52 protein-coding genes and 2 pseudogenes (2 of these 54 cut by a window edge) are annotated in these 57671 nt (G+C 50.5%); 34 read left to right on the forward strand and 20 right to left on the reverse strand.

Features of this window, described 5'->3' with window-relative positions:
• From HJV72_RS05725 to HJV72_RS05760, 8 genes are all read left to right on the forward strand, one after another.
• Window positions 1-860 carry the 3' portion of a serine/threonine-protein kinase gene (locus tag HJV72_RS05725; RefSeq protein ID WP_208069446.1) on the forward strand. It extends 1147 nt beyond the left edge of the window, so the window shows 860 of its 2007 coding nt (coding positions 1148-2007); its start codon lies beyond the left edge, outside the window; it ends in the stop codon at window positions 858-860.
• A complete protein-coding gene (locus HJV72_RS05730; RefSeq protein ID WP_208069448.1) occupies window positions 860-997 on the forward strand; it encodes a hypothetical protein in 138 nt (45 codons plus the stop codon). The genes HJV72_RS05725 and HJV72_RS05730 overlap by 1 nt, the downstream gene beginning before the upstream one ends.
• A gap of 14 nt (window positions 998-1011) precedes the next feature.
• Window positions 1012-1992, forward strand: a complete 981-nt coding sequence (locus HJV72_RS05735; protein WP_208069449.1) for a hypothetical protein — start codon at window positions 1012-1014, stop codon at window positions 1990-1992.
• 21 nt (window positions 1993-2013) lie between these two features.
• Entirely contained in the window at window positions 2014-3795 is a 1782-nt protein-coding gene (locus tag HJV72_RS05740) for a WG repeat-containing protein (protein WP_208069450.1), read from the forward strand.
• A gap of 12 nt (window positions 3796-3807) precedes the next feature.
• Window positions 3808-4068: a zinc ribbon domain-containing protein gene (locus tag HJV72_RS05745; protein WP_208069451.1), complete on the forward strand. Its 261-nt coding sequence runs from the start codon at window positions 3808-3810 to the stop codon at window positions 4066-4068.
• A 67-nt stretch (window positions 4069-4135) separates the two neighbouring features.
• The gene (locus HJV72_RS05750) at window positions 4136-4756 is read left to right on the forward strand and encodes a YARHG domain-containing protein (RefSeq protein WP_208069452.1); all 621 of its coding nucleotides are present in this window, start codon (window positions 4136-4138) and stop codon (window positions 4754-4756) included.
• A gap of 16 nt (window positions 4757-4772) precedes the next feature.
• Window positions 4773-5606: an N-acetylmuramoyl-L-alanine amidase family protein gene (locus HJV72_RS05755; protein ID WP_208069453.1), complete on the forward strand. Its 834-nt coding sequence runs from the start codon at window positions 4773-4775 to the stop codon at window positions 5604-5606.
• Window positions 5607-5636: 30 nt separating this feature from the next.
• Window positions 5637-6539, forward strand: coding sequence for a serine hydrolase (locus HJV72_RS05760; RefSeq protein WP_243765539.1), 903 nt, complete (start codon window positions 5637-5639; stop codon window positions 6537-6539).
• Between the two features lie 40 nt (window positions 6540-6579).
• On the opposite strand, the gene HJV72_RS05765 is transcribed toward HJV72_RS05760, so the two are convergent.
• The 3 genes from HJV72_RS05765 to HJV72_RS05775 form a co-directional block, all read right to left on the reverse strand.
• Window positions 6580-7527, reverse strand: coding sequence for a C-terminal binding protein (locus HJV72_RS05765; RefSeq protein ID WP_208069455.1), 948 nt, complete (start codon window positions 7525-7527; stop codon window positions 6580-6582).
• A gap of 13 nt (window positions 7528-7540) precedes the next feature.
• A complete protein-coding gene (locus HJV72_RS05770; RefSeq protein ID WP_208069457.1) occupies window positions 7541-8548 on the reverse strand; it encodes a 2-dehydro-3-deoxygalactonokinase in 1008 nt (335 codons plus the stop codon).
• 69 nt (window positions 8549-8617) lie between these two features.
• Window positions 8618-9481, reverse strand: coding sequence for a MurR/RpiR family transcriptional regulator (locus tag HJV72_RS05775; protein ID WP_208069460.1), 864 nt, complete (start codon window positions 9479-9481; stop codon window positions 8618-8620).
• Window positions 9482-9726: 245 nt separating this feature from the next.
• On the opposite strand from HJV72_RS05775, the gene HJV72_RS05780 reads away from it, so the two are divergent.
• From HJV72_RS05780 to dgoD, 9 genes are all read left to right on the forward strand, one after another.
• On the forward strand, window positions 9727-10875 hold the full coding sequence (locus tag HJV72_RS05780) for a sugar ABC transporter substrate-binding protein (RefSeq protein ID WP_208069462.1): 1149 nt from the start codon (window positions 9727-9729) through the stop codon (window positions 10873-10875).
• Window positions 10876-10947: 72 nt separating this feature from the next.
• Window positions 10948-12441, forward strand: a complete 1494-nt coding sequence (locus HJV72_RS05785; protein WP_208069464.1) for a sugar ABC transporter ATP-binding protein — start codon at window positions 10948-10950, stop codon at window positions 12439-12441.
• A gap of 21 nt (window positions 12442-12462) precedes the next feature.
• Window positions 12463-13428 carry an ABC transporter permease gene (locus HJV72_RS05790; RefSeq protein ID WP_208069465.1) on the forward strand — a complete coding sequence of 322 codons (966 nt, stop codon included), beginning with the start codon at window positions 12463-12465 and terminating at the stop codon, window positions 13426-13428.
• 18 nt (window positions 13429-13446) lie between these two features.
• Window positions 13447-14133, forward strand: a complete 687-nt coding sequence (locus HJV72_RS05795) for a cyclase family protein (protein WP_208069467.1) — start codon at window positions 13447-13449, stop codon at window positions 14131-14133.
• An 18-nt stretch (window positions 14134-14151) separates the two neighbouring features.
• Window positions 14152-15039, forward strand: a complete 888-nt coding sequence (locus HJV72_RS05800; protein WP_208069468.1) for a dihydrodipicolinate synthase family protein — start codon at window positions 14152-14154, stop codon at window positions 15037-15039.
• Complete coding sequence (locus tag HJV72_RS05805; protein WP_208069469.1) at window positions 15039-16064, forward strand: 2-dehydro-3-deoxygalactonokinase; 1026 nt, start codon at window positions 15039-15041, stop codon at window positions 16062-16064. Before HJV72_RS05800 ends, HJV72_RS05805 begins: the two co-directional genes overlap by 1 nt.
• Window positions 16061-17032: a C-terminal binding protein gene (locus HJV72_RS05810; protein WP_208069470.1), complete on the forward strand. Its 972-nt coding sequence runs from the start codon at window positions 16061-16063 to the stop codon at window positions 17030-17032. The genes HJV72_RS05805 and HJV72_RS05810 overlap by 4 nt, the downstream gene beginning before the upstream one ends.
• Window positions 17033-17052: 20 nt before the next feature.
• Complete coding sequence (locus HJV72_RS05815) at window positions 17053-17712, forward strand: bifunctional 4-hydroxy-2-oxoglutarate aldolase/2-dehydro-3-deoxy-phosphogluconate aldolase (RefSeq protein ID WP_243765534.1); 660 nt, start codon at window positions 17053-17055, stop codon at window positions 17710-17712.
• Window positions 17699-18847, forward strand: coding sequence for a galactonate dehydratase (dgoD, locus tag HJV72_RS05820; protein WP_208069472.1), 1149 nt, complete (start codon window positions 17699-17701; stop codon window positions 18845-18847). The genes HJV72_RS05815 and dgoD overlap by 14 nt, the downstream gene beginning before the upstream one ends.
• 115 nt (window positions 18848-18962) lie before the next feature.
• Here the strand turns inward: dgoD and HJV72_RS05825 are convergent, their stop codons facing one another.
• The 4 genes from HJV72_RS05825 to pflB all read right to left on the reverse strand — a co-directional run bounded on the left by HJV72_RS05825 (window position 18963) and on the right by pflB (window position 22533).
• A complete protein-coding gene (locus HJV72_RS05825; protein WP_082912677.1) occupies window positions 18963-19133 on the reverse strand; it encodes a DUF362 domain-containing protein in 171 nt (56 codons plus the stop codon).
• 132 nt (window positions 19134-19265) lie between these two features.
• On the reverse strand, window positions 19266-20021 hold the full coding sequence (gene pflA, locus HJV72_RS05830; protein ID WP_208069582.1) for a pyruvate formate-lyase-activating protein: 756 nt from the start codon (window positions 20019-20021) through the stop codon (window positions 19266-19268).
• Between the two features lie 96 nt (window positions 20022-20117).
• Entirely contained in the window at window positions 20118-20360 is a 243-nt protein-coding gene (gene grcA3 / locus HJV72_RS05835; RefSeq protein ID WP_066571935.1) for an autonomous glycyl radical cofactor GrcA3, read from the reverse strand.
• Between the two features lie 58 nt (window positions 20361-20418).
• The gene (gene pflB, locus HJV72_RS05840; RefSeq protein ID WP_208069473.1) at window positions 20419-22533 is read right to left on the reverse strand and encodes a formate C-acetyltransferase; all 2115 of its coding nucleotides are present in this window, start codon (window positions 22531-22533) and stop codon (window positions 20419-20421) included.
• 242 nt (window positions 22534-22775) lie between these two features.
• On the opposite strand from pflB, the gene HJV72_RS05845 reads away from it, so the two are divergent.
• Window positions 22776-23966, forward strand: coding sequence for a substrate-binding domain-containing protein (locus HJV72_RS05845; RefSeq protein WP_243765536.1), 1191 nt, complete (start codon window positions 22776-22778; stop codon window positions 23964-23966).
• A 51-nt stretch (window positions 23967-24017) separates the two neighbouring features.
• The gene (locus HJV72_RS05850; RefSeq protein ID WP_208069475.1) at window positions 24018-25454 is read left to right on the forward strand and encodes a C45 family autoproteolytic acyltransferase/hydolase; all 1437 of its coding nucleotides are present in this window, start codon (window positions 24018-24020) and stop codon (window positions 25452-25454) included.
• 5 nt (window positions 25455-25459) lie between these two features.
• Here the strand turns inward: HJV72_RS05850 and HJV72_RS05855 are convergent, their stop codons facing one another.
• From HJV72_RS05855 to HJV72_RS05865, 3 genes are read right to left on the reverse strand one after another with little or no spacing between them, the layout of a single operon-like run.
• Window positions 25460-26875 carry a sensor histidine kinase gene (locus tag HJV72_RS05855; RefSeq protein WP_208069477.1) on the reverse strand — a complete coding sequence of 472 codons (1416 nt, stop codon included), beginning with the start codon at window positions 26873-26875 and terminating at the stop codon, window positions 25460-25462.
• A gap of 11 nt (window positions 26876-26886) precedes the next feature.
• On the reverse strand, window positions 26887-27591 hold the full coding sequence (locus HJV72_RS05860; RefSeq protein WP_208069478.1) for a response regulator transcription factor: 705 nt from the start codon (window positions 27589-27591) through the stop codon (window positions 26887-26889).
• A gap of 19 nt (window positions 27592-27610) precedes the next feature.
• A complete protein-coding gene (locus HJV72_RS05865) occupies window positions 27611-29986 on the reverse strand; it encodes an endonuclease MutS2 (protein ID WP_208069479.1) in 2376 nt (791 codons plus the stop codon).
• A gap of 118 nt (window positions 29987-30104) precedes the next feature.
• On the opposite strand from HJV72_RS05865, the gene HJV72_RS05870 reads away from it, so the two are divergent.
• From HJV72_RS05870 to HJV72_RS05895, 6 genes are all read left to right on the forward strand, one after another.
• Window positions 30105-31379: a S1C family serine protease gene (locus HJV72_RS05870; RefSeq protein ID WP_208069480.1), complete on the forward strand. Its 1275-nt coding sequence runs from the start codon at window positions 30105-30107 to the stop codon at window positions 31377-31379.
• A 16-nt stretch (window positions 31380-31395) separates the two neighbouring features.
• Window positions 31396-32337 carry a 3'-5' exoribonuclease YhaM family protein gene (locus HJV72_RS05875; protein ID WP_208069481.1) on the forward strand — a complete coding sequence of 314 codons (942 nt, stop codon included), beginning with the start codon at window positions 31396-31398 and terminating at the stop codon, window positions 32335-32337.
• A gap of 85 nt (window positions 32338-32422) precedes the next feature.
• Window positions 32423-33904, forward strand: a complete 1482-nt coding sequence (rlmD, locus tag HJV72_RS05880) for a 23S rRNA (uracil(1939)-C(5))-methyltransferase RlmD (RefSeq protein ID WP_208069482.1) — start codon at window positions 32423-32425, stop codon at window positions 33902-33904.
• 228 nt (window positions 33905-34132) lie between these two features.
• Complete coding sequence (locus HJV72_RS05885; protein WP_208069483.1) at window positions 34133-35005, forward strand: hypothetical protein; 873 nt, start codon at window positions 34133-34135, stop codon at window positions 35003-35005.
• Between the two features lie 126 nt (window positions 35006-35131).
• On the forward strand, window positions 35132-35239 hold the full coding sequence (locus tag HJV72_RS20470) for an Ada metal-binding domain-containing protein (protein ID WP_442899290.1): 108 nt from the start codon (window positions 35132-35134) through the stop codon (window positions 35237-35239).
• Window positions 35240-35390: 151 nt separating this feature from the next.
• Window positions 35391-35930: a methylated-DNA--[protein]-cysteine S-methyltransferase gene (locus HJV72_RS05895; RefSeq protein ID WP_208069486.1), complete on the forward strand. Its 540-nt coding sequence runs from the start codon at window positions 35391-35393 to the stop codon at window positions 35928-35930.
• Window positions 35931-35950: 20 nt separating this feature from the next.
• Here the strand turns inward: HJV72_RS05895 and HJV72_RS05900 are convergent, their stop codons facing one another.
• The 4 genes from HJV72_RS05900 to HJV72_RS05915 all read right to left on the reverse strand — a co-directional run bounded on the left by HJV72_RS05900 (window position 35951) and on the right by HJV72_RS05915 (window position 39505).
• Window positions 35951-36820 carry a hypothetical protein gene (locus tag HJV72_RS05900; protein WP_208069488.1) on the reverse strand — a complete coding sequence of 290 codons (870 nt, stop codon included), beginning with the start codon at window positions 36818-36820 and terminating at the stop codon, window positions 35951-35953.
• On the reverse strand, window positions 36817-38295 hold the full coding sequence (locus HJV72_RS05905) for a class I adenylate-forming enzyme family protein (RefSeq protein ID WP_208069490.1): 1479 nt from the start codon (window positions 38293-38295) through the stop codon (window positions 36817-36819). Before HJV72_RS05905 ends, HJV72_RS05900 begins: the two co-directional genes overlap by 4 nt.
• The gene (locus HJV72_RS05910; RefSeq protein ID WP_208069491.1) at window positions 38288-38536 is read right to left on the reverse strand and encodes an acyl carrier protein; all 249 of its coding nucleotides are present in this window, start codon (window positions 38534-38536) and stop codon (window positions 38288-38290) included. The genes HJV72_RS05905 and HJV72_RS05910 overlap by 8 nt, the downstream gene beginning before the upstream one ends.
• A 78-nt stretch (window positions 38537-38614) precedes the next feature.
• Entirely contained in the window at window positions 38615-39505 is an 891-nt protein-coding gene (locus HJV72_RS05915; protein ID WP_208069492.1) for a collagen-like protein, read from the reverse strand.
• Between the two features lie 306 nt (window positions 39506-39811).
• Here HJV72_RS05915 and HJV72_RS05920 point away from each other — a divergent pair, with 306 nt between their 5' ends.
• Both HJV72_RS05920 and HJV72_RS05925 read left to right on the forward strand, forming a co-directional pair.
• Window positions 39812-40978, forward strand: a complete 1167-nt coding sequence (locus HJV72_RS05920; RefSeq protein ID WP_208069493.1) for a metallophosphoesterase — start codon at window positions 39812-39814, stop codon at window positions 40976-40978.
• A 113-nt stretch (window positions 40979-41091) separates the two neighbouring features.
• Window positions 41092-41658 carry a DUF305 domain-containing protein gene (locus HJV72_RS05925; protein WP_208069494.1) on the forward strand — a complete coding sequence of 189 codons (567 nt, stop codon included), beginning with the start codon at window positions 41092-41094 and terminating at the stop codon, window positions 41656-41658.
• 65 nt (window positions 41659-41723) lie between these two features.
• On the opposite strand, the gene HJV72_RS05930 is transcribed toward HJV72_RS05925, so the two are convergent.
• Window positions 41724-43823 (reverse strand): EAL domain-containing protein, encoded by a 2100-nt coding sequence (locus HJV72_RS05930; protein ID WP_208069495.1) that lies wholly within the window; start codon window positions 43821-43823, stop codon window positions 41724-41726.
• Window positions 43824-44132: 309 nt separating this feature from the next.
• Here HJV72_RS05930 and HJV72_RS05935 point away from each other — a divergent pair, with 309 nt between their 5' ends.
• Window positions 44133-44564, forward strand: coding sequence for a DUF3788 domain-containing protein (locus HJV72_RS05935; RefSeq protein ID WP_208069496.1), 432 nt, complete (start codon window positions 44133-44135; stop codon window positions 44562-44564).
• A 38-nt stretch (window positions 44565-44602) separates the two neighbouring features.
• On the opposite strand, the pseudogene HJV72_RS20475 reads toward HJV72_RS05935, so the two are convergent.
• A pseudogene (locus tag HJV72_RS20475) lies at window positions 44603-44737 on the reverse strand (helix-turn-helix domain-containing protein); the annotation flags it as partial.
• Between the two features lie 352 nt (window positions 44738-45089).
• Here HJV72_RS20475 and HJV72_RS05945 point away from each other — a divergent pair.
• From HJV72_RS05945 to HJV72_RS20480, 3 genes and pseudogenes are all read left to right on the forward strand, one after another.
• On the forward strand, window positions 45090-47030 hold the full coding sequence (locus HJV72_RS05945) for an EAL domain-containing protein (protein WP_330618828.1): 1941 nt from the start codon (window positions 45090-45092) through the stop codon (window positions 47028-47030).
• Window positions 47031-47437: 407 nt separating this feature from the next.
• The gene (locus HJV72_RS05950; RefSeq protein WP_208069499.1) at window positions 47438-50257 is read left to right on the forward strand and encodes an ATP-binding protein; all 2820 of its coding nucleotides are present in this window, start codon (window positions 47438-47440) and stop codon (window positions 50255-50257) included.
• 25 nt (window positions 50258-50282) lie between these two features.
• A pseudogene (locus HJV72_RS20480) lies at window positions 50283-50388 on the forward strand (class I SAM-dependent methyltransferase); the annotation flags it as partial.
• Here HJV72_RS20480 and HJV72_RS05955 read toward each other — a convergent pair.
• Window positions 50381-52066, reverse strand: a complete 1686-nt coding sequence (locus HJV72_RS05955; protein ID WP_208069500.1) for an FUSC family protein — start codon at window positions 52064-52066, stop codon at window positions 50381-50383. The pseudogene HJV72_RS20480 and the gene HJV72_RS05955 sit on opposite strands and share 8 nt — an antisense overlap.
• 153 nt (window positions 52067-52219) lie before the next feature.
• On the opposite strand from HJV72_RS05955, the gene HJV72_RS05960 reads away from it, so the two are divergent.
• Window positions 52220-52666 carry a MarR family winged helix-turn-helix transcriptional regulator gene (locus tag HJV72_RS05960; RefSeq protein WP_208069501.1) on the forward strand — a complete coding sequence of 149 codons (447 nt, stop codon included), beginning with the start codon at window positions 52220-52222 and terminating at the stop codon, window positions 52664-52666.
• Window positions 52667-52680: 14 nt separating this feature from the next.
• Here the strand turns inward: HJV72_RS05960 and glgB are convergent, their stop codons facing one another.
• Window positions 52681-54468 carry a 1,4-alpha-glucan branching protein GlgB gene (gene glgB / locus HJV72_RS05965; RefSeq protein WP_208069502.1) on the reverse strand — a complete coding sequence of 596 codons (1788 nt, stop codon included), beginning with the start codon at window positions 54466-54468 and terminating at the stop codon, window positions 52681-52683.
• Between the two features lie 183 nt (window positions 54469-54651).
• Between glgB and HJV72_RS05970 the strand changes: the two genes are divergently transcribed.
• Window positions 54652-55194 carry a TetR/AcrR family transcriptional regulator gene (locus HJV72_RS05970; protein ID WP_208069503.1) on the forward strand — a complete coding sequence of 181 codons (543 nt, stop codon included), beginning with the start codon at window positions 54652-54654 and terminating at the stop codon, window positions 55192-55194.
• Window positions 55195-55266: 72 nt separating this feature from the next.
• The gene (locus HJV72_RS05975; RefSeq protein ID WP_208069504.1) at window positions 55267-55617 is read left to right on the forward strand and encodes an Hpt domain-containing protein; all 351 of its coding nucleotides are present in this window, start codon (window positions 55267-55269) and stop codon (window positions 55615-55617) included.
• Window positions 55618-55756: 139 nt separating this feature from the next.
• On the opposite strand, the gene HJV72_RS05980 is transcribed toward HJV72_RS05975, so the two are convergent.
• Window positions 55757-56575 (reverse strand): Cof-type HAD-IIB family hydrolase, encoded by an 819-nt coding sequence (locus HJV72_RS05980; RefSeq protein WP_208069505.1) that lies wholly within the window; start codon window positions 56573-56575, stop codon window positions 55757-55759.
• Window positions 56576-56633: 58 nt separating this feature from the next.
• Window positions 56634-57671 carry the 3' portion of a UDP-N-acetylmuramoyl-tripeptide--D-alanyl-D-alanine ligase gene (locus tag HJV72_RS05985; protein WP_208069506.1) on the reverse strand. It continues 336 nt past the right edge of the window, so 1038 of the gene's 1374 nt are visible here — the last part of the coding sequence; its start codon lies beyond the right edge, outside the window; its stop codon occupies window positions 56634-56636.

The following is a 57671-nucleotide window of genomic DNA, read 5'->3' on the forward strand; positions in this document are numbered from 1 at the left end:
AGCGGATGGCAGATATCTATTACCTGAAAGCAGAGAGCCACTTCCGGCTCGGAGAGTTTGAAAAAGCGGTACAGGCATACGAGCAGCTGTTTAAGCTCGGCGGATACGACGGCGGATATTACAGAGACTATGCCGTAGCCCTTGCATATAATGGATCGGCAGGCAAGGCTCGGGACGTGCTTGACGAGGCAGTGGAGTATGGACTGAAAGAAGATTCCGTCTACTATGCAAAGGGAGAGATCAATAAATCATTGAACGAGCTTGCCGGCGCGGCAAATGATTTCCAGCAGTGTATCGGCCTGACGGATGACATGGAGCTTAAAAGCAGGGCATATGTGATGTTAAGTGAGATATACGAGATGCAGGGGCAGGACGTAAAGAAGCGGGATATCCTGGCAGAGGCAAGAACTGCCGTGCCGGCGGAATACAGGATGATCATACTGGAGCGGCTCGCACAGGCGGATATCGATTTGGCAGAAGCCGGACAGTCCAGATACCGGGCCGAGGCTGTGGAAGTGCTGAACGAGGTCATCAGCCTTGGATGGGAGACATATGACACGTATGACAATCTCGCCATACTGTACGAAAAGCAGGGGGACCTTGACAAAGCGGCGGATATCCTTGGAGCCATGACCCGGCTGTACGGGGAGGATTACAATATCTATAAACGCTATGCATTCCTGGAAGTGGACCGGCAGGAGCGAAAGGGCAATACGGCACGTGACTACAAGGCGTTTGCAGGATACTATGAGAAGGCGGAACAACTGTATTACGCGCAGCTTGCGGGCAATGACACGGATGCGGAGATGCAGCTTCTGGAACAGGTATATGCACAGGTGAAGTCAGGAGGATGGCTATAATGGGAATAACGGCAGGATGGATTATCACTGTAGTCAGTGCGGTTGGAATCATCGGCTGTATCGCAGCACTGGCTGCCAGCAGGAAGGTATTTGACAGACAGAGGAAGAAGCTGCTCGACGAGATAGAGACCGAGTAAGAGGGAGGAAGAAGATGAAAGAGAAACTGAAGTACATAGCGGGCGCCTTGCTCGCCTGCTCGCTTATTGCCGGCTTTATGCCGCTCATTGAAGTGGGAGCGATGAAGATGTCGGTGATGGATATCCTGAAAATCGGGGTCGGAAATTACGGCGATACGGAGCTGATAAGAGAAGTGATGGAATTGTTTAAAGAGTATCTGAGGCCGAGCGTCATCACGGTCATCATACTCATCGCCCTCATCCTTGCGGGCGCGTTCCTGACGGTAGTGCTCGATGCGTCGAAAGCATATATTGCGGCCATAGCAGGCGGTGTGGTGAACAATATCCTCGTCATCATATTAGGCGTGACGGTGAAAGGCAAGATGGATGAAGTGGAGAGCGCGTTCAGCTTCTTTGGACTGAGCAGCGGGATACGGTTCCACGTATCTACCATAGTGCTGTGGATTATATTATATGTAGCTGTCTTTGGGCTGTCGGTCTGTGGGATGATACTGAAAACCGGGAATAAGACGGTGGGGAGGTCTCAGGATATTATGCCGGAGAGCCTCAGCGACAGGACGAACCCGTGGAATGCGCCCCAGGATCCAAAAAAACAGGCCTATCTGGACCGCATCGGGCAGCTGGAGCGGGAGAGAGAGGCGGCGAAAAAGAATGCCCCACCTGTGAGGCAGCAGACGTCCGAAGCGGACTTCCACGGTGCCATCGGTGGCAGGACCGGAATATATGAGTCAAAAATATATCCTCTCTGTGAGAAGGTGCAGATATACTTTGCCAAGGCAGGGACGGACGTATATATCGCCCCGGAAAGAGGCGAAGATGCAGTTGCCGGCGTATACTATGTAGAAGAATATGAGGAATACTGTGTAGAGCCTTATGAGAAGAACAGCTTCTTCCTCTTGAGCGGGCAGCCGCTTGGCGCGGGGAGGTGCTATCATCTCCCCCGCGGGATTGAAGTGTACATAGGAGATAAGTGCCATGCATTTGTGCTGGCTTAGACGAAAGGACAGGAAAAGGATATGTATTGCCGAAAATGTGGCAGCCCCAATGAGGAAGGGGCGCGCTTCTGTGCAAAGTGCGGGGTGGAAATAGAGCCGCCGCAGGAGCAGGAAGAGAAAGCGAAGAAAGGAAAGAAGGTCAGACTGTGGGCCGGAGCCGCAGCCATCCTTCTGACAGCAGCCATACTGGCCGGTTACTTTGCGATGAAGAATGTAGATGCGAAGGGCGAGTACGAAGAATATATGGCAAAAGCGGACAAATATCTGGAAACGATGGACTATGAGAAAGCAGAGACGGAATATCTGAAAGCCATTGCCATAGACCCGAAGCAGGAGGAGCCATACGTGAAGCTGGCCGAGCTGTATGAGGCAAACGGGGAACCGGAGAAGGCAGAAAGCATCCTTGCAAAAGCAGAGAAGAAAGTACCGGAAAAGAACCGTAAGAAGCTGGAACAGAAAAAGGAAGAGGCAAAGCAGCATAAGGAACAGAAAGAGGATTACAAGGCCACATGGGAGAGCGAGCCTCAGATTGAAGCGGACGCCATCTATTATCTGGCGGAGAGCGACAACTATAAGAAGCCTGCAAATGAGCTGAAACGCCAGCTCTTCTCTCCATATGCCGTAATCCAGTCAGAAGAGGGCAAAGGGCTGGTCGGGATAGATGGCGAGATGGAAGGCGGCCTGGAGTATAAGGAGATACAGACCTATGCAGGAGAGTATCTGCTGGAACGGTCTGAGCCTGTGTACGATGACGAGATGCAGAACGATTGGACGATGTACCGGATAAGCGAGGATACGGATGGAATAGAGCCTGCATGGGGGCTTGGCGGCGGCGTACCGATGGATGTCTTCTATGAATACGAAGGAAATCTTACGAGCGTACTTGATGACATGGGAGGCAGCTTTCATGAATTTCGACAGGACATGCCGGAAGGCGCGTTCCCCGTCCGGCATTATGAGCAGCCTTATACGAGTGACACGATTGACGGGAATTATGAAGAGTGGATGGAAACGGGCGGCCTGTATGCGGTTTACAATGATGGCGGGCCGGTTACGGACTTTATATATGAAGAGTGCGGCACGGCATCTTCGGGCTTGCTGGCCGTAAAGAAGGACGGCAGATGGGGATACGTGGATGAAAGCGGCAAGGAAGTGATTCCGGCAGAGTTCGATGCGTCCTGGCATTATTATTCGGCACCGGAATCCTATGGCGAGGAATATGAAGACTACTGCTATGCCGCAACGGAGGGCTACGTCGTGCTCTGTAAAGAAGGCCGGTGGGAGATGCGGGACACCTCCGGTGAGACTGTCATACCTTCCGGAATATACGAGGAACTTCTGCCTGTATACGAAGGAAAATGTTGGGCGAAGGAAGACGGCAGATGGGGCGTACTTCAGATATATGAATGGAAGGAAGACGAGACGCAGGAGGATGTCGATGAGGCAGACCTACAGGATAGCGGGGGAACAGACAGTGCCTATACGGTCTACGAGAGCGGGCCGATAGAACTGACCGGCACCATCCAGTATGAAAAGGGGATGCATCCGAACGGGGAGGAGCTGGACGTCCTGCTGCTGAAGCTGGACACCCCCGCAGGCTTCCGCGTCGGAGGGGGTGCGGAGGAAGAGACAACGTATGACAACTGCACAGATATACAGATATTTAACCCAATAAGCGATATGGATGAATCATGGGACGGAAAGCATGTAAAGGTAACGGGGCAGCTGCGCGGAGATGCACATACGGCGTACTATTTCCGCAATTATGTTATTGATAGCGCCAACATCAGCGAGATAAGATAAGGAGAGGGACAAATGAGCGACAACGACAAGACAGTATTTGTAAATTATGAGAAGGGAGCACAGGAACCGGAGCTGGAACGGGCGTATATGGAGCTTGGGAAGGCATATTACGAAGGGCGTTTTGAAGATCCGCTGCCGGAACTTCTGCCATTGTTCGATAAGATTACGAGGATTAAGAAAGAAAACGAGAAGGATGAGAACGTATGTCCCCACTGCGGGAGCGAACTGAAGCCGGGCTCGCTGTTCTGTGCACAGTGCGGGCAGAGGGTGTAAAAAGAAAGCATATGAGTGACAGAAGAAAGAGACCACTCATTTAGCTACAGTGAGGAGGATTAGTGATATGCGGTGTCAGAAATGTGGAACACCAGTAGGAAAAGAGGACCTTTTCTGCCCAGAGTGCGGCAGCAGGGTGGAGCAGAAATCAAATACAAAGGTAATCGTCATCGCGGCGGTCATCATGGCTGCTATCGTGGCAGGAATCATCTTCTGGGTCATGTGGGGAAGCGGGAGCAAGGGCGGCGACAGCGGCAGGAATGAGACGAAGTCGGCGGATACGAAGGAAAAAGGCAGCAGTGACGAGGCGAAAAAGAAGAAGTCCAAAGAAGATACCGAAGCAGGCACGGTAAAAGAACCGGCGGACACGAAGCCCGAGAGCACGGGATACATTCTGCCTGAAAGTGATGCGCGCTATCTGTCGGATGCGGACATAGCAAGCCTGTCCCTGAAAGACCTGAACTATGCCAAGAACGAGATATATGCGAGACACGGGCGCAGGTTCAAGTCCAATGAGCTGCAGCAGTATTTTGACAGCCAGAGCTGGTATACAGGCCAGTATGACCCGGACGACTTTGACGCCAATTACAGCCAGAGCGTGCTGAACGATTATGAGAAGAAGAATGCGGAGCTGCTGCGCAAGAAGGAGTTCTCTATCAATTCCGGCGGCTATCCGCTGGACCAGTGACGACAGGTGAGGGGATATGAAGAAGAAAAGAATCTATGTCATAATGACGCTGGTGCTGCTGTTTACAGTCGGGGCAGCAGCCTTCATATATATCTTAAAGAGCCCGTTTGAAGCAAAGAGAAGCCCGGTTTCTGAAACGGTGAGAAAGGGTGCGGCTGAGAAGATGACAGAAGTGGACAGAGAAAAGCTCGTGCCGGAGACGGCTAAGCCGAAAGGAATCAAGATAGCCATAGATCCGGGGCACCAGGGGCCCCATGTAGACATGAGCGCCCAGGAAGAGAATGCGCCCGGTTCAGGCGTGATGAAGCAGAAGGCGACATCGGGCACCACCGGCACTTATACCGGACTGGGGGAATACGAACTGAATCTGGACATCGCCCTGAAGGTAAGGGACAGACTTGAGAAGCTTGGGTATGAAGTCGTAATGGCCCGGGAGGATAACGATACGGCTATCAGCAATAAAGAGAGAGCGCAGATGGCCAATGAAGCAGGAGCCGATGTGTGCGTCAGGATCCATGCGAACGGAAGCGAGAGCCCGTCAAGCGAGGGGGCGCTCTGCCTTGTCATGTCCCAGGATAACCCGTACGTCGGGCAGCTGTACGGTGAGAGCAGCAGGCTGGCGGAATCGGTCCTATCGTCCTACTGCGAAGCCACAGGATTCTCGAATCAGGGCATTCAGGTCAATGACACGATGACCGGGCTCAACTGGAGCGAGATTCCGGTGATGATTCTGGAGATGGGATTTATGACCAACGAGCAGGACGATACGATGATGGCGGATGCCGCCTTCCAGGAAAAGATGGCGGACGGTATCGCGGCAGGCATAGAGGATTATTTTGCACATCGATGATATAGGGGATGGGAGGAAAGGAATGTGGGAATGAAGAAAGGCGCGCTTGCAGCGGTACTCTGTGTGGTTCTTTTAACGACTGCCTGTGGAGGCGGAGATAAAGACGCGGATAAGAAGGCAGAAGATGCCGGGGCAAAGAAAAAGAACCTGGTCATTACGACGGAAGAGGAAGGCCCAGGTGAGCAGGACGATGCAGGAACCGGACAGACACAGGACCCGCCGGCGCAGGACATACAGGCACAGGTGGAGGGCCTGACGTCCGGGCTTGCCGGAGGCGGAGAGTGGGCGGTATATGTATACGGGCTTGATACGGGCAGGGAAGCGTCGGTCAACAATAAGCCGATGCAGTCGGCGAGCCTCATCAAGCTCTTTATTGCAGGAACCGTGTATGAGCAGAAAGACAGGATGGATGCGCACAATGGTGCACAGGAGACGGAGACGCTGCTTCGGTCGATGATAACCGTAAGCGATAATGATGCGGCAAATACACTTGTGAAACGGCTCGGGAACGGAGATGCGGCCGCAGGGATGCAGGCGGTCAATGACTTCGCGGCTGCCCATGGGTATTCGCAGACTCATATGGGACGCCTTATGCTGGACTTCGACGCAGAAGACGACAACTATACTTCGGTGGAAGACTGTGGCGCATTTCTTTGTGACCTATACCATCAGGAGCTAACCGGTGCAGAACAGATTACCGGTTTTATGAAGGAGCAGACAAGGACAGAAAAGATTCCCGCAGGTGTCCCTGCGGGAACGGTCACAGCCAACAAGACGGGGGAGCTCGACACGGTGGAAAATGATGCCGCCCTCGTCTGGGGCGGACAGGAGCCGTATGCCATCTGTGTCATGTCGCAAGGGCTGACCGATGCGGCTGCCGCCAGAACGGGCATACAGAAGCTGTCGTCCAATCTATATGAACTGATGCGGTAGGAATTACATAAATTACGGTCCGGGGAGGCGGTGCAAGGTGTCATATGACACGGTGGAAGGGTTTATTTCCTTTCAGGACATTGACGACTTCCTCTGCCGCTTTCTGCTGCAGGGCATGTATCGCTGTCTCGCTGTACCAGGCGCTGTGCGCGGTGGCGATGACATTGTCCATCTGTAGGAGGGGGTGGTCCGGGCGAACAGGCTCTTCCTCAAATACATCGATGCCCGCCCCCGCAATCCTCTTCTCCAGTAATGCTTTTATCAATGCCTGTTCCTCTATGATGCCTCCCCTTGCCGTGTTTATCAGGAAGGCGGAGGCTTTCATCTTTTCTAACTCCTCTTCTCCGATGAGGTGAAACGTGTCTTTGGTTAGCGGGCAGTGGACAGAGAGGAAGTCGCTTGTCCGCAGCAGGGTGTCAAGAGATACAAGTGCGACAGACTGTTCTTTCGCTGTCTCCGGACGGGCGAAAGGATCATATGCAGATACCGTCATTCCGAAGGCCTGCATCTTCCTGGCCACCATCTGAGGAATCCGTCCGAAGCCTACCAGGCCAAGCGTACATTCCGAGAGTCTCCGGAGGGGAATGGCACTTCCATAGCCCCAGTCGCCAGATCTCAGCGCTCCTGCAAGTACCGGGAGCTTCCTGCCGAGCGCCAGCATCATGGCGCAGGCGTGGTCCGACACTTCCGCCACTCCGTAATCCGGCACGTTGCATACGTAGATGCCCTTTGCGGCGGCAGCCTCGCAGTCGATATTATTCACCCCGATACCATATTTGATTATCATCCTGCAATGCTCCATGCTTTCGATGACGTCGGATGTGACGGAAGAATACTGGGTGATGACCGCATCGGCATCTTTTACAACTGGTATGAGTTCTTCCGGCTTTTTGACCTGATAGGCGTACAGTTCGAATCCTGCACCTTCTATCAGTCCTCTTTCCGTGTCTATATTTTCATATTCGTAATCTGTGATAACTACTTTCATGTTGTTTTCCTCCTTATAACAGCTGCATCTTTTCTGCTACGAGATATGCCCCGAGCGCTGACGTGGAAAAGCCCCGGTCGGGTTCATAGATGGTGACATGCTCATATATATGTTCCGCACGGAGGATATCCCTCAATGCCAGATTCAGGGGAGCCTTGCCGCTGATTACTACGTGCGTATCTTCGGTGAGGCTCAGTGCCCGGGAGTTTGTTATAGCTGTGATATCACCCTGCAGCACGGCTCCCAGAATGTAGTTCGCTATCTTGGAAGGGTTCCTTTCCTTGAATAAGCTCAGGATACGCCCGGAGAAGCAGGCTCTTCCAAGCCCGACCCTTTTCGCGTTCTCGTACCCGAGCAGCAGCCAGTCCCTGTCATAGTCGCCGCTCTTTACGAAGCTCCGTCCGACCGACTTGGCGATGATCGTGTCATTCGTGACAGATGCCAGCAGCTCGCCGGAGATGGAGGTGAGGCATCCGGTTATCCTTCCGTCTTTGTCCACGGACACGAACTTATTGTGGGAACCCGGAAGGATCAGGAGCATCGGCCGGCCTTCGTGATATTTGTGGATGATGGCGAGGCTTTCCACTTCCTCCCCTCTCATGATATCCATGGATTCGTAGTCATCAAAGGTTATATCGCCGTCTGCATTCTTGATTCCCGGTATAAAGTGGATGGGCACCGGGCAGACATCGGGGAGAAGGAGCTCTTTCGTGGCCGCCGCAATCTCATCGAGTCCCGCCGGCGCGGTCAGATGAGGGACTTCCACGATGCCTACGTCAGAAGTTATCATACCGCTTGCTATGATATGGCGGATATCGCGGTAAGTAAGGGAGCTGCCGTCCAGCAGCTGTTCCAGACATTCCTTTACTGCCTGCTTAAGCTTTTTGTTGCTGCCGTCTATGGCTGTGTTGCGGACGCCGACCTCTCTTCTTGCCTCGTCGATACGGAGCCTGCTGTCATCCCACAGGATGCACCGGGTATTGGTCGTGCCGCCGTCAATGGTAATAGTATATGTGCTCATATTATTCCTTTCCTTTCACGGTGAAATTTAATATAAGCATCTGTTTTTTTCATTCAATCAAAGCGTTTGTCATAGTTTGTATTTCTTAAAGGTGTTCCTCGTATCCTGCAGCCTGGGGAGCATATCATTCGCATTCGCGATACTTATCATAGAGAATAGTGCATCGATCAGGCAGAACTGGGATACTCTTGAGTTGAGCGCGTCGGTCAGGATGTTCCGCTCCTCGCTGACGGTACTTAATATGACCTGTGACAGCCTTGCGATGGAGGAGCCGGGCGCTCCGGTGATGAGGATGGCCGGTATCCTGCGCTGGTAAGCCATCTCGATCTGCTTGTACAGGTCGGCGGTCTCGCCGGACTGCGAGACGCACAGGATGACGTCGCCCGGCCGCGGATGGGTCAGGATGGCAGCGTTCATATGCGCGTCTGGGTTACAGACGCAGTTCAGCCCAAGTTCGGTAAGCCTGAAGAAAGCGTACTGGCAGATGGAAGCGGAAGCACCGTGGCCGAGGATGATGATTCGGTTCGCGGCTGAGAGCAGCTTCTGGGCATCCATGCATTCTTCGGCGGCAATATCCGCATTTTTGCTGAGTGAAGACATGGCGCCCAGGAATACCTTTTTCTTGATTTCGGTCGGCTCGTCATCCAGCGTGATATCACTTTCCGAATGATAAAAGGTTCTGCCTACAAGTTCCTGCGCCAGCTTGATCTTAAAAGATTTGAATCCGTCAAAGCCGAGAAGCCGGTAGAACTTAACGACGGAGGCTTCGCTCTTCAGGCTCGTATGGCTTATGAGATCGGTGATGGATTTATCTACCACTTCCGACGGATTCTTAAGTATATAGTCGGCCAGCTGCTTCTGTCCTTTGGTAAGCTGCGGATATAATTCGCTGATCTTGGCCAGCGTGGGATAATGGTCATTGTCGATATGCATATGTAACCTCCCTTTCCATTTTCTTACTACAAATATAACATAATGATATTTAAAATTCAAACTGAAAATAATAAATTTTTTTTATTTATATAAACATATTGCATATAAAAAGTGATGTTAAATAATGGAAAATGAACAAATTTACAAAAATATATTGACAAAAAAATAAAAAAATTATATTTTATAATCATAAAGCATTTGTCGTATCATTCAATCAAAACAAAAAAATCAAGGAGGAAGACATTATGAAAAACTGGAAGAAGCAAATGAAGAAGGCAGCATCGCTGCTCCTCGCAGGCGTGATGGTATTATCACTGGTGGCTTGCGGAAGCAAAGGCTCGGATGGCAAATCGGACAAGGAAGATAAGAAGGCGGACAAGAAGACAGAACAGGAAGGACAGGATTTTACAAAAGATGTATTGAAAGACCTTGCATTGAAGGAAGATGGAACGCCAATCAAGGCAGCGATTACTGTGGCGGAGCTGGACAGCGAATATATCATCGCGGTACAGAAATATATGCAGTACATACTGGAAGAGGCCGGAGCGGATGTGACAGTGAGCAGCGCGGACGGCGATGCCGAGAACCAGTGCAATCAGATATACGACTTCATTGAGAAGGGCGTAGAAGTAGTCCTTATCCAGGCAGCCGACAGCAACGCCGTGGCTCCTGCAATCAAGGCATGTAACGATGCGGGTGTAAAAGTCATTGCAGTAAACAGGACCATCTACGGCGACTGCAAAGTCGACTACAGCGTATTGATAGACGATAAGGCGATGGGTGAGATGTGTGCCAAATATATTGCGGACAATGCTTCCGGAAAAGGCACGAAAGTGACGACGATGCAGGGGACGCTCGGAACGGCGACGGCAGACGACCGTGCGGAAGGATTTAATGCAGGCGTGCAGGCAAACGGGCTTGACAATATCAGGGACAATCCGTGCGACTGGTCTTCTGAGACAGCCATGGCAGCCATGAACGATGTGCTGACGACGGATTCTGACGTAGGAGCGGTATTCTTGCACAGCGACTGTATGCTGGCAGGTGTCGTGTCCGCCCTGACCCAGTCCGACAAGCTGAAGAATGTAGGCGAAGACGGCCACGTCATGATCGTATCGATTGACGGAGCAGCTTCTGCTCTCGACTATATCCGTCAGGATGTGTTGGATATGACGGTAGACAATTCCCCGCTTGCAATGGCTACGATAGCGGCCAAGGCGGTGCTGACGAAGGTAGTCAAAGGTGAAGACCTGGGCGGCAATGTAATCACGGTAGATGCCACGGCTATCACGAAAGACAATGTAGACGACGCCGCATTCTGGGGCAACTTCAATGTGGATGACGGATACTGGAGCGAGACGGCAAGCGTTTGGGATCAGTATACGATCGAATAGACTTCTGATAACAAAGAGGGTGTTGAAATATACACCCTCTGACAATTCTAGGAATCGGAAAGGGAGCTAACTATGGAAAAACAGGGCCTGATCATGAAAAGCATTGGAAAGCAGTTCAACGGTGTCACGGTGCTGGAAGATGTCGATTTTGAAGTCCGTCCCGGAGAGATACATGGCCTGCTCGGCGAAAACGGGGCCGGTAAGTCTACTCTGATGAAGATTGTTAACGGCGTGCTGTCGCCGACTGCGGGTGAGATCTATATCGACGGAGAAAAGACAGCTTTTGATTCGCCCCATGCTGCATCCAGGGCCGGTATCCGCATGGTCTATCAGGAGCTTGACCTGTTTGCGCATCTTACGGTGGCGGAAAATATCTGTCAGGGTAATATACCGAAGAATGGTCTGAGGCTGGTCAACTGGACGCGGATGCGGGAGATATCCCGTGAACTGCTAGAGACGATTGATGTAGATATCGATGTGGACGAGCGGCTGGACCGTCTGAGTATCGCGCAGCAGCAGATTGTGGCAATCGCAAGGGCGCTGAATGGCAACTGTAAGATTATACTGCTGGATGAGCCGACTTCGGCCCTTCCAAAGAAGGATGTAGAACATCTGTTTAAAATCGTAAGGCAACTGAAGGAAAAGAATATTTCTGTCGTCTTCATATCACATAAGCTGGATGAGATGATGGAGATTACAGACCGTATCACTATTCTGAACAATGGCAGGAAGGTTGCCACGGTCGATACGGCGGATATCAATGAAGATACCCTGGCTGAGATGGTCGTCGGCAGGTCAATCAAGAACAAATATCCTAAGATACACTATAAGACAGGAGAGACATTGCTCAAGATGGAGCATATCTCCCTCAAAGATCGGCTTTATGATGTGTCATTTGAACTGAAAAAGGGAGAGGTCCTTGGAATCGTAGGGCTTCTCGGCGCCGGAAAGACAGAGATAGCAAAAGCGCTGTTCGGCGTATATGGAAAGGGAAGCAAACGGCTGACAGGCAGCATATATATGAACGGCAGGGATGCAAGATTTGCCGCCCCTGCCCAGGCGGTAAAGGCCGGTATCGGATATATCTCAGAAGACAGAGGCTCAGAGGGGCTGCAGGTGGACCAGGCCATAGACTTCAACATATCGCTGGCGGCGCTGCGGAAGATGAGCAGGATGGGCCTTCTGAACCTGAAGAAGGAGAGGGAGACGAATACCCGTCTCATAGACAAGCTTCAGATCAAATGCGAGACCCCGAGACAGAAGGTAAGCAGCCTAAGCGGAGGAAACCAGCAGAAGGTCGTCATTGCCAAGTGGTTTGCCACCCAGGCCAGGATCGTTGTCCTGGACGAGCCGACGAGGGGAATCGACATTGGCGCCAAAGTAGAAGTCTACAACCTGATTAACGAGATGGTAGAAGCCGGAATCGGGGTGCTTCTGCTGTCCTCGGAGGTGCCGGAGGTGTTCGGCATGGCGGACCGTATACTCGTCCTGAAAGACGGGAGGATAACGGGCGAGATGGAGAACGGCAGCATCACCGAAGCGGAGCTTCAAAGACAAGTAATGTAAATGACACGAAGGAGAAGAGATATGAATAAAAAAGTTAAACTCTTTATGAAATCACAGGGGTCGGTGTTTCTTATACTGGTGCTGATGTGTCTGGTGGCGTCTCTCTTTACAGATAAGTTTTTCTCACCTTCCAACTTAAGCAACGTGCTGACCCAGTCTGTGACATGTGGCATATCAGCGCTTGGAATGACCTTTGTCATATTGACAGGAGGGATAGACCTGTCGGTAGGCGGTTGTATCGTGTTCACGGCTACGATAGGGATGAAATTCCTGGCGGAAGGAACGATTGGAATCGGGACGGCTGTACTTATGATGCTGGGGCTCGGCATACTGGTCGGCGTGTTCAACGGTTTCCTAATCACTGTTCTTAAGATGCCGTCCTTCATAGCGACGCTGGCATCTTCGAGCGTGACCGCGGGGCTTGCGCTTTACATATCTATGGGCAAGACAATCATAGGGCTGCCGATTGAATACAGCGTCATAGGGCTGAAGAAGGTGATGGGGCTTCCCATCTGCGTGTGGATGATGTTTGCGCTTTACATTCTGTCATATATCATCCTAAAGTATACGGGATACGGACGAAAAGTATATGCCACCGGCAGCAACAGGAAATCGGCGTGGCTGAGCGGTATCAATGTCAGAATCGTAGAGTTCTCTGTCTATGTCATCAACGGCCTTATGTCCGCTCTCGTAGGTATCGTCCTGACATCCAAGCTCTTATCGTCAACGAGTACGATAGGAAACGGCATGGAGGTAAACTCCATCGCTGCTGTCGTTATCGGTGGAGCGAGCATGACAGGGGGAGAAGGCGGCGTCGCAGGTACGATTGTCGGAGCGCTCATACTGACGATTATCAGCAACGCTATGAATCTGATGAGCGTCAATGCATATCTGCAGGAAGTCGTGATGGGGCTGATTATCATCATTGCACTGCTGTTTGACATGCTGCGCAAAGGGTATATTTTCAGGAAACCAGACGAAGAGTAAAGGGAAGTGGTGATTTATATGTTGGTTGAATTAAGTTATATCATTGATGAAGATGTGCCGAAATGGCCGACGAATCCGGAAGAGAAGTATGATTACAACCAGGCGGTCCGGTTCGGGGACGCATGTAATGCATCATCCGTGTACCATCATCTGCACACCGGGACGCATGTGGACGCGCCGTTCCATTTCGATGCCGCGGGAAAGACAATCGATCAGATTCCGGTGGAGGACTTCTACTATACGGCCCCGTTCGTACTGGAGCTTAAGAAGTCCAGAGGGGAACGGATAGAACTTGAGGAACTGCAGGCGCATGAGAAGGAGATTGCCGGGTGTGACATACTCTTCGTCTACACCGGGTATTCAGACCTAAGGGAGAGCAGCCCGGAGGAATTCGTGTCCGATTTCCCGTCTGTGGCTCCGGACGCGGCGCGTTACCTGAGAAGTCATTTTCCCGGCCTTAAGGCGGTGGCTCTGGATTCTATCAGTTTTGACAGTGCCGAAACCGGGGCGGCAGAAGGGTTCCCTTCCCACCATGCCCTGCTGGAGACGAACGAGGAGCAGAGGGAACGCACCCTCCTTCTATATGAGGATGTCAACATTAAGAAGCTGATGGAACTGGATGATAAGGTACGGGCAGTCTGCGCATTTCCTGTTAGATTTGCGGGGCTGGAAGCCGGACCTGTGAATATGGTAGCAATAGTATAAAGAAAAGGAGCAGAAGTCATGAAAAAATTAAAAGGTGTGGTACCTCCCATGATAACCCCATTCGACGAGGAAGGACGTCTGGATGAATATAATCTTCAGAAGCTGGTGGAATACCTGTCGCCAAAGGTAGACGGACTGTTTATCTGTGGATCCTACGGCTGCGGGCCGCTGATGACGCTTCAGGAGCGCAAGCGGGTTGCGGAAGTTGTAAAGAAGTATTCCGCTCCGGATACGAAGATTGTCGTGCATACAGGAGCGCTTACGACAAAAGAAACGACAGAGCTTACGCTCCATGCGGCTGAGGCGGGCTGTGATGCCGCTGCTGCAGTCGGCCCTTATTATTTCCACTACGGGGATGAGGAACTGATCCGGTATTATTCAGACGTGATTGAGGCGGCAGGAGAGAGGATACCATTCTATGCGTATCACAACCCGAAATTCCAGGGTTACGAGACAAGCCTCAACGTTATGAAGCAGCTGAAGAATGTCGGATTGTCCGGCATAAAAGACGCCACCTTTGACCTCATGAACTATGCAGTATACGAGCGGGAGCTTGTGGATGACAACTTTGACCTTGCGCTTGGGACGGAGGCACTCTGGATATCGGCGCACGCGCTTGGGTGCCGTGCATATATCCCGGGCATCGGAAACGTATTCCCGGAACTGTGCAAAGAGATGTTTGATGCGTCCATGGACGGCGAGAAGGCGAAAGCAAGGGATCTTCAGTTTTTGATCAATAAGCTGCGGGATATCATGTATCTTGCAGGTTCCACACAGCTTGCCATCTATGCCATTGCAGAGATCAGGGACATCATGGCTGCCCATCCGAGGAGGCCCTTCCTGCCACCGTCTGCCGGCGAGAAGGAGGCTATCAAAGAAGCACTTAAGGAACTGGGGGTAATCTGATGTATTACATAATCATTGACTGTGGAACGACCAATTCAAGGGCATATGTGGTGAGAGAGGACGGGAGCATAGCAGGACAGGCGTCGAAGAAGGTAGGAGTGCGGGATACTTCCATCACAGGGTCCAAGGATGTGCTTACAGCAGGGCTTAAGGATACGGTCACGAAGGCGGTACAGGCTGCCGGGGTCGAAGAGGGAGATATCCGTGCGGTCTTTTCCTCCGGTATGATTACATCGGAGATTGGGCTCTGTGAGCTGCCCCATCTGACCGCACCGTGCGGAGCAGAAGACCTGGCTGCGCATATGGAACTTGTAGAGGGGCTTGACCTGTATGCAGGCAAGCCGGTCTATTTCGTGCGGGGTATCAAGAACAAGATGGCGGAAGAGATGGAGAGCCCATTCGCGGCGGCGGGCAGCCTGGACTTCATGCGGGGAGAGGAGACGCAGATGATGGGAATCCTCCGGAACAAGGAGCTTATCCTGCCTGCGACAGTGGTGGTGCTCTCCTCACATACCAAGTTCATATCGGCAGACGGCGGCGGGAAGATTCTTGGCAGCCTTACGACGATGAGCGGGCAGACGTTCGAGGCAGTCAAAAATAATACCTTTCTCACAAAGTCACTGGAGGATGACGGAAGCGGAGCGCCGGAAGATTATTTTGACGAGGCAGTCGTGGAGCATGCGGCTGCATGGGTCCGCAGGGCAGGGCTTGTGCGTTCCTTCATGTTCCCCCGTTTTCTGGATGTGCTTCTGGATACGAAATGGTATGAGAGACGTCTCTTCTTTGAAGCGCTCATTGCGGCGGATGACATGCTCTCGATAGGCCAGATGGATATGTTCGGATTAGGGAGGCCGCAGCGGTTCGTGCTTGTCGGTCTGAGAGAACGGTGCAGGCTCTATGAATATATCCTAAGGAAGGAATACGCGGAGGCAGAGGTGTCTGTCATCTCGGATAAAGAGCAGATTGACCGGCTGAGTATCGAGGGTATGCTCAGCCTCGCAGAGAAGGCGGGGATTATAAGATGATGAAAATAGTGATAGCGGATTATTATTATCCGGATCTGAATGAAGAATACAAGGTGTTTGAACGGCTTGCAGAGGTGGAGGTCGTGGACCTGACTAAAATATCAGAGGGCGGCATAAAAGAGCCGGACTCGCTCATTCCTTATGTGAAAGACGCGGATGCGCTTATCGTCCAGTTTGCGGCGATAGACAAGTCTGTCATCGACAGCATGGAGCGGTGCAAGGTGATTGCCAGATATGCAATCGGGGTGGATACGATTGATATAGAGGCTGCGTCAGCCAAAGGTATCTATGTGGCCAACGTGCCGGATTACTGTATCGGCGAAGTGGCAGATACAGCCATCGCCCACATCATGAATGCGCAGAGAAAGATAACGCTTGCAAACCGGCTCCTTCTGGCGAAGGAATTTGATATGGACAAGATACGGCCGATAAGAAGGATGGAGCATGAGGTGCTCTGCCTGATCGGGTTCGGTCATATAGCCCGGAATGTTGCAGCAAAGATGAAGGCATTCTTCCAGGAGATTGTGATATATGATCCATATTTTAAAGACTGCGCGTCCTATCCGGAATTCCGGTTTCTTGGCTTTGAGGAGGCAGTGAGCGGGGCGGACGTCATCTCCCTTCATGTTCCGCTGAACGGCTCCACGATGCATATGCTGTCGGAGGACGCTTTCCGGATGATGAAAGATGGAGTGGTCATCGTGAATACGGCCCGTGGCGGGCTGATTGATGAGGCGGCTCTTATAAAAGCGCTGGACAGCGGGAAGGTGGGGTACTGTGGCCTGGATGTCGTATCGACGGAAGACTTCGAGCATTCCCCGCTGCTGTCTAAGGAACATGTGCTCCTGACGCCTCATATGGGCTGGTGTTCCGAGGAGGCGGTAGTGGAACTTCAGCGCAAGACGGCTGAAAATGTGGTAGAGACGCTGCTGCACGGGAAACCCGTATATTGCGTCAACAAGTTATAAGCTGCAGGAGGGCGATGAAAATGGATATGTATCCAGTTATATCAGAGAATCCGGTGCTGGCCATATTCAGAAATGTTCCGCCGGAGCTTACGTTAGATTACGCGGAAGCTGTAGTAAGAGGAGGCATCTCGTTTTTTGAGATTGCCCTTAACAGTGCGGATGGTATCGGGCAGATCAAGGCGCTGAGGGAACATTTTGGAGACAGATGCAGGATTGGGGCAGGCACGGCGATAACGGTGGAGTCAGCCAGGGAGGCACTCGACGCGGGGGCCCAGTTCCTCCTGACACCGGGCACGCCGCTGGATGTGCTCGAATACTGCGCTGTCAACGACATCGCCCTTCTGCCCGGGGTCCTGACGCCGAGCGATGTGGCGGTAAGCCTGCAGTACGGGTTCAAGACGATGAAGCTGTTTCCGGCCAGGAGTGTGCCGCCAGGATATGTGAAGGCGCTGAAGGGGCCGTACGATGACACGGACTATATTGCCATCGGCGGAGTGTCTCCATCTAATATCGGACAATTTTTTGAGGAAGGCTATGCGGGTGTCGGAATGGCCGGAGGGCTGATGCCGGAAGAGATGGTAAAGAACGAGAAGTGGGAAGAAGGGGCGGCGTATATCCGTTCGCTTTTGGATAGTATCGATGTATATGCCAAGAAAGGAATCTGCCATGAAGATAGCTGAGGTTAATACGTATACGGTCCGCCCACGATGGGGCTTCGTAGAAATCGTGACGGACGACGGCCTGACCGGATGGGGCGAGCCTGTCCTGGAAGGACACTTAGGCGCCGTGCTGGCATGCGTGAGGGAGATGGCGGATTATCTGTACGGAAGGAATCCGCTCCACATCGAGGATATCTGGACGATGCTTTACCGGGCCGGCTTCTACCGGGGCGGAGGCGTGCTTATGAGTGCTATTGCGGGCATCGACCAGGCATTATGGGACATCAAGGGCAAGTATCACGACGCGCCGGTGTACGAGCTGCTGGGCGGCCCATGCCGGAACAGGATAAAGGTATACAGCTGGATTGGAGGAGACCGGCCTTCTGATGTGAAGGAGGCTGCGCTTGCCAAGAAGGCAGAAGGTTTCCGGGCCGTCAAGATGAATGCGACGGAAGAGCTGCAGATAATCGACAGCTATGAGAAGATAGACGCGGTGCTGGAACGGACCGCCGCGGTGAGGGAGGCCTGTGGGAAATACTTCGGCATTGCCATCGATTTCCACGGACGGGTGCACAAACCGATGGCTAAGGTTCTGGCGAAGAAGCTGGAGGAATTCGAGCCCATGTTTATCGAGGAGCCTGTCCTGTGCGAACACATGGAGGCATTTTCCGAGATTGCCTCATACTGTAACATTCCCATCGCCACAGGGGAACGGCTCTTCACGAAATATGATTTCAGGCGCCTCCTGTCGGCGGGCGGCGTCTCTATCGTCCAGCCGGACCTGAGCCATGCGGGTGGAATCACAGAGGTGCGGAAGATTGCCGCTATGGCGGAGGCGTATGATGTGGCTCTGGCACCCCACTGCCCCCTTGGGCCGATTGCGCTGGCCAGCTGCTTTCAGGTCGACGCGTGCTCGTACAACGCCGTCATCCAGGAGCAGAGCATGGGTATCCACTATAATGTGGGGAGGTCGGTGCTGGACTATGTGCACAATAAGGAGGACTTCTGCTTTAAGGACGGGTATGCGGATCTGCCGCATCTGCCGGGAATCGGCGTCGATATGAATAAGGAGCTCGTGGTCAGTGAAAACATGGCGCCCCACGCATGGAAGAATCCGGTATGGCGTCACGAGGACGGTTCCATAGCAGAATGGTAGGACACGGATGGTACGGCTGCCAGTCCTAAATCTGCCGATAATAAAAAAGCATTGACTGTAACCGCATGGGATTACAGCAATGCTTTTTTCATTATCACTTGATTAAAAAAACCGATTAGCCCTGAGAAATAGCTCCTGTTGGACATTGAGCTGCACATGCACCACAATCAACACAAGCGTCTGCATCGATTTCATAATGGTCTGCGCCCTGAGCAATAGCTCCTACCGGACATTCAGCTTCGCAAGCTCCGCAGCTTACACATTCATCACTAATTACGTGTGCCATAGTATGTACCCTCCTTCTTAATTATCGATAGACATAATCCAATTTTGTCTATTCCTATCATAATACAAATAAATTAAATATACAAGTAAAATCATGCTTTAAATTAAGTACAAAGCGCGAAGGAAATCCCCTTTATCCGGGTGCTTCTTTCGCTGCCTTATAGGCGGACAATATGACCGTTCTGGCCGCTTCGGCGTCCTCTTTTGACGGCTCTTTCGTGTCTTTGAGAGGATAGTCGTATCCCATGCTCTCATATTTGGAACGGCCCATGGAATGGTACGGCAGGACATCGAGGGCCTTGATATTGCCAAGCTCCGCCATAAAACGCCCCAGTTCCTGCAGATATTCTTTATAGAACGTGATGCCGGGGACGATGACGTGCCGGATCCAGACCGGAATCTGCCTCTCGTCCAGATAGCGGGCAAAATCCAGGACTCTTTCATTGGAGTGGCCCGTCAGTACCTTGTGCCTGCGGTCGTCCATGTGCTTGATATCAAGCAGTATCAAGTCCGTAAGTGATAATAATTGATCAAGCTGCTTCATAGATATCTCATTGTTCGGGTTGAACATGATGCCTGACGTATCCACACATGTGTGGATATCATGCTTTTTCAGGTTCCGAAACAGCTCTGTGAGAAATTCCATCTGCATCATCGGCTCTCCGCCTGTCACAGTAACGCCGCCGCTTCTGTAGAACGGAAGGTTAGAGTAGAATCCGTCCAGCACCTCATCCACCGACATCGTCTTGCCGGTGCGCGGTTCCCACGTATCCGGGTTGTGGCAGTAGAGGCAGCGCATCGGGCAGCCCTGGAAGAAGATGACATACCGGATGCCGGGGCCGTCCACCGTGCCGCAGCTTTCGATCGAATGTATAAATCCTTTCAATATATTCACCCCATTTCTATAGAAGGGACAGGGTAAAGAGCGGTTGGGGACGGGGGTTTTTTAAAAAACCCCCGTCCCCAACCGCGTCTTGCCCTGTCCCTACATGTTATTGTGGAACGTGCGGGCGATGACGTCATCCTGCTGTTCTTTTGTAAGCTTGATGAAGTTTACCGCATATCCGGATACGCGTACGGTGAGCTGCGGGTAGCTTTCGGGATGCTTCTGTGCGTCCAGCAATGTCTCCTTCGAGAATACGTTTACGTTCAGGTGGTGTCCCCCCTGTTCTACGTATCCGTCCAGCATTGCTACAAGGTTATCTATCTGCTGTTTGTTTACTGCCATAGCTAGTTCCTCCTCTTAATGATTGCTTATCATGGCTGCCTTATAATCTGCAGCCGGGTTATTCGTTGTCGATGCTGTCTTCGATGTTCGGTATGTTGCATGCCAGGTCTTTGCAGTCTTCGATTCTGTCCAGATCCAGATCTCCGGCAAATATCTGGTCTTCCTTGCCGAGTGCGCCGGGGATGATGGAAAAGGTGTTGGAGATTCCATCCTGAGCATGCCGGAACGGTATCTTGGCGACGGAGGCGAGGGATGCCAGTGCCCCGTGGGTGTCGCGCTGGTGCATCGGGTTGGCGCCAGGTGCCAGCGGTTCGCCCATTTTTCTCCCGTCCGGCGTATTACCGGTCTTCTTGCCGTACACCACATTGGAGGTGATAGTCAGGATGGACATAGTCGGTACGGAATGGCGGTAGGTGTGGTGCTTACGGATTTTGTCCATAAAGCTGCGTACGACTTCTACCGCGATATCATCCGCCCGGTCATCGTTGTTGCCGTATTTGGGAAAATCCCCTTCTACTTCATAGTCCACGACAAGGCCGTCCTCATCTCTAACAGGCCTTACCCTGGCATATTTGATAGCGGACAGGGAGTCTGCCACCACAGACAGGCCGGCAATCCCGGTTGCGAAGTAACGCTTTACTTCCCGGTCGTGGAGCGCCATCTGCAGCTTTTCATAGCTGTATTTGTCGTGCATGTAGTGGATGATATTCAACGTGTTCACATACAGGCTGGCCAGCCATTCCATCATGTCGTCGAACTTGGACATGACATCATCGTAGTCGAGATATTCCCCCTCCACCGGTCGGAACCGGGGCCCTACCTGTACCTTCATCCGCTCATCGACCCCGCCGTTGATTGCATAGAGCAGGCATTTGGCAAGATTCGCCCTTGCGCCGAAGAACTGCATCTCCTTTCCGACACGCATGGATGAGACGCAGCATGCGATCGCGTAGTCGTCGCCGTGGGTCACCCGCATCAGGTCGTCGTTTTCATACTGTATGGAAGAAGACTTGATAGACATCTTCGCACAGTATTCCTTGAAGTTCCTCGGAAGCTTCGTAGACCAGAGCACGGTGAGGTTCGGCTCCGGGGATGTCCCGAGGTTGTCCAGCGTGTGCAGATAGCGGAAAGAAGTCCGTGTCACGAGCGTCCTCCCGTCGATGCCCATGCCGCCGATGGATTCCGTAACCCATGTCGGGTCCCCGGAGAACAGGGAATTGTATTCCGGCGTACGTGCGAACTTCACGAGCCGGAGCTTCATGATAAAGTGGTCGATATATTCCTGCGCCTGTTCCTCGGTAATCAGTCCTCTGTCCAGGTCTCGCTGAATGTATATATCCAGAAATGTGGACGTACGGCCAAGGCTCATGGCTGCGCCGTTCTGCTCCTTCACCGCCGCCAGATAGCCGAAATACAGCCACTGGATAGCCTCCTTCGCATTCCGGGCAGGTCTGCGGATGTCAAAACCGTAGATGTCTCCGAGCTTATGCAAGTCGCCGAGGGCGCGGATCTGCTCGGACAGTTCTTCCCTTAGCCGGATGTTGTCGCCGGTCATCCTTACGAGAGAAGTCTCCAGCTGCTGCTTCTTGTCTTCTATGAGCCAGTCTGTGCCATACAGCGCCACGCGGCGGTAGTCGCCGATGATCCGCCCGCGCCCGTAAGCATCGGGCAGCCCGGTTATGATTGCCGACTTCCTTGCCAGGCGCATCTCCGGCGTATACGCGTCAAAGACGCCCTGGTTATGGGTCTTTCTATATTCCGTAAATATCTTCACAATCTCAGGGTCGACCTCGTAGCCATTTTCTTTGCAGGCATTTTCCGCCATACGGATACCGCCATACGGCTGTAAAGACCTTTTGAACGGCTTATCTGTCTGGAAGCCTACGATCTGTTCTCTGTCCTTATCCAGATATCCAGGTCCGTGGGATGTGATTCCTGAGACGATGGACGTGTCCATATCCAGGACGCCGCCTGCTTCCCGTTCCTGCCTGGACAGTTCCATCACCTGTTTCCAGAGCCTGTCCGTGGCCTCGGTCGGACCTGCGAGAAAAGAATCTTCCCCCTCATAGGGGGTATAATTGAGCTGGATGAAATCCCTTACGTTTACAGAGGTACGGTTCCAGCGCCCCGGCCTGAACCCGTCCCAGCTATCGGCATGCCATTTGTGTTCCATCATGTCTCCTCCTGTTGTTATATGAATTGTAAAATATTTGGTTAACTTAGACTAACTTCTGCCTTATCATTATATGGGATAATATATAGCTCCGTCAACATATTTGCTTGTACTAAATGGGATACAGTATACAAAAGAAGATTCTAATATAAAAATTAAGAAAATTTTCAACACTTTTTCACTGTTTTGGTGTATAGTGTTTGTTGGAAAAGCAGATTTTATTATATATGGGAGTTGGAATTATGAAAAGATTATGGAATGCTGTTGCAGCGGCGCTATGCGTGACGATGCTGGCAAGTGCGTGCGCTTCGGGTAATGTCAGTGATGCAAAAGCAGATAATTCAGAAGATAAAAAGAAGAAAAATACAGAGAAGGAATATCAGGGCAGCCTCGATATGATACAGCCGAGGGCGTACAGCAATATCAACGGATTGACCCTGGAGCCGGGCTCTTATATCTCCATCATCGGAAAAAGTGCCGACGGGCAATACTGGGAAGCAGTAGAGAAGGGAGTCCTTCAGGCGGTCAGCGATCTGAACAAGGAACTGGGATATAAGGGAAAAGACAAGATTAAAGTGACATACAGCGGACCTGCCACGGCTTATGATGTGGACGAGCAGGTTAACATACTGGATGAAGAGCTGGACAGATATCCGGTGGCTCTTGGAATCGCCATGGTAGATGCGAAAGCGTGCGATGTACAGTTCGACCTTGCGGCAGAGGGAGACATTCCGGTCGTGGCGTTTGATTCCGGCAGTGATTACCAGGGATTGATGGCTACGGTCGAGTCCGATAACGATAAGAGTGCAAGGGCGGCCGCAGACAAGATGGCGGAAGCCATAGACGACGCGGGAGAGATTATCATATTTGCCAATGACTCCAAGTCCAAGTCCTCACAGGAGCGGGAACAGTCATTCGCTGCGCAGGTTGCGGAGCAGCATCCGAATGTGGATGTGGTGGATGCCTGCCACAAGGATCAGCTGCCTGAGATGCAGAAACGGGTCGCAGATGAGATAAATGCAGGAACATACCAAAGGGACGGAGAGGAACAGCCGACGGAAGAGATAGCACCTGACAGCATATCGGAAGAAGATGTCATAAAGTACCTCTTTGCGAAGCATCCGGATGTCAAGGGCTGCTATGCGACAAGCGGCGAAGCCGTCAATATGGTTGTGGCCGCCGTTGACAGGCTCGAACGCAAGGATCTGAAGATCATCGGATATGACACGGATGACGCAATAATGGAGGCACTGTCGGAAGGCAAGATTACGGGGCTCATCGTACAGAATCCATTTGGCATGGGATATGCGACGGTAGTCGCCGCAGCGAGGGCCGCCATGAAAGCCGGCAATGAAGCAGTCGTGAATACGGGCTATACCTGGGTGACTGAGGAGAATTATAAAGAGAAAGATATCAAAAAATTATTATATTAAAATCAGATGGATGTTCTGCACTTCTGTGGTGCGGACTGCGGTGAGGAAAACATGGAAAGCAGTAAGAAGCGGCTAGACGAACATAATTACCGTACAGATAAAAATGGATGGAATTTTGTCCATGTAGAAGGAAGCCCTTTGGAAAGAGGATATTCTTATGGAAGGCTTATGGCCGGGGAAATAGAAGCCTCCGTCTGGGAAGCATCACGCCTTGTGGAGCTGCAGACGGGGCTGGACTGGAAGTTCCTAAAAGAAAGCAGCTTCAGCATCCTTCCTACATGGAAGAGACAGATGAACCGGGTGCCATACCAAGAATTCCTGACGGAGATGGACGGGATGGTCCGGGGAGTAAGAGAAGAGATTCCCTCCAGCCGCCTGACGATAGACGACCTGATTCTATGGAATGGTTACGAAGAGCTTATGAACTACTGGCTTCCGACCGCGGTAGATGAGATATACGACAGCATGTCCGGACGGCACGTAAAAGGAGGGGTATCCAGATGCCGGGGAGGCCGGGCGGATGACCGCTGCAGCGCGTTTATAGCGACGGGCTCCTATACGGCTGACGGCAGGATTGTCATGGCCCATAACAGCTTTACCCCTTTTGAAAACTGTAATTATATGAATGTCATAGCAGACATCGTACCGGAACAAGGCAGCCCTTTTATCATGCAGACGCTGCCGGGGTATATCCACAGCCTGTCCGACTTTTATGAAACGAGGACCGGTGCCGGCAAAGGGCTTATGATAACGGAGACTACGATAGGAGGCTTTAATGTCTACGATGCAGAGAAGGTTCCGGAGTTCGCCAGAATCCGTTATGCGGTCCAGTATGCCGTGACGCCGGACGAATTCGTCGAGCTGTTTTGGAAAGACAACAATGGAGGTTATGCCAATACCTGGTTTGTGGGCGATATAGAGACGAATGAAATCATGCGGTTCGAGGCAGGGCTTAAGTTCTATCATATCGATAAGACGAAAGACGGATATTACGCAGGCTTCAACGCGCCTCTGGATCCGCGTATCCGTAACCTCGAGTGTGCAGACAGCGGCTTTGCCGATATACGCAGACACCAGGGTGCGAGGCAGGTAAGGATTCCGCAGCTTATGGAAGAATACAAGGGCAGGATAGATAATGAGGCCGCCCAGAAGATAATTGCAGATCACTATGACGTATATCTTAAGAAAGAGAATCCGGGTTCCAGAACGGTATGTTCCCACTACGAGCTGGATATGAGAGAATATATGAGCCAGCCTGGCCGTCCGGCGCCTTATGAGCCGAGAGGGGCCGTCGATGGCGTGACAGCCACTTCTGCCGATGCGCTGGAACGGAGCCTGTGGGCCAGATGGGGGAGCTCATGCGGCATGCCGTTCTGTGCGGCAAAATTCCTAGAGGCCAATCCCCAGTTCGACCACTTGAGAGAATTCCTAAGAGACCGGCCGAGCCGGCCCTGGACGAGATTCGGACATGAAGAGAGCCGGCAGTAGGTTACCTACTCCGGCTTGCTTTTTGGAAGGGAGAAGCTGAATTCTGTGCCGACGCCTTCCGTGCTCACTACATTTACATTCTCACCGTGTGCCTGGATTGCCTCTTTGACGATAGCAAGTCCGAGCCCGGTTCCCTTCTTATCTTTTCCCCGGGACAGGTCTGTCTTGTAAAACCGCTCCCAGATTTTGTTAAGTGCATTTCGTGGTATGCCGATTCCATAATCTTTGACAGAGGTATATACCTTATCCCCGCGTTCCGTGGTTTCGATAGTGACGGCGGAATCCGTATCGCTGAATTTGATCGCATTGTCCAGCAGGTTATAAAGCACCTGCTGGATTTTACGTTTATCTGCATTCACACATAAGTGCTTTGTGGCAAATATTAGCTCGATGGATATCTTTTTCTGCGTACACGTGCCCTCGAAGGAAGCGGCCACATTCTTTATCATTTCGTGGATGTCAAAGGATTCTTTGTTCAGCAGAAGATTCTGCGTGTCAAATTCATTCAGCGTAAGCAGATCCTGTGTCAGGTCGGTAAGACGCTCTGTCTCAAATAAAATAATCTTAAGATACTTTTCCTGAAGTTCCTGAGGTATCGTACCGTCCACCATAGCTTCTACATACCCTTTGATGGAAGTGAGCGGAGAACGGAAATCATGTGACACATTAGCCACGAACTTTTTCTGGTAGTCTTCCATATCTCTCAGCTGCGAGGACATATAGTTGAGGGAAGCGCCGAGATAACCCATCTCATCTTCCGTGTTCAGGGGAATCTCATAGTCCAGGTTGCCGGAGGCATACTGGGTGGCGGCCTCCGTTATCTTGCGCAGCGGGCGGTAGACAAAGAACTGGAACGCCAGCAGGATGATGAAGGACAGGATATATATGACGGCCATGGAGATGTATACCGAGTTGAGGAGCAGGTCACGAATCTCCATGACATCCGACATATGCTTGTGTATGATCAGATAGCCTTTTGGAGTATAGTTATATACCACAGGAGCGATGACAGTAATAACTTCTTCGTCAAAGCATCCATGATAATCGCCTACCTGATACTGGGAACTTCCGCCTTCCGCCGGATTAAAGTCTATAATCTGTTCAGGTGCCATCGGGTAATTGTCGGACTGGGCGGAGACGATAATCTTGCCTTCCCGGTCCACGAACCATATGGCAGCGTCCAGATGTGACTCCATGCCCCTCAGCTGCAGATGCACGTCGGAGGATGTCAGGCGGTTTGAAAAATAGTCCGGGAGATAATCGCTTGCCACGATATTAGCTTCCTTGTACATGCTGCCGGACGTATAGTCCTCAAGCCGCCCTTCCGTCAGTCCTGACGTCAAAGTAGCGATTGTAAAGAAGCCTAGGAATCCGAAGATGATATATACAATTATAAACTTTAGATACAGTGTGCTGCGCATGTGCATTCCTCTTATTTTACTTCAAATTTATACCCGATTCCCCATACGGTGCTGAGTCCCCATGTGCCGTGGTCCTTAATCTTTTCACGGAGCCGTTTGATATGGACATCCACGGTACGGGTGTCCCCGATGTATTCATAGCCCCATATCTGATCCAGCAGCTGCTCCCTTGTAAAGACCTGGTTCGGGGAGGAGGCGAGGAAATATAAAAGCTCCAGCTCCTTTGGAGGCATATCTACATTCTCTCCGTCTACGACGACGGAATAGTTGGTCAGATTGATGACGATACCGGGATATTCCACGCATTTCCCCTTGTCTTCTGCCGGTTCTTCCACCTTCGGGACCGCCTGATAGCGGCGGAGGACCGCTTTTACCCTGGCCACCAGTTCCTTCGAATCGAAAGGCTTCATCATATAGTCATCGGCACCGAGCTCCAGGCCGAGGACCTTATCGAATACCTCCCCTTTGGCGGAAAGCATGATGATAGGTACGTTGGACTTGGAACGGATTTCCCGGCAGACCTGGTAACCGTCGATTCCGGGAAGCATGAGGTCGAGCAAGATCAGGTTCGGCTGGTACGTATCATAAGCGATAAGCGCCTTTTCCCCGTCATGTACCATCATCGTGTCGAAGCATTCCTTCGTCAGATACAAGGAGATGAGTTCGGCTATATTTTCATCATCATCTACAATCAATATTTTCTGCTTGTTTACCATAACTGGCCTCCTTCAAGTATTATTTCAGTTCCACTATCGTAACCCCGGCGTCCCCCTCACCAAAAGCGCCGAGGCGGTATGATTTCACACGTTTCTGCCGCTTCAGGTAGTTATGGATGCCTGTGCGCAGGGCGCCGGTTCCTTTTCCGTGGACGACACGTACTGTAGATAAATGTGCAAGCGACGCGTCATCAAGGTACTTATCCAGTTCTGCGACGGCTTCGTCTACCGTCTTGCCGAGAAGATTGATTTCAGGGCTTACCGAGAAGGCTTTGCCCATCTTCATCTTGCCCTTGCCTGTCTTATGCATCTGCTTTGCGGAGTATGCAGGTGTGTCCTCAATAATCTCCAGGTCAGAGATATGGACCTGGGAGCGGAGTATTCCCATCTGAACTGTGACATTACCTTTCGAGTCGGGAAGAGAGCCCACGGTTCCGTTCAGGTTCATGCTCAGCACCCGGACGGATTCCCCGAGTCTGAGATCTCCTGGCTTGTGCTGCTTCTTCGGCTTTTTCGCCTCCTGGCTCATGCCGGTGGCGGTGGAATTCATTTTCTTGCGGAGCCGTTCCCGTTCTCTCTCCATGTCCGCGGCAGAGATGTTCTCTTTGCCGAACTTGTGGAAATTACGTATCGTTTCATCAGCCACATCCTTGGCCTCTGCCAGGATAGCATGTGCTTTTTCATTTGCTTCCCGCAGGATGCGCTCTTTTTGTTCATCCAGTCTTTTCTGCTTCTGGCTTGCCTCGTGTTTCAGCCGTTCCAGCTCCCGCCGGTAGGCCGCTATCTCATCCTGCTCTTTTTCTATCGTGCGCCTGCTTGTCTCCAGATCTGCAAGGAGGTCTTCAAAGGACTCGTCCTGTTCGGACAGATGCCGCTTTGCATCTTCTATAATATAGGAAGGAAGTCCAAGCTTCCCGGCGATGGCAAAGGCATTGCTTTTGCCGGGTATGCCGATGAGCAGATGGTACGTAGGACGAAGCGTCTCCACGTCAAATTCACAGCACGCATTTTCCACGCCCGGTGTTGTGAGGGCATATACTTTCAATTCGCTGTAATGGGTGGTTGCCATGGTCCGGATACCCCGTTCGTGCAGATGGTTCAGGATAGAAGTGGCGAGAGCGGCTCCTTCTGTCGGATCGGTGCCTGCGCCCAGCTCGTCGAAAAGGACGAGAGAACGTTCATCCACATGCTTCAAAAAGGAAACGATATTCGTCATATGGGAAGAGAAGGTGCTCAGGCTCTGTTCTATGCTCTGCTCATCCCCGATATCGGCATATACATCGTGGAACACGGACAGCTCTGAACGGTCAAGGGCAGGAATGTGGAGCCCTGCCTGGCCCATGAGGGTAAAGAGCCCGACGGTCTTGAGGGAGACGGTCTTGCCTCCCGTGTTCGGGCCGGTGACGATAAGAAGGTCAAAGGCATCGCCTAATGTCACCGTTATCGGTACGACGGTATGCTTATCGAGAAGAGGATGCCGGCCTTCTCTTATATGAATGCGCCCTTCTGTGTTGAACAGAGGCATGCTGGCATTCATGTCCAGAGCAAGGGAGCCCCTGGCAAAAATGAAATCCAGCTCCGTGAGCACTGAAAAGTCCAGCCGGATGGCTGGTAAGTGCTCGGCTGCCCCGGCGCTCAGACGGGCCAGGATGACCTGTATCTCTTCCTGTTCCTTTGCATACAGCTCTTTCAAATCATTATTCAGTTTTACGACAGCCATAGGTTCGATAAAGAGGGTCGATCCGGTGGAGGACTGGTCGTGTATGAGCCCCTGTACGTGGCTCCGGTGTTCCGCTTTCACGGGGATGCAGTACCGGTCTCCGCGCATGGTGATGATCGGATCCTGCAGATAGGTTCTGAGTGAACCATTTACCATGCTGTTCAATGTCCCATGTACTTTATCGTTGATCTGGCCCATCTGGCGCCGGATGTTCTTCAGCGTACTGCTGGCGTCATCACTGATCTCATCCTCTTCGATGATACAGCGGCGGATGTCACCGGACAGAACTGAAATCGGCTGAAGCTGTTCAAAATAGGAGTCCAGACAGTCGGACAGCTCGTCAGTAGTCTCATGGCGTCCATATGCCTTGGCACGGCCTGCGGCTTCCAGAAGCTTACAGATGCGGAGCAGATCTCCGCTTCCAAGGACGGCACCGATTTCCAGACGTTTCATAGAGTCCTCTACAGGGCAGTTTCCACTAAAAGAAAGCCGTCCCTTCTTTACTATACGGGTAAAGGCGGCGGCCGTCTGTTCCTGGGCAGCCTGTATATCCCCCGGAGACGTCATCGGTTTGAGCTTACGGCACCGTTCCTTTCCGGCAGGAGAAGACGCGTGTCCGGTCAGCATCTCTATTATCTTATTGTATTCGAGTTTTACTAATGTTTTTTGATTCATTTTATTCACCTAGACTTATTCTAACCTATTTGTCCCATAAAGAAAAGGATAAATATTGAACATTCACCGGTGATACGGTATACTATATTAAGGATTGTAAAGGAGTATTGCTATGTCTATGGAAGAACAAAAAGATCCACTAGAACATACAGAAGAGCAGGAAGAAGAGCAAGAATATTCTTTTCTGCAGGAAACAATCAAGGACGAGGCGGGCGGAACAAAGAAGACAAGGAAAAATATACTGCGGATGATTGGACTTGGACTTGTATTCGGCATTGCGGCCAGCTTTAGTTTCTGTGTGCTTAAACCGTGGTTTGAGCGGCAGCTTCAGAGCAATCCTGAGAAAGTCACCATTCCGAAAGAAGAAGAGCAGGAGGACACGGCAGACGAGGACGGCACAAAAGACGGCACGCAGCAGGTTCTCGATGCAGATAGCTACCGCCAGTTGAATCAGGCGTTAAATGCAGTCGCGCAGGAAGCGGCGAAGAGTGTCGTAGAGATAAACGGGATAGCAGGGGAGGAAGGCTGGCTGGAGGCCGATTACGATAAGAAGAACAGCGTGTCGGGCCTCATCATTGCAGACAATGGACAGCAGCTACTCATACTTGGAAAGACATCTATATTAAAAGAGAGCAATGAAGTGACAGTCACCTTCTATGACGGTAAGACGTATAAGGCGGGAGTGAAGAAAAAGGATTCCAACCTCGGGCTTGGTATCTATGCGGTCAACAGAAAAGACATTCAGGAAAGTACCTGGTCCCAGTCGAAGATTGCAGTGCTGGGAAGTTCTAATTCACTATCAAAGGGCGAGACTGCCATAGCGATAGGTAAGCCCTTTAATTATGCGGGCGGCGCGGGTTACGGCATCATCTCTTCCAACAAGAATGTCGTTGACACCGCGGACGGACAGTACCGGCTCATCTGTACGGACATACCGGGCACGGTGAAGGGGAGCGGATTCATCATCAACCTGAAGGGGGAAGTCACCGGCATTATCGACCAGAGCATATCCGATGAGGACAGTATGAAGCTTACGACTGCATATGGGATATCTGACCTGAAGGAACTGATTGAACTGCTTTCGAATGGGAAAGCGGTGCCTTATATCGGGATACTTGGCATCGATGTGACAGAGAGCATTGAACAGCAGGGGATTCCGCAAGGTGTGTACGTAAAAGAAGTAGAGGTGGATTCGCCGGCCATGTCTGCAGGGATCCAGAGCGGCGACATCATTACGAGCATCGGCGGCGCTGAGGTCAAGACCGTATCGGCCTACCAGTCCGTGCTCATTGACAAGGCGGTTGGCAGCAAAGTGAAGATAAAAGGCCAGCGTCAAGGCTCCGGCGGTTATGTTGACATCGATTTCAACGTGACGATAGGAAGTAAAGAATAAAGAAAGAGGCAGCTATATGAGATACATTAATACCCTACAGGAGGGCGAGACAATAAGGAACATCTACCTTTGCAAAGGAAAGCGTTCCGCAGAGACAAGAAACGGCAAGCCATATGACAACCTGCTGCTGCAGGATAAGACGGGAACTCTGGATGGAAAGGTCTGGGACCCGAATTCCGGCGGAATCGCCGATTATGATGAGATGGATTTTATAGAATGCTATGGAGAAGTGACGAGCTACAATAACAATCTCCAGTTGAACATAAAGCAGATTAGAAAGGCCCAGGAAGGGGAATACGTGGCGGCTGACTACATGCCGACGACGGAGAAGAGTCCTGACAGTATGTACGAGGAACTGCTCGGATATATCGGCCAGATTGACAACTCATACCTTCGTCAGGCAGTGGAATACTATTTCGTGAATGACGAAGCATTTATTAAGAAATTCAAAGGGCACTCCGCCGCAAAGAGCGTACATCACGGATTTGCAGGAGGCCTTCTGGAACATACACTGAGCGTCGTGAAATTGTGTGAATATATGACGGGCGCTTATCCGATACTTAGCAAAGACCTGCTCTATGCCGCGGCAATCTGCCATGATATCGGCAAGACGGTGGAACTCTCCGCATTTCCGGAGAACGACTATACAGACGACGGTCAGCTACTTGGACATATCGTCATCGGCGTAGAGATGGTAAGCGATGCCGTACGCACGATACCGGACTTTCCGGAGAAGCTTGCCAGCGAGCTGAAGCACTGCATCGTGGCGCACCATGGAGAGCTCGAATACGGCTCACCAAAGAAGCCGGCGCTGGCAGAGGCGCTGGCGCTCAACTTTGCAGACTGCACCGACGCAAAGATGCAGACACTGACAGAGATATTCAAAGATAAAAACAGCAATGACTGGCTCGGCTATAACCGCCTGTTCGAGTCGAACCTGCGGAAGACCAGCGTGTAGATAATTGGGGACGTAACAAAATTCAAAAGTGTTACGTCCCAAATTAGCTTTTGCCCTGTACCTTTTTGGGGAAAGGAGAATTATTATGCAGAAAAATGATGTAGTTATGGTTGCGATAGAAGATATCGGAGTGAACGGGGAAGGGATAGGAAAGGTAGACGGATACACCTTATTTATCAAGGATGCTGTCATCGGGGACGTGGTGGAAGCCAAGGTGACGAAGGCCAAGAAGAATTATGGGTATGCACGGCTGATGAATATTCATACAAAGTCCGGATTCCGCACCGAACCGAGATGCGACGTGGCCCGTCAGTGTGGGGGATGCCAGATACAGGCGATGTCTTATGAACGGCAGCTTGCATATAAAAATGAGAAGGTCAGGAATAACCTCATACGGATTGGCGATGTACCGGAAGAGTTGCTGCAGGAGGTGATGGAGCCCATCTGCGGTATGGAGGAACCGTTCCATTACCGCAACAAGGCGCAGTTCCCGGTCGGCATGGACAGGGAAGGCAATATTATTACCGGTTTTTACGCTGGGAGGACACACCAGATAATCCCTCATATGGACTGCGCCATCGGAAGAGGGGAAAACAAGGATATTCTGGAGATTATCTTAACGTTTATGAAGGAATATCAGATTCCGCCTTATGATGAGACAAGCCACAGGGGGCTTGTCCGCCATATACTGATTCGCAGCGGGCACAGGACGAACGAAATTATGGTGTGCCTCGTCATTAATGGAACGGAAGTTCCCCATAGCCATATCCTTACAGAGCGCCTGGCGGCAATTCCGGGGATGAAGAGCATTACCTACAGCGTCAACCGGGAGAAGACAAACGTAATTATGGGCCGTGAGACCGGGCTCTTGTGGGGACAGGAGTACATCACTGATTTTATCGGCGACATCAGGTATCACATATCCCCGCTTTCCTTCTATCAGGTCAATCCTGTTCAGACAGAACAGCTCTATGGAACTGTGCTGGAATATGCAGGCCTCAGCGGCAATGAGACGGTGTGGGACCTGTACTGCGGCATCGGAACCATCTCTCTATTCCTGGCCAGGAAGGCAAAGCAGGTGTACGGAGTGGAAATCGTTCCCCAGGCCATCGAAGACGCGAAACAGAATGCGCAGATAAACGGGATAAAGAATGCGCAGTTCTACGTGGGGAAGGCCGAGGAAGTGCTGCCGGAACGATATGAAAGAGACGGAATCCATGGCGATATCATCGTCGTGGATCCGCCAAGGAAAGGCTGTGAGGAATCCGTGCTGGAGACGATGGTGAAAATGCGGCCGGAGAAGATTGTGTATGTGAGCTGCGACTCCGCTACGCTGGCCCGGGACGTGAAGTACCTGAGGGAGAGAGGGTATGAAGTGGGGAAGGTGAAGGCGGTGGATATGTTTCCGCATAGCGTGCATGTGGAAAGTATCGTGCTTTTATCTCACAATTCACCGGACAGTGTTATCAATGTGAAGGTGGAGTTTGGGAAGGGTGAGGGTAATGTCGTTGGATGCAATATTAGAGCGGGAAAAGAAATATCAGACAAGACCGAAAGTTATATATAGAATGCTAAAGAATATGCGGAGAAAAAATACGGCTTTAAAGAGCATACTGACAATGTATGATGCGCCTAATGTGGCAGAGAAATTAAAGCGTCCAAGAAAGATTCCACAGAAATAAGGTAGAATTATTTGCCGGATTTTTCCTGTGATGATAAACAGTGAATGTAAAATAGTTTGTAAAAGCGATGCAATATTACGAATCAAATAGTAAATTGTGTACGGAGGGGGCTCTTGGAAGATAATAAGTATAAGATACGATTAGGGACATTACAGAAATTATATGATATTGGAAAAAAGATTAGTCTTATCGACGAAAATAAAAGGGCAACAACAATTCGGGCAGCACAAGCAGAGAAAGTGGTTGAAAAAGTGTTGCTGCACTGTGGAAGTATTGTAAAATTGCTTAGTATAGATAAAGAGAATTATGCTGAATTGGATATTGCACTAGTAGCATCTGCAGCTAGAAATATAATAGATTCAGCAAACATATATTTTTATGTTTCAGAGAGGGGAATTTCAGAGGAAGAAGTAAACCTTCGTTATAATATGCAGATTCTTAATTATTATAAAAATATTAAAAACATATTTGGCAAATTAAATTTTTCTTTAACAAGTTCTAGAATGAGGCTGATTGATGCAGAGAATATAAGAAACGAAATTAAGAATAGTAAAATATATTTGAATGCAGATAAAGATGAAAGAAGTTTAATGCTGTCTGGCAAACAATTAATTAATAAGCCTGATATGAAGATACTGAATTATAATATAGAGTCTGGTATCTATAATTTGTTATCAAATAGTACGCACAGCTTCTACATAGGATTAAGCAATAACTCTTTAAGTAAATCCGGCATATTTGCAAGCTATATTGATTTTATAATGTTGGCCATTATTGCTGTTGAAACAGCTATAATATACACTGCAAACATAATCAATGACTATATTTTATTAAGAAAAAAGTTAGGCAATAAAATATCAGAAAACGAAAGGGTAATAGTTAAAAATTTGATGAAACCGGACTATATATATGAATACTTGGAGCACCAGAAGGATTTTTTTGACGGTGATTTATTAGATATATTTCCATCAGTATCTCATGATTAGCAGTATATTACTGACTTGACCATTTGATGTTCTTAATATAGCGGCAGCTTTGGGGAGACGGAACTCAGATGGAAGAGATGACAAGAAGAATACCATGTCTGAATATGGCGGGATTTCAGAATGAAAATGCTGTATAGTGGTGATAAGGATGATTCGGACGGAAGATTTTTTGTGGGAATCGCTTCTACAAAAATCTATTGCCTCCCAGTCTGCCGGGCAAAGATGCATTTTTAGAAACGGATATTGGAATCAGGCATACACTTCCGGGTCATACGCCAAAGGAGCTGCTCACATTGTCTGAAAAATGGCGGCCATGGCGGAGTTACGCGACAATGAATCAGTGGAATAACTTGTGACAGTAAAGTGAAAAAAGGAGCGGTAAGATATGTATTATACTATGTGTTATGACTCTCCCGTCGGCAGACTTTTGCTTGCGGAGAGGGATGGAGCTCTTACTGGGCTCTGGATGGAAGGGCAGAAATACTATTGTGATTCTCTGCAGGGGGAAAGGTTGGAGAAAGCGGATACTGAAGTTCTGCATCAGGCAGAAGTGTGGCTGGACCGGTATTTTAAGGGAGAGAAACCATCTGCCGGCGAACTGCCCCTTGCCCCGGAGGGAAGTGCATTCCGCAGGGAAGTGTGGAAGCTGCTCTGTGAGATTCCTTATGGGGAGGTCACGACCTACGGGGAGATATCCAAGAAGATTGCAGCAGCCAGGGGGCTTTCCAACATGTCAGCGCAGGCTGTGGGCGGTGCTGTCGGCCATAATCCTATTTCCATTATCATTCCCTGTCACCGGGTGGTCGGTACAAATGGGAGCCTGACAGGGTATGCAGGGGGCTTGGAAAAGAAGATCAAACTGCTAGCTCTGGAGGGGGCGGATATGGACAAGCTGTATGTTCCTGCCAGAGGAACGGCGCTTTAGGCAGGGAACAGACATTGAAATCAGAGGGATGCGTTGATATGTCTTGCCAGTTCCACCTCCATTTCAAACAGACAGGTGATCAGGCGGCATGATTCACCGAAGGCGGTGCTGCTTTGATTGGAGAGCGCCGCTTTATATAAGCCGTTTTTGACTGCCAGCCATTTTTCATAGTATTGATGTGAGAAGAACAAGGGCGCTTTTGTGGCTGCGCTGTCCTGTCCATTCAAAAAATGCCTGTATAAATAACGTCCGGTGAGCAGGCAGTCGACATATTTTGCAGGAAGGAGACGCTCTTTTTCTGATCCTTGCATCCAGATATGAGCCTGTTCAAGAAGATGACGTAATGTTTCGGGATGGGCCATCAGCACTTCCTGCGCCTGTGCAGGCAGTGTATTATGCGTATCATTTAATGATAGGATGCGGCAGCGGTCCATATTAATGGGGATGTGGGCATACGCTTTGGGTATCAGCTCATGTGCAGTTATCGTCTGACCACTGATTCCATACGTTGGGTCGAAACAGTCGTGAAGCTCTGCGTTTCCTTTTTGGACGATAAAATAATGTGGCCCGTGTAGAAGCTTATAGAGCGGACTCCATGGAATGACACAGGCATCCATGCCTATGATGACATAACTTCCGTCAGGTGTTTCAGCCCATCCTGTTTCCCGGTTTTCAACTGTGGTAAGAGGCGTATCTAATCTCATGCCCATAGTCTCCAGCGTTTCTTGTATCCGCCGGGAGAGAAAAACGCTGCAGATTGGGTCGTAGCGCAGATACCCTTCTGCCCAAAGCCTGGAAAAGGCGGCAGTATAGTCGAGACCAGATGCGTTGGCTATTGTAATCAGACAATCGTGATAACAGTTAAGGCCTTGGAAGTGGATTAGCTTCACTGGGATACCTCCTCATGCGTACGTTTGTTTTTGCCGGTTGTCGTTTTATCCAGCTTCTCGACAAGCCGGATGAAGCGGGGGCACTTATAATCTGCCAGATGACCGGTACACCAGCTCTGGATGGCCGCAGGCGAGGTATCCGGGGCTGCCGGGACTACGTCGGCACAGACACATTCGGTGCCAGGTGCATCCGACCTTCCGTACACCATACAGTCCTCTACGAGCGGGCAGCTCTGCAGGCATGTTTCTACCTCCTCTGGATATACGTTGAATCCCCGTACAAGCAGCATATTTTTCTTGCGTCCGCAGATATAGAGATAGCCGTCGCTGTCATAGTATCCGATATCTCCGGTGTGAAGCCAGCCGCCTCTCAGGATTTCTTCGGTGGCTTTCTTATCCTTATAATAGCCGAGCATTATGTTAGGTCCACGGACTATGATTTCTCCCTGCTGCTCTGGTTCATCCGTTATTCCACTCTCTGTTTCCAGACAGACGGTTACGCCCGGCAGCGGCACGCCTACGGAATCCAGCTTATCTGGCGGAAGCCCCCGGAATGGCTGCGCAATGAGGGGAGAGGCTTCGGTCATGCCGTATCCGGACCAGAACCGTATATGGGGGTAGGCGGCAGACAAGCGGCTTAACGTACCGTCAGGTACTTTGCTTCCGCCAAATCCAAAATAGCGAAGAGAAGTGATGTCATACGGTATGGGGCGGCCAAGGGTACGGTCCAACAGTATGGCGGCCACAGATCCACCGTCATAATGGCTGATTCCATGCTCCTGCGCGGCCTGAAACAGAGTGTCCAACGTAAAGCCTTCGGCCATGGCATACAGCGGGAACCCACGCAGCATACAAGAAAAGAGGACGAGCAGGCCGTATATTCCTGAAAAAGGCGTACCAAGAGCATACCGGGGTGATGGATCCCGGTATTTTTCATACCCCATGTGTCGTAAATAAGCTGCTACATTGAATGCTACGTTCTGTTCGGAGAGCTCTGCCAGTTTAGGATGACCCGTAGTGCCGGATGAAGCGAGCAGAAGCATAGGGGCGCCGGGATCGGTTCTTTGTATGTCGGGCAGCGGCTGCGGTGCAGAGCGTAAAGAATCGGTACATAAGATGGCCGGCGCATGTGCACAAGACTCGGCGGCGGCTTCGCATATAGGGCGCATGGAACGGCAGGTGATTATCGTACTTATCTGAGCTCGGTTCAGCAGGCAGGAGAGTTCCGTTGCGGCCAGATGTATGTTCAGCGGGAAAGCCATCCATCCTGCCTGAAGCACGGCGAATAAAGCAGCGAGGAAATGGCTCCCGTCAGGGAGGAAGATTGCTGCTGTCTGTCTGCCGTCTGTATGTGGAAGAGCTGCTTGCAGCGCTGCCGCACGCTGTGCCAGTTCAGCATAGGATACGGTCTCCTCTTCGCCCAATACCGCCGGAAGGGTCACTTCCCATCTTGCCTGTAATGCATCTCTAATCATTTGTCCGGACCTCCTTAACCTTTTGCTCCACTAGTTCTATGAGCTGCCCGGCAATGTGGCAGCCTTCCATCTCTCCCAGTTCGAAGGTAATACCGTATCGATCTTCTATATCCATCAGCAGGGAGACAAAAGAGAGAGAGTCCAGGTGCAGATCTTCATACAGATTGGTCGTATCTGTAATAGGAGCAGTAATGACGGTTTCCTGCTCTATGAGTTGTATAATGGCTTTTCGTACAGACATGGCGGTTCCTCCTATTTTATATTGCGCAAGATAACCCCGGACTTGACCGGAGACAAATCCGGGGTATTTACATGATATTCATTCGATATATAAGCCACCGCTTATGGAAGCGGTTATATACTGCGCTTCCGCCGTACCGGCCCCTATTATACCGAAGATAATCGTTACCAGCGTTCCAGCCGGCAGCAGGATATCTAATCCTGTCTGACTGGCGCTGCGAATGGTGTATTTGGGGATTTCTGCGCTTCCTATATAAGGTGGAAAGTATATGATACTGTTTTGAAGCACTGTAAAGGCGAGCCTGTCGGTCTGCCCTATGGCCAGGCACATAAAGGGCCGTATGATAACACCTTCCTCCAGATATAGTTCCTGACGGTTGGCAAATACGCTGTAAATATTGCGTACCGTACCATCATACGGCATGACAAAGGAAGAAGGGTAGGATTCACTTGTACTGATTGTGATAACACCGGAGGCCCATTCCCCAGGGTCAAATACGGAAAAATACCCGTTATCGCCACCAAAGCCTGCATAAGCAATCTGGGCCGGCGCCCCTGTACTGTCGGTACTAAGCGGGACGCCTGATGAATTTTGGTTGGAGTAGGAGAAGGGGATGGTGGCAGCTGTAGGACCCGGCTCACCTTGCGGCCCTGCAGCGCCCGGTTCGCCCTGTGGTCCTGCAGCGCCCGGTTCACCCTGGACACCGGCAGGCCCCGGCTCACCTTGCGGCCCGGCAGAGCCCGGTTCACCCTGTGGTCCTGCAACGCCTGGCTCACCCTGGACACCGGCAGGCCCCGGTTCTCCTTGCGGCCCGGCAGGCCCCGGCTCGCCTTGTGGTCCTGCAGGCCCTGGCACTCCGGAACAACAGGGAATGCAGCAGTCCGGCTGAGGCGGGCGGCAATTATTTTTACGGCTGCAATTTGTATCACATTTATCTGGAACGTTGTCAGAATGTTCGTTATAATACATAGAAATTCCTCCTTTTGGGAAGATACAAGGATTGTTTTCTATATAATTTATGCATTCAGCGCTGCATAAGTGTTTGTAAAGATTCTGCCTGCAGAGATTCTTACCTGTTTCAATAGACGGGCCGGCTGGATTATAGTAGACTGAACTTAGCGAATAAATAGAAGTTTAGAGGTAACCCGGGTAATAGAATTTTCTGACGATATCTGTTGCTGGGCATGTGGGCTTCCATCACTGACATGGGATATGGCATTGATTGATGCGATAGGGGACTATTAAACAGGCTTACAGTAAAAGGAGAATACTACCATGCGGATTATTTTGATTCTTATAGCTTTGGGAGCATTAATCGGCTTGTTCGTAAATGCAGGACATAAATTATTCCTTTGGTTCCGTCCCATTTTCTCTGGTGTCGGACCGGTGGCGTTTGGAATCTCATACGGTATTATGGTGGCAGCCGTCCTGATACTCTTTGTACTCAGCCGCATTCCGGACAGCCCGATACCGCGAACGGTTTTTCTGATTGACCATTATGCATTGGGCGTAATTGTTCTTCTGATGCTGCTTGTCAATCTTACGAATCTGGCCTTGTTATTGGCCAGGCTGTGCCATATCATTCCGACGCCGCTGCCACAGAAAGCTGCAATTACTGCGGGAGCGGCAGCGGTCGTTCTGTCGGTGGCATTATCGGTCTACGGAGGAATCCATGCGTCGAAGGTTCAGACGGTAAACTATAAGATACAGATACAAGAAGGCAACGGAGATACAGATGCAATGAATATCGTTCTAATCAGCGATCTGCATATCGGATATGTCGTGGACGAGAAGCATGTGGAAAAGATTGTAGCGGCGGTAAATGCGGAGGAGCCTGACCTTGTGTGTATAGCAGGAGACATGTTCGACGGTGATATTACAGCGGTGAAAAATCCATCGGTACTTCAAGAATCGTTTCGCAGTATAAAAGCACCTTATGGTGTATATGCCTGCCTTGGAAATCACGATGCAGGGGCTGGATATGAGGACATGTTGAAATTCCTTGAAAAGGCGCAGGTTCACCTTCTTCAGGATGAGTCCGTGCTGATAGCAAATAAGCTGATACTGGCCGGAAGGAAAGATTCGGGACCGATTGGCGGGCAGGGGGAAGCAAGAAGGGAGTTGGCAGAAGAGGCAGGTATGGAACACCTGCCGAGGATCGTGCTGGACCATAGGCCGGAAAACATCGGCAGCTATAATAAGAGTACAGATCTCATCCTAAGCGGTCACACGCACCGTGGACAGATGTTCCCGTTTAACCTTGTGACGGGAATCATGCTGGATATGAACTATGGATATTACCGCCTGGGCGAAGAGGGACCTCAGGCTGTCGTTACCTCGGGGGCGGGAACCTGGGGGCCGCCACAGCGGGTTGGGACAGACAACGAGATTGCAGTGATTCAGGTACTGCTTCCTGCGGCGGAGGACGGGAGCCGGGACTGAAAGGGAATTGTCCGTACGGGCACCAGAAAGACAGCACCCGATGGTCTAAAATATATAGACGGTACACACCGAAGGACTGCTTCTGACATATGATAGCAAGAGGTGAAAATATTATGAACATGTGCCGTTTCAGCAATAATACAAGAGATTATGTAGAGCAGTATCATTGCATCCTGGATGAGATGATCCGCAATATGAACTGCGCCGAGCTTACAGACAGCCTCTCAGGCAGCTTCATAACGCAGATGATACCACACCATCGTGCCGCGATTGAGATGTCAAAGAACCTGCTTTGCTACACTACGAACATTCCGTTGCAGGATATAGCACTGAACATTATCTCGTCCCAGGAGAAGAGCATTCAGAACATGACAGAGGTATTTCCCCGATGTGAGTCATGTATCAACTGTAAGAGGGATATCGAGTGCTATGAAATGAAGAATGAACGCATCATCAGCGATATGATTTATGAGATGAAATCTGCATGTACGGATAATCATATCAACTGCAACTTTATGCGCGAGATGATACCGCATCACAGGGGGGCGGTACGCATGTCAGAGAATGCGTTGCGTTTTTCGCTCTGTCCGGAGCTGGTTCCGCTGCTCGATGCAATCATCGTATCACAAAAGGAAGGAATCAGAAAGATGCAGTGTCTGATGAAAAAAGCGGGCTGTTAACTTATTCCGGCAATAAAGGAGGACATGGGTAGCATGAGACATACGCTTCCCGTGTCCTCCTTTTCTTATCTGTGCTGGTCCATGTATCCGATAAGGTCCGTGAGACTAAGAGGGCGGCTGTAATAGTAGCCCTGATAGATGCTGCAGCCGAGTTCCAGGAGCATATCCCGCTGCTCCGCTGTCTCTACGAACTCCGCCACCACACGCAGGTTCAGGCTGTGTGCCATCGAGATGATGCCCGACAGGATATCTTTAGACCGTTCGTTATCCGGAAGCTGGGATACCAGCTTGCCGTCCAGCTTCACTTCGTCAAAGATCCGTTCCTGCAGATACAAGATAGAATTATGCCCCATGCCGAAGTCATCAAGGCTGAAGCTGATTCCGCTGCTTTTGAGGCGGCTCATATCCTGCATCAGCGTATCGGAGATAATCATTGCAGAGCGCTCTGTAATCTCCAATACAGCGTGGATGCGTCCCAGATCATAACTCTCTATGATACCGAGTGATTTATCGAAGAAACCATCCTCCTCCATCTGCTTAGAAGAGATGTTGACAGACAGATACAGGTCATTCGCTAAGTGCGGCTCCAGCAATCTGGAGTCGCGGCAAGCCTGGTGCAGGAGGTAACGGCTCAGTTCAAGCAGAAACCCACCTTCATAGGCAAGAGCGATAAGCACCGGAGGGGCAATGTAGCCGGCGACCGGGTGCTTCCATCTTAAGAGTGCCTCTATCCCGTGGAGCGCACCATCTGACGAAGTCTGAGGCTGGTAGAACAGTTCTATCTGTCCGCGGTGAAGCGCATTACTAAGGTCCATGGCAAGTGTTTTAGCATAGGAGTAATACGGATATCTGTGATGGAGAAAATGCGGCAGAGTACCGTTTTCCTCACCGGCAGCCATGTCCTGCTCCATACGGCGGACAATCTTCTGAAATGCCAGCGTCTCCTTCTGTTCGCTGCGTTTGATGAAAGGGATATAGATGAGAACCCCTATCGAGAGATTGACAAGCTGCAGTATACTTCCGGCTACGGAGCCGGTAGCCTTATAACCGCTGAGCACGATTGGCACCGTCCATTCCACAGACTGGGTCACGACAGGCACAAGCCCTGCCTGCGCGGCCAGGGTGCTCGTTAGCGTCAGCACGACAGGCGTCAATATGAATGGTATCATCATCGTAAAGTTAAAAATAATCGGAAATCCGAACACGGCTATCTCGCTGATATTAAACAAGGCCGAAGGAAGTGCCACATAAGCAATCTTACGGTTATGGCTCTTTCTGGATCTGATACATAAGGCGATGATAAAGCTCAAGGCACAGCCGCAGCCGCCCAGGAATACGAAGGTGTCCAGGAAGGTCTTGGAGAATATCTCTGTCGGTGCGCCGCCCGCAAGCATGAGGGACTGGTTGACGGAGATATTCTGTTCAAAGAGCTTCTGGGATACCGCTTCCAGCGTGTTCGTACCATGTATGCCAAAGAACCAGAGCACGTGTGTCACGACCACATAGAGCAGGATGCCGAACAGATTGCCGCTCATCTGGTCGAAGATCTTCAGGAAGATATAGGAGCCGAAGTTTGTGACATTGCTGCTCCCCCATGCCGTGCGGAGTGCATAGCCTGTAATCCCGAATCCGACGATGATAATAATTACCGGCATCAGACTCTGGATGGAAATATTGAACAGATATTCCGCGCCTGTCGCGTGTAGCTTTCTGAGCCGGCTGCCAAGCCTCAGCATCCACTGGAAGAGAATACAGGAAAGCAGGGTGATGCACATGGCTGTAAATACCCATTCGGCTTTGAACACATATTCGTCATGTCCCTCGATGCCACCGCAGAAAGCAAGATAAGAGCAGACGGATACGACAGGATAGAGTAAAAAAGTATCGGTCTTCGCCAGCAGCCCGTAGGACAGGCTGATGGTGATGCTCAGTACGAGGGCAAGAGAGCCCAGGCTGACCGTATATAATGTCTCAAAAAGGGCGGCGGCTGCCCCGCCGAGAAAGTGCTCCAGAAATGACTGATATGCGTCATTTGGAAAATTTCTCAGAAGCAGCGAAAAAGATCCCATGATAAGAAACGGAATAGCAAGTGTCAGGCCATTCCGTACGGATTGTGCAGAGATTGAATTTTGAAACCGGGATATTGTGCTGCTGGCTGATTTCATGATATAACTTCCCCCCAAATACATTTCAGATATCATGCTGCCATTTTAGTTTATAACAAATTGACTCAATAAACAATATGAAAAAGATTCTTGTCAGATATATTTTTGACAGAGCTCAATTATATGCTACAATTGGAATATATTACCGTCCGGTCATGTGGCATCAGTGAGCCAAGTATGTTAAAATTCCATTAAAGATAAGAAAAAATATGACACACAGTTGTCATATTTCATGCGCTATGATGATACAGAGCATTACTATAGGATTGCGATACACATTTTTAAGTAAGGACAGAGGAGGAGCAGGCAATGGAATGGAACGAGCTATATGATGCCGGCAGGAAGCCGGATATGGAACAGATAGGAGCGTATGTAACGAACGGCCTTTGGGAGGAACTTTGCCGCCATCTGGAGCAGGAATATAAGACGGCACCGAAGATTGAATACAGCCGCTGCTCCATGCAGCCGGGCTGGAACGTAAAGTATAAGAAAGGGGGACGGGCACTCTGTACGCTGTATCCCGCTGAAGGGTATTATACATGCATGGTGAGCATAGGAAGCAGAGAGGCTGCTGAGGCAGAACTTTTACTGACCGCATGTACGCCATATGTCAGGGAGCTTTATCGCGATGCAGGCTGTCTCAACGGAAGCCGGTGGCTGATGATTGATGTTACAGACCGCGACATACTGACAGACGTGATGGAGCTGATTCAAACCAGGGTGCAGAGAAAGGCAGGCTGATGCGCCATGTGGCATGAACTGTAAGGTGGCGTAATATCTTATGAAATACCCTTCGATTTTTTACGATAGTCGGACGGAGTGATGCCGAAGCATTTGCGAAATGCTTCGGCATAATAGCTTGTTCCGTTAAAGCCGACTTCGTATGCAATCTCTGTAATATTCATGTCTGTCGTATATAATAGTTCAGTGTTACTTTTTCCTGATAGTGCTGCTGGATTAAGCTCATCATACTTTTCAGGAGGGTAAGGTCATTGTTGCATATTATTTTCTGGTCATTTGAAGGTGGTGTATTTTCATAAATCAATGCCCATATCCATGTAAAAATACTCTGAATCTTTAAAGCGGCAGCGGGAGCGTCTTTTAAGGAAGGTATTTCGCAGATTCCATCAACCTGCAATAATCGCATATCCACAGGCTGCACCGTTCCTAAAAACACGCCTTTTTCATTGCCTTTTTATGTGGGGATGATATAATGGAAGTGCCGGAATTAAGAACATGCCGCGGCAGAAACGGAAGGTGGAAGTTGTGAGTTGGAACATAGCGCCAGAATCGATATCCTTAGTCATATTGGCAATCATATGGGTATACTCCCGTAAGGGCAGCCATATTCCCACGCTGAAGAACAGAATGTTTCAGGGCTGCCTGATGGTTACGTTCAGTGCCATGTTTACGAATATAGCCTCCACAGTTATGTTATATCATTATGACGCCATCCCGCTGTGGACGACGTGGACAATGACAACCATATATTTTATACTTACCCCGCTGATGGGACTCGTATATTTCCTATACAGCATATCGGTCATATATTCGGAAGAGACGGCGAGAAATAAAATAATGGGTTACGGCCTGATTCCGGGTATTCTATATTTCATACTTATATTACTGAATCCATTTACAAAAAATATATTTGATATTAATGCGGCGTACGGTTATGTAAGGGGAAGTCTTATAGATGTTACATATGTTGTCTTTTATGCCTACTGTGCAGCGAGCATCGTAACCGCCCTTATGAACAGAAGAAAGATTGAGCCAAAGATTTACCGCATCTTATCGACGTTTCCGGTATTGGCGGTGCTTGTCATCATCGTGCAGCAGATCTATCCTGATATTATACTCTCGGGTTCGGCAGCTACATGCGCCATGCTCATTATCTACCTTCATCTTCAGAACAAGCAGATATCTATGGATTATATGACAAACGTGCCAAACCGTCAGGAACTGCTCAACATGCTCAGCCTTACGCTGAACAGGCATCCGGAGGCACAATTCACGCTGGTAGTCGTATCTCTTAGAGAATTCCGACAGATTAATAATGTGTGCGGTCAGCGTATTGGCGATGAATTTCTAAAAGCTGTCTGCGGGTTCCTCTGCTCTCTTGGAAAGGAAGGAAGCGTATACCGGTTTAACGGCGATGAATTTGCGATTCTCTTCACAGAGGAAAGCGATGATTCCATACGCAAGTATGTAACGAGCATCCTGAAACGGATGGAGCAGCCGTGGACCGTGGGGAATTACCAGTTCAACCTGTCTGCAGTTATCGGCATTATCCGGCACAAGGATGTGGATGACACGTTAGAGCATATCATCAATGCTATTGAATATGCGGTGTATCAAGCCAAAACCGGGAAAAAAGGGCAAGTCTGCTACTGTGATGAGGAAGTGCTCCGGAAGCTGCGCAGAAGACAGCAGATTATGCAGATATTGAAGGAGAAGCTGAATGATAAAAGCTTTGAGATGTATTACCAGCCCATATATTCGATAGAGTCCGGAACGTTCAACTATGCGGAATCGCTCATGCGTATGAATGACACTCCTATCGGCCCTGTATATCCGTCTGAGTTTATTCCGATTGCAGAAGAGACAGGTATGATAATTGATATCACTTATGCCGTCCTCGGCAAAGTGTGTGTATTCGTCAATGGGCTGATGGCGGAGCACATTCCGATAAGGGCGGTCCATGTCAATTTCCCTGCCGTCCAGTTTACACAGCCAGATCTTGGAGAGAAGGTAATGGAAATCATTCAGAAGAACGGTACGCCCCCCTCGGCTATCAAAATTGAGTTTACAGAGAGCACGCTTGCGGAGAAGCCGCAGGCGGTCACTGATTTCGCGGCTGAGATGGAAAAGTACGGAATTGAGATGGGGCTTGATGATTTCGGAACAGGGTATTCTAATTTTGCCATGGTAATTAACATTCCGTTTGGTACGATCAAACTGGATAAAAGTCTTGTGTGGGCGATGATAGGCAACAGGAATTCTGCACTAGGCGTCAAGAATATCGTCCGTACGTTCAAAGAGCTTGGAATGACGGTCGTGGCAGAAGGAGTTGAGACAGAGGAGCAGAGACAGATGGTCGTGGACTCCCAGGTTGACCAGATTCAGGGCTTTTATTATGCCCGTCCTATGCCCGAGGAAGAATTCAAAGCATTCTTGAAGCGCAACAGCGGACAGATCCAGGAGTAATTGTTATCCGGCAGGGATGCAGACGATTCATCTGTATCCCTGTCGTTATCGTCTGATACGGGTTATTTGTGGGGCTGGACAACGAAGGAAGCATTATCGCTCGGACCCAGACCCGGTACGGTCCAGCGTCCATCGGTATCTACGGTAGTATATGCCTGTGTTCCACTGGCAGGAGTCGCAGCCTGTTATTCTTGCGTCATCGTTTTGGTTAGAAACTTGTGTCATATAAATCACCTGCTTTTCGTAGTTGTACTTTAGCATATGTTGCCTTTTGGCGTAATGTGTAAACAAGGGGTTTCTGGGCATTTATTTATGTGGCAAATCGTCTGGTGGCATGATAGAATAAAGTATACCCGCTGAACAGAAGTTGTTCAATAAGGGTAAGCATGTGAAAGAAGGAGTTGTTTATGATATATAGATTAAAAGCGGCTTTGATAAAATGTGGTGCATTGATACTCGGCCTGACCGTAATGCTTGCCGCTGCTTCTGTGCCCCATAGCCGTGCGCTGGCGGATGAGCCGGAAGAGGGGCGCGTCCTGAAGGTGGTATTTTCAGAGGTGCCGGGATTTACAGAATTGGATGAAGACGGTACGAGGCACGGCATTGTCGTAGACTATCTGAATGAGATTGCCAAGTATACCGGATGGGAATATGAGTACATAGACTTGGACAGCGAGACTTTGGTGGATGAGTTCCTGCAGGGCGGCTATGACTTGATGGGCGGAACCTTTTATCAGGAAGAGCTGGAGCAGTATTTTGCATACCCTGACTATAATACAGGATACAGCAAGTCAGTCCTGCTGGCACGCCGGGATGATGACAGCATACGGTCGTTCGACTGGAAGAGCATGTCCGGCAAGACGATCGGCGTATACGAACGTGCCAAGGAAAATACGCGGCGGCTGAAGGTTTTTCTGGACAGTAACGGGATTGACTGTACGTTGAAGACATATACAGCGGACCAGATGAAGGACGGGAACCTATATTCCTATCTGGAAAGCAAAGAGGTAGATATGCTTCTCGGGAATTCCGGAGGTGACGCAAATGTGTTCCGCGTGGTTGCGGAGTTTGACTCACAGCCTCACTATATCGTTACGACCCCCGACAGGCAGGACGTTCTTGAAGGCCTCAATATGGCCATGGAGAAGATCGTAGATTCCAATCCGCATTTTGCGCAGGAGCGGTATGATGCTAATGTTCAGGACAGCAGCACCGCAAGCATCGCCCTGAATCAGGAAGAAAAGGACTATATTGCAGAGAAAAAGACGGTATCTGTGGCCGTGCTGAAGAACTGGCATCCTCTGTACTGCATGGAGACGGAGAGCGACCTGCATAACGGGATTATATCAGATATGCTTACAGAGGTCAGCAGTTTTACAGGGCTGGAATTCACATATCACTATGCGGACAGTTACGCGGATGCTCTGAAGATGGTGCAGGAAGGAAAGGCAGACATGCTGGGGGCATATCTTGGAACAGACGAGGAGGGCGCAAGGCAGGAACTGGCGCTTACGAAGCCATATGTGGACTTGAATGATATCATAGTGAGGAATAAGTCCGTGAGCTATCCGTCGGACGGACTGACAGGCGGAGTGCTGGAGGGCAGGGAGCTGCCGGGAGAAATAAAAGCCTCGGAAGTAAAGTATTACAAAAGCGCGACAGAAGCACTCAGGGCAGTGGACCGGGGCGAGGCAGATTTTTATTACGGGGTTTCCGCCGTCATGGAGCAGGAGATACAGAACTACCGGTTTTCAAACGTAGTTCCAAACACGCTTATCAACGACAGGAATGACATAAGCTTTGCGATAGCAAGACCTGCCGAAGGACAGCTGCTTACGATTATGAACAAAGCGATTAACAGCTTGAGCGCTGAACAGAAAGATACGCTGGCTAACCAGAATATGATTTCTACTGGCACGGGAAGTCTGACGCTCGTTGAGATGATTTATGCCAATCCGTTTATGTTTATCGTAATCTGCGGTGGTGTATTTCTTCTGGTCGTGGTACTGATTCTCGTGATGGCACGTTCCCGCATACATTCGGCAAGGATGCAGAGCAGCCTTGCCAAGGCAGAAGAGGAGAGCCGTGCCAAGGGTGAGTTCCTGTCCAGGATGAGTCACGAGATACGTACGCCGATGAACGCCATAGTAGGCCTTAGCGACCTGACATGTATGATAGATGATGTGCCAGAAAGCGTAAGGGAGAACCTGTCTAAGATTCGCTCTTCCTCCCGCTATCTGCTCGGGCTGATCAGTGATATACTGGACATGAGCAGAATTGAGCAGGGAATGATGACAGTTGACAGCGAGCCGTTTTACATGGATCAGGTCATGAATGAGGTTGAGAGCATGATGACAGCAGAAGCCGGGCGGCAGAGGCTGGACTTTAGGATGAAACTGAAGATGCAGGATGACAAGCGGCTTGTTGGGGATGCGGTCCGGCTGAAGCAGGTGATGATGAACCTGATATCCAATGCGTTCAAATTTACACCCGCCGGAGGCCACGTTCAGGTCGACATAGCCGAGGAGGAGTCATCCACCGGCAAGGCGGTATTTTCGTTCAAGGTTGCCGATGACGGCATCGGGATATCCGAAAAAGACCAGAAGCGAATCTTCGAGTCGTTTGAACAAGTAGGAACAAATTATACGAAGAGCCAGGGGACCGGGCTTGGACTTGCCATAAGCAGAAACATCGTAGAACTCATGGGAGGGGAGCTGGATCTGACTAGTGAACCAGAGAAAGGAAGTGTATTCTATTTTACGGTAGCATTTCCTATTGACATGGAAGAGGGTGGCGTCAGGATAGAACAGCCGGAAGATATGCCGTTGGGCTATCTGAAAGGCACGCATATCCTTCTGGCAGAGGACAATGACCTGAATGCGGAGATTGCCATAGAATTGCTGGAGATGCAGGAAGCATCCGTACACCGTGCAGAGAACGGCAAGGCCGCGGTAGAGATATTCGAGAGCAGCAAGCCCGGAGAGTTCCAAGCGATACTGATGGATATACAGATGCCGGTGATGGACGGACTGGAAGCATGCCGCACGATACGCAGGCTGAAGCGGAAAGACGCCGCTGATATCCCGATTATTGCGATGACGGCAAATACGTTCAAGGAAGACGTGGACCTGGCAACGGAAGCAGGTATGGATGGATTTGTGACGAAACCGGTTGACGTACAGTACCTGTACCAGATCTTGCGTAAGGTAATCAGAAGACAGGCTTAGGAGAAGTGCAGCAATCACGTATCCGCAGGACTGGTTTTATGACGAAAAGGAGAGATTCTGCACTTCCCGGTGGACAATTATTTTTATGAAGGGAAGAGGATGCGGTATTTCTTGGAGAGCCTGTCACGAAGCTACTCGACATTGCGGAGCTGCATCAGGAGCGGTGCCCCGGTTCAAATCCCGGGGCATCGCTCCGTTCTGCGCCAGCTTTTCTTCCAGCAGATATGCCTGTATCACAAGATGATAGTATAGCTGGGGATCACTCTGGCCGGTACGGTTTATCTCTGCCAGCAGTTTGGAAGACGTCTCATACTTTTTCCAGAGATGCCCGGTCGCCATCTTCCTCGTATACGGAAGGAGAAGACAGTTGACTGCGAATGCCAACGCTACCCCTGCCAAGATATAGCCAAGCCTGATGAGGAAGATATGACCGACGGCCTGCACACCGAATGCGTCCATAAACACGGCACCGCCCAACGCTCCCACGGTAGAGCAGGCAAAGGTCAGGGCGTAGTCTGTGAAGTAGAATGATATATAGCCGGACAGCATCATGGCAGCGGTACGGCCGGCGGCAGAGGGGACGAGGGAATAGATGGCTACGGATACGAGACCCCCTGCAAGCGTGGCGGCGAGCCGCTTTTTCATCTTGGCTGGTACGTCATCTGCATAGGGCAGAGAGACGGAGGCAAGCGTAAACATAAGCCAGCGCCCGTGCGGGAGGGGACAGAACTGGACAAGCAGTGCGGCACAGGATAGAAGCAGTGCGGTTCTCACGGCATAGACAGCACGGACAGGACTCAGATCCAGGGCGGCCTGCAGCCGCACCTTTACGGACAGGGCTGTCCTGTGGTAATGGGATTTGCGCTGAGGATCTGCCATATGGAGCAGCCGGTCACGGATGTAGAGAAGCGCCCCGCAGAACTGTTCAGATGATTGGCCGGAACCAGGTGGGGACACGCGGCAGAAGTCTGCCGTAGGCAGCTTTTCAGATTCACGGCAGATAAAGGCGCGGAACATCTCCAGGACAGCTTCGGTGTGACAGAGCAGATCCCTGTCCGGAACAGACAGGCTGGTTGGCAGCTCCCTGACAAGAAGCAGGAGCTGTTCCAGTCCGCGCCCGGCGGCAATCATAGAAAATGCAGCGTCGGATACGCACAGAACCCGCCTGCGGCGCTCATATACCATCTGGCTTAAGCGGCTGAGGCTGCGGTGCATGTCAGAGGGGGAGGGGTTCTCCGAAGCTTCTCTGTTCTTATGCGCTATCAGAAGGAGAATGTCGTCTATCATATCGGCCAGGACATCTCTGGCTGTCTCAGCGGCTCTGTCTCGTCCCATGAACCACTGATATAAGATGATGGAGACTGCTCCCGCCAGCATGCCGAGCAGCCGGCGTGGAAGCTGTCCGGCATCTGCCGGAGAGATGTATACGAGGAACAGATAGGACAATATATACGGAAAGTACATATGATTTGAATATTCATACGTATATGCGTACAAAATTAGTAAAATTGTGATAAAATTAACTGCAAAAGACAGAGGCGCAGACAGTGTAACCACAAGGAAAGCGGCAGCCGCCATCCAGACAAGTACGGCAGCCTGGATAAGCAGATGTCTGATTGGTGCGGCCGTCAGGTCCCGTACCATGGATGCGGACATCATAATCGTAAAAATGACACCTACGATAGAGTTTTCCGGGCCGAATACGAATTGAAATATATTTACGTAAGCAATTATAAAAAGGAAGTTTAATGTACTGGAACGAACCTTTTCTTTCGTTATCCGGGGCATATTCCATTTTTTTGTAGTCATCAGCTGCAGCATCTCCTTTCAGCTTGAAATAAATGGCTGTACATTGTATTATTATATGAATAATAAAATATACATGATAGTCATACTTTATTTACTAATATACAAGAGTAAAGAATAACATTTTTAAATTCATTTGTCAATAAGGAGAAAAAGATGGAATCAGAAAAAATGTCGGAGAAATTTGTCCAGAATCTGCTTCTTGTACTGCCTGACTGGCATGCGAAGCTCGTACGCCCGTTCAAGGATTCCCTGAGCGGGGAGATGAGCCTGGAGACCTATTACTGCCTGGAGACGCTTAGAGTATGCGGGGCTGTTACGATGACGGAGCTTGCACGTCGTCTTAAGGTGCCGAAGCAGCAGGTGACGAAATTGATCGATAAGCTGAGCGGGCATCAGTTTATAGAGCGAATATATAAAGAAGACGACCGGAGGGCGGTCTGGATAAAGCTTACGCCCACGGCCGTCTCTTATCTGGACGGATACTATCTGAAGAACAGAGCCTTTATATCGTCGTTGGACGAGCAGCTTACAGAAGAGGAACTTAAGCGGCTCAACCGTGCTGTCGCAGACCTTGGTGAGATTCTGCCCCGGCTCAGCTAGCCGCAAGCAGCCTTTTAAGACATGAGATAATAGGCAGCGCTGAAAGGAGCCAGGTCCAGCTGGATACAGCCGTCTTCCGGCATGAGGGACGCTTCGTCGCAAGATTCATTTCCACCGTACGATTCAAAATCGCTGGAGAGCAGGAGCTCGATTCGGGCAGCGCCGGCTGCGGGAAGGAGATATTCCTTCTGTAGTTCATCTGAGAAGTTGAATACGGCCAGGATCCTTTCTCTCCCATCTGTCCGCTCAAATGCATATATACAGCGTTCCTCCCGGGCACAGTCTATCCAGGAGAATCCGTTCTGGTCATAATCCATGGCATATAATGCAGGGTGGGACAGGTAGATTCGGTTGAGCTCTTTCATAAAGCGGTAGTATGCATCATGGATTGGATATGCCAGGACATCCCAGTCCTGTTCCCGTTTTTCATCCCATTCCCTGAGCTGGCCGAATTCATTTCCCATAAAGTTAAGCTTCTTGCCGGGATGGGCGTACATATACATATATAATGCCCTTGCCTGGGGGAATTTGTCGTCGTAGCTTCCGCTCATTTTCTGGAGGATGGTGGCCTTGCCGTGTACGACTTCGTCGTGGGACAGCGGAAGAAGGAAGGCATCACAGTAGTAGTAATGCATGGAAAAGGTGAGCTTGTGGTAGTCACGGCTTCTGTACTGCGGCGCGGTGCGGAAGTATTCCAGCGTATCGTTCATCCATCCCATGTCCCATTTGTAGTCAAACCCGAGGCCGCCGTCCTCCGTCCTCTTTGTCACGCCCGGATAGGATGAGGAATCTTCCGCACACAGTATTGCGGAAGGGTGCCGTTCTTTCAGGCCCCGATTCATGTCCCGGATGAATTCTACGCCGGTCTTATTCACGCCCCGTGAGGCATCTCCCTGCCAGTAGATGATATTGCTTATGGCATCCATGCGTATGCCGTCGGCGTGATATTCTGTCAGCCAGTAGTTGGCGGCGGACTGGAGGAAGCTTCTCACTTCTCCACGGGAGTGCATGAAGTTACAGCTGCCCCATTCGCTGCGTCCTATGTCCACATGCGGGTATTCATACAGGCTTGTGCCATCATACCGGGCGAGGGCGTACCCGTCTACGGCGAAATGGACCGGGACGAAGTCGAGGATGACGCCGATGTCGTTCTGATGACAGAGGTCGATGAATGCCATGAGCTCCTGCGCTGTGCCGTAACGTGAAGTCGGGCTGAAGAATCCGGTGTTCTGGTATCCCCATGACTTATCGCATGGGTGCTCGCTCAATGGCATGATTTCAACGTAATTATAGTGGCATTCTTTCAGATATGGAATAAGTAGCTCCGCCATCGCAGTGTAAGAATACCAGTCGTCTTCTTTGCCGGAAGGCTTTTTCCAGGAACCAAAATGCATTTCATATATATTGAGCGGCTTTGATCTGCAGTCTGTCCGCCTTGACATCCATCGGGAATCGTGAAAGCAGTAGCTGTCCAGGTTCCGGATGATGGACGCGCTGGCCGGGCGGAGCTCCATGCCGAATCCATAGGGGTCGCAGTGGTCGACGTATGTTCCGTCCTTGCGGCAGATCCGGTATTTGTACATCATGCCGGGTGTGGCATCCGGTACATGACATTCCCAGAAGTTGCCGTCATATACCCGGTTCATGCCATATTCCGTCCATCCGTTAAATTCCCCAATCAGGCTGATGTCCTTTGCCGCCGGCGCGAAGGTGCGGAAGGTGACACCTCCATGTTCAGGGTGTGCGCCCAGATACTTATACGCGTCAAATATTTTCCCGGTATAAAATCCATAGTAATCCATCTTCTCTCCTCCTGTATAAATCATGGCCTGTCGTATATATCTGCTATAAATAATAGACAGCAGTCGTTTATCGCGTTTATAATGATTATACAGACAGACATGCCAGGTATCCACCATCGTTAGAGGATAACAGTCGGATAAACGACTATCGGGAAGATCAGTTGGATAAAGAGGAGGATTCATATGGACTTACGGATAGAAAAGACAGAAAAGAGTATAAAAAATGCATTTATAGAACTACGGGCGCGAAAGCCGCTGGAAAAGATTACGGTAAAGGAGCTCTGCAGTATTGCACGGATTAACAAGTCTACCTTCTACTCCCACTACAGGGACATCTACGATCTGTCTGACGCTATGGAGGCGGAGATTGTCGAGGCGGTGACGAACAGCATCTCCCACCCCGAGTACATCATAGAGAATCCGGCGGCATTTACGCAGGAGCTGTTTGTGGCATATCTATCCCAGAGTTCTCTGACAGACACGGTATTCTCCGGGAGCGAGAGCAGCCATCTCGCATCCAGGATCGAGGACAGCGTGAAGAAGCTGCTGTTTGAAAAGCATCCGGGCCTCCGGGAAGATATGGTCCTGAACATCGTGCTCAGCTACTGTATCCAGGGGGCATATCATGCGTTCCGGGGAAACAGCCGGTATGATGCTGACAAGAAGATTGCGGTCATAAGCAGTATAACGGAAAACATCAGGCCGCTCCTTGAAGATTATGAATAAAGAGTATATTTTTTAATAGATTCATGCTATACTTAGAGCTATAACCTGGAAGATTCATAAAAGGAGATTGCTATGGAGTTTATAGATGTACTTATAAAGATGGAGATTGATCCACAGGAGACAATCCGCAGATTCTGCCAGAACGAGTCTATGCTTAAGAAGTATCTGCTCAGGTTCCGGGATGAAGCCACATATCCGAACTTAAAAAGAGCGATAGAAGAGAAAGACTATAAAGAGATCGAGACGTGTGCACATACGTTGAAGGGGCTGTCTGCCAATCTGGGTATGAATAATCTGAGCAGTAGATGTGCTCATATTGTGGATGCAGTAAGAAATAATACATACGATAATCTGGATGAGCTGTTTGCGAAGGTGGAAGTAGAGTATGACCGGCTGACCGAATGTCTGAAAGAACTGGAGTAAAGCCGCCGGGGCGGGCAGTGCCAACTGGCATCCCGCTGCGGCCTGAAGCAGAGGAATATAAAAAGGAAGCTTTGCGTATTTTTACAGAGCTTCCTTTTGTGCGTCTATAAGCAAAACAGAACTTGATGGCAGCATTTGGCTAATCCATCATGAACTTCTCTATCACATGGAGCACGCCATCCTCGTCGTTCGACTTCGTAATGTAGTCGGCCTTCTCCAGCACGAGAGGCTGAGCGTTGGCCATGGCCACTCCCAGACCGGCGGTCTCTATCATGGTCACATCGTTATAGCCGTCCCCGCAGCAGACCATCTCATCCGCGGTCAGGCCGATGCTTGTCAGCAGCCGGAGCAGAGAGTGGGCCTTGTCGATGCCCGGAGGCATGATCTCCAGAAAGAACGGGTCAGACAGATAGATATAGAGGTAAGAGCGGAAGCGTTCCGTGACCTCTGCCTTTACCTCCTGTATCACGTCAGGCTCCCCGGTAACGAGGAACTTGTTCGCAGGAGCAGTAATATGGGACGGAAAATCATCCACGGATACGAGAGGCATATGGTTGATACGGGATTCCAGCTCGCTGTACTTGTTCGTGCTGCCACCCGACAGCAGCACGTCAGAGGTATAGCCTACGATATCAACACCCCGGTTCCGGTACTTGTCCACGATATCAAACAGAGGCGCGACAATATCCATAGGAAGCGTCTTGTTATAGATGACTTCCCGGCTTCTGCAGTCCGTTATCCGGCCGCCGTTGTAAGACAAGATATAACTGCCGTAGCGGTCCAGGCTGAGCTGGCCGGCCAGCGGCAGCACGCCCTGCGTAGGACGTCCACTTGCGAGCACCACCTTCTTGCCCTGCTCCTGAATATGAATCAATGCCTCAAGCGTCGGCCTGGAAACCTCCTTCTTAGAGTTGGTCAGGGTGCCATCCAAATCCAATGCTAATATCTGATAATTCATGCGTAACTCCTTTAATTTTGAAGGGGGTCAGACCCCTTGTGCAACAGGGGTCTGACCCCTATGAAAATTTTACGAGTTGTTCGACAATTTCGGGGAACCACATTCCGTGTGACGCCTTCACAAGGACATTGTCCCCTTCCTTTATTATGTTGTTCATCTGTGCGAGGAAATCCTGCTTCGTGGCGAACCAGAGCACTTCTATGCCGGGAGCTTTGTCTGCTCCGGCGGCGATTTCTTTTGCCAGCTCCCCGATTGCACACAGGACGTCTACGCCGTGCCTTGCGGCGTATTCACCGACTTCCCGGTGAAGTTCTTTTTCATTATTCCCGAGTTCTCCCATGTTGCCGAGCACGGCTACCTTCCGGCCGATGGCCATGTCAAGGACATCGATGGCTGCCTTTGTGGATATCGGATTGGCATTGTAGCAGTCATCCAGTATCATGAGGCTGCCGGTGGAGATGATGTTATTGCGTCCCGGGAGGGTCGTGTGTGCCTCGATGCCGGCCTTGATCTCCTCTACTGCAAGGCCGAGTGCAGCGCCTACGGCAGCGCCTGCCAGGGCATTGGAGACCATATGTGCGCCGGGAGTAGGAATAAGGCACTCAAAAGCTTCGCCGTCCGGCATGTGTATCGTACAGGCCGTTCCTTTTAAGCCCATGGGCACGATATCGGACGCATGGCACTGGCAGTCTTCCGTCGTACCGAAGAGGACAGGAGTAACCCCTTTCACTGGCCCCATCCTGGACAGAAGGTCATCATCGCCGTTAAGGATGATGCTTCCGCCATGTTTCATATCCTGTATCATCTGGGATTTCTCTTGGAGAATCCCCTCCCTCGTCTTGAAGAATTCCAGATGGGCCACGCCGATATTCGTAATGACACAGATATCAGGACTGGCGACAGAGGAGAGGCGGCGCATTTCTCCGAAATGGTTGACCCCCATCTCCAGAATCACGACCTCATGCGCTTCATTCATCTCAAAAATGGTGAGGGGAAGTCCCCATTCATTGTTGAAGTTGCCTAACGTCTTGTGGACATTGTATTTCTGAGACACGACAGAGGCAATCATTTCCTTTGTACTTGTCTTGCCGACGCT

The organism is Extibacter sp. GGCC_0201 (assembly GCF_017566055.1).
GTDB lineage: Bacteria > Bacillota > Clostridia > Lachnospirales > Lachnospiraceae > Extibacter.

Excerpts from the sequence above, each read along its gene's own strand:
- HJV72_RS05755 (WP_208069453.1), top strand. The coding sequence starts at position 4,773 with ATGAAGAAGAAAAGAATCTATGTCATAATGACGCTGGTGCTGCTGTTT.
- HJV72_RS05790 (WP_208069465.1), top strand. The coding sequence starts at position 12,463 with ATGAATAAAAAAGTTAAACTCTTTATGAAATCACAGGGGTCGGTGTTT.
- HJV72_RS05895 (WP_208069486.1), top strand. The coding sequence starts at position 35,391 with ATGTATTATACTATGTGTTATGACTCTCCCGTCGGCAGACTTTTGCTT.
- HJV72_RS05980 (WP_208069505.1), bottom strand. The coding sequence starts at position 56,575 with ATGAATTATCAGATATTAGCATTGGATTTGGATGGCACCCTGACCAAC.
- HJV72_RS05795 (WP_208069467.1), top strand. The coding sequence starts at position 13,447 with ATGTTGGTTGAATTAAGTTATATCATTGATGAAGATGTGCCGAAATGG.
- HJV72_RS05825 (WP_082912677.1), bottom strand. The coding sequence starts at position 19,133 with ATGGCACACGTAATTAGTGATGAATGTGTAAGCTGCGGAGCTTGCGAA.
- HJV72_RS05735 (WP_208069449.1), top strand. The coding sequence starts at position 1,012 with ATGAAAGAGAAACTGAAGTACATAGCGGGCGCCTTGCTCGCCTGCTCG.
- grcA3 (WP_066571935.1), bottom strand. The coding sequence starts at position 20,360 with ATGGCAGTAAACAAACAGCAGATAGATAACCTTGTAGCAATGCTGGAC.
- rlmD (WP_208069482.1), top strand. The coding sequence starts at position 32,423 with ATGCAGAAAAATGATGTAGTTATGGTTGCGATAGAAGATATCGGAGTG.
- dgoD (WP_208069472.1), top strand. The coding sequence starts at position 17,699 with ATGAAGATAGCTGAGGTTAATACGTATACGGTCCGCCCACGATGGGGC.
- HJV72_RS05850 (WP_208069475.1), top strand. The coding sequence starts at position 24,018 with ATGGAAAGCAGTAAGAAGCGGCTAGACGAACATAATTACCGTACAGAT.
- HJV72_RS05785 (WP_208069464.1), top strand. The coding sequence starts at position 10,948 with ATGGAAAAACAGGGCCTGATCATGAAAAGCATTGGAAAGCAGTTCAAC.
- HJV72_RS05875 (WP_208069481.1), top strand. The coding sequence starts at position 31,396 with ATGAGATACATTAATACCCTACAGGAGGGCGAGACAATAAGGAACATC.
- HJV72_RS05915 (WP_208069492.1), bottom strand. The coding sequence starts at position 39,505 with ATGTATTATAACGAACATTCTGACAACGTTCCAGATAAATGTGATACA.
- HJV72_RS05925 (WP_208069494.1), top strand. The coding sequence starts at position 41,092 with ATGAACATGTGCCGTTTCAGCAATAATACAAGAGATTATGTAGAGCAG.
- HJV72_RS05805 (WP_208069469.1), top strand. The coding sequence starts at position 15,039 with ATGTATTACATAATCATTGACTGTGGAACGACCAATTCAAGGGCATAT.
- HJV72_RS05870 (WP_208069480.1), top strand. The coding sequence starts at position 30,105 with ATGGAAGAACAAAAAGATCCACTAGAACATACAGAAGAGCAGGAAGAA.
- HJV72_RS05765 (WP_208069455.1), bottom strand. The coding sequence starts at position 7,527 with ATGAAAGTAGTTATCACAGATTACGAATATGAAAATATAGACACGGAA.
- HJV72_RS05975 (WP_208069504.1), top strand. The coding sequence starts at position 55,267 with ATGGAGTTTATAGATGTACTTATAAAGATGGAGATTGATCCACAGGAG.
- HJV72_RS05960 (WP_208069501.1), top strand. The coding sequence starts at position 52,220 with ATGGAATCAGAAAAAATGTCGGAGAAATTTGTCCAGAATCTGCTTCTT.
- HJV72_RS05855 (WP_208069477.1), bottom strand. The coding sequence starts at position 26,875 with ATGCGCAGCACACTGTATCTAAAGTTTATAATTGTATATATCATCTTC.
- HJV72_RS05760 (WP_243765539.1), top strand. The coding sequence starts at position 5,637 with ATGAAGAAAGGCGCGCTTGCAGCGGTACTCTGTGTGGTTCTTTTAACG.
- HJV72_RS05930 (WP_208069495.1), bottom strand. The coding sequence starts at position 43,823 with ATGAAATCAGCCAGCAGCACAATATCCCGGTTTCAAAATTCAATCTCT.
- HJV72_RS05745 (WP_208069451.1), top strand. The coding sequence starts at position 3,808 with ATGAGCGACAACGACAAGACAGTATTTGTAAATTATGAGAAGGGAGCA.
- HJV72_RS05970 (WP_208069503.1), top strand. The coding sequence starts at position 54,652 with ATGGACTTACGGATAGAAAAGACAGAAAAGAGTATAAAAAATGCATTT.
- HJV72_RS05860 (WP_208069478.1), bottom strand. The coding sequence starts at position 27,591 with ATGGTAAACAAGCAGAAAATATTGATTGTAGATGATGATGAAAATATA.
- HJV72_RS05905 (WP_208069490.1), bottom strand. The coding sequence starts at position 38,295 with ATGATTAGAGATGCATTACAGGCAAGATGGGAAGTGACCCTTCCGGCG.
- HJV72_RS05910 (WP_208069491.1), bottom strand. The coding sequence starts at position 38,536 with ATGTCTGTACGAAAAGCCATTATACAACTCATAGAGCAGGAAACCGTC.
- HJV72_RS05750 (WP_208069452.1), top strand. The coding sequence starts at position 4,136 with ATGCGGTGTCAGAAATGTGGAACACCAGTAGGAAAAGAGGACCTTTTC.
- HJV72_RS05935 (WP_208069496.1), top strand. The coding sequence starts at position 44,133 with ATGGAATGGAACGAGCTATATGATGCCGGCAGGAAGCCGGATATGGAA.
- HJV72_RS05730 (WP_208069448.1), top strand. The coding sequence starts at position 860 with ATGGGAATAACGGCAGGATGGATTATCACTGTAGTCAGTGCGGTTGGA.
- HJV72_RS05845 (WP_243765536.1), top strand. The coding sequence starts at position 22,776 with ATGAAAAGATTATGGAATGCTGTTGCAGCGGCGCTATGCGTGACGATG.
- HJV72_RS05865 (WP_208069479.1), bottom strand. The coding sequence starts at position 29,986 with ATGAATCAAAAAACATTAGTAAAACTCGAATACAATAAGATAATAGAG.
- pflB (WP_208069473.1), bottom strand. The coding sequence starts at position 22,533 with ATGGAACACAAATGGCATGCCGATAGCTGGGACGGGTTCAGGCCGGGG.
- HJV72_RS05955 (WP_208069500.1), bottom strand. The coding sequence starts at position 52,066 with ATGACTACAAAAAAATGGAATATGCCCCGGATAACGAAAGAAAAGGTT.
- HJV72_RS05800 (WP_208069468.1), top strand. The coding sequence starts at position 14,152 with ATGAAAAAATTAAAAGGTGTGGTACCTCCCATGATAACCCCATTCGAC.
- HJV72_RS05950 (WP_208069499.1), top strand. The coding sequence starts at position 47,438 with ATGATATATAGATTAAAAGCGGCTTTGATAAAATGTGGTGCATTGATA.
- HJV72_RS05815 (WP_243765534.1), top strand. The coding sequence starts at position 17,053 with ATGGATATGTATCCAGTTATATCAGAGAATCCGGTGCTGGCCATATTC.
- HJV72_RS05810 (WP_208069470.1), top strand. The coding sequence starts at position 16,061 with ATGATGAAAATAGTGATAGCGGATTATTATTATCCGGATCTGAATGAA.
- HJV72_RS05775 (WP_208069460.1), bottom strand. The coding sequence starts at position 9,481 with ATGCATATCGACAATGACCATTATCCCACGCTGGCCAAGATCAGCGAA.
- HJV72_RS05740 (WP_208069450.1), top strand. The coding sequence starts at position 2,014 with ATGTATTGCCGAAAATGTGGCAGCCCCAATGAGGAAGGGGCGCGCTTC.
- glgB (WP_208069502.1), bottom strand. The coding sequence starts at position 54,468 with ATGGATTACTATGGATTTTATACCGGGAAAATATTTGACGCGTATAAG.
- HJV72_RS20470 (WP_442899290.1), top strand. The coding sequence starts at position 35,132 with ATGCTGTATAGTGGTGATAAGGATGATTCGGACGGAAGATTTTTTGTG.
- HJV72_RS05770 (WP_208069457.1), bottom strand. The coding sequence starts at position 8,548 with ATGAGCACATATACTATTACCATTGACGGCGGCACGACCAATACCCGG.
- HJV72_RS05780 (WP_208069462.1), top strand. The coding sequence starts at position 9,727 with ATGAAAAACTGGAAGAAGCAAATGAAGAAGGCAGCATCGCTGCTCCTC.
- HJV72_RS05920 (WP_208069493.1), top strand. The coding sequence starts at position 39,812 with ATGCGGATTATTTTGATTCTTATAGCTTTGGGAGCATTAATCGGCTTG.